This is a genomic window from Streptomyces sp. 11-1-2 (genome assembly GCF_003595545.1).
GTDB lineage: Bacteria > Actinomycetota > Actinomycetes > Streptomycetales > Streptomycetaceae > Streptomyces > Streptomyces hygroscopicus_B.
The window spans coordinates 4,816,937-4,873,625 of sequence record NZ_CP022545.1 but is presented as its reverse complement, the minus strand read 5'-3'; the positions used below and the strand labels follow the sequence as shown (position 1 = coordinate 4,873,625).

General features: G+C 71.4%; 48 protein-coding genes, 1 other RNA gene and 1 pseudogene (1 of these 50 only partly in view). 23 read left to right on the top strand and 27 right to left on the bottom strand.

Features of this window, described 5'->3' with window-relative positions:
- Positions 1–815: the start of a glycosyltransferase gene (locus CGL27_RS53170; RefSeq protein ID WP_119989125.1), read on the bottom strand. It extends 1,189 nt beyond the left edge of the window; 815 of the gene's 2,004 nt are visible here — the first part of the coding sequence; it begins with the start codon at positions 813–815; its stop codon lies beyond the left edge, outside the window.
- Positions 816–1,046: 231 nt separating this feature from the next.
- Positions 1,047–3,092 carry a hypothetical protein gene (locus CGL27_RS20350; RefSeq protein ID WP_119989123.1) on the bottom strand — a complete coding sequence of 682 codons (2,046 nt, stop codon included), beginning with the start codon at positions 3,090–3,092 and terminating at the stop codon, positions 1,047–1,049.
- Positions 3,093–3,260: 168 nt separating this feature from the next.
- On the opposite strand from CGL27_RS20350, the gene CGL27_RS51015 reads away from it, so the two are divergent.
- Complete coding sequence (locus tag CGL27_RS51015; RefSeq protein ID WP_205587724.1) at positions 3,261–5,153, top strand: glycosyltransferase family 39 protein; 1,893 nt, start codon at positions 3,261–3,263, stop codon at positions 5,151–5,153.
- A gap of 322 nt (positions 5,154–5,475) precedes the next feature.
- Here the strand turns inward: CGL27_RS51015 and CGL27_RS20335 are convergent, their stop codons facing one another.
- Complete coding sequence (locus CGL27_RS20335) at positions 5,476–5,934, bottom strand: hypothetical protein (RefSeq protein WP_119989121.1); 459 nt, start codon at positions 5,932–5,934, stop codon at positions 5,476–5,478.
- A complete protein-coding gene (locus CGL27_RS20330) occupies positions 5,931–6,170 on the bottom strand; it encodes a hypothetical protein (protein ID WP_119989119.1) in 240 nt (79 codons plus the stop codon). Before CGL27_RS20330 ends, CGL27_RS20335 begins: the two co-directional genes overlap by 4 nt.
- A gap of 774 nt (positions 6,171–6,944) precedes the next feature.
- On the opposite strand from CGL27_RS20330, the gene CGL27_RS20320 reads away from it, so the two are divergent.
- Positions 6,945–8,198 carry a helix-turn-helix domain-containing protein gene (locus CGL27_RS20320; RefSeq protein ID WP_119989115.1) on the top strand — a complete coding sequence of 418 codons (1,254 nt, stop codon included), beginning with the start codon at positions 6,945–6,947 and terminating at the stop codon, positions 8,196–8,198.
- Between the two features lie 306 nt (positions 8,199–8,504).
- Here the strand turns inward: CGL27_RS20320 and CGL27_RS20315 are convergent, their stop codons facing one another.
- From CGL27_RS20315 to CGL27_RS20300, 4 genes are all read right to left on the bottom strand, one after another.
- Positions 8,505–9,560 (bottom strand): FkbM family methyltransferase, encoded by a 1,056-nt coding sequence (locus CGL27_RS20315; RefSeq protein ID WP_078641795.1) that lies wholly within the window; start codon positions 9,558–9,560, stop codon positions 8,505–8,507.
- Positions 9,533–11,377 carry a stealth family protein gene (locus CGL27_RS20310; protein WP_162953031.1) on the bottom strand — a complete coding sequence of 615 codons (1,845 nt, stop codon included), beginning with the start codon at positions 11,375–11,377 and terminating at the stop codon, positions 9,533–9,535. Before CGL27_RS20310 ends, CGL27_RS20315 begins: the two co-directional genes overlap by 28 nt.
- A gap of 86 nt (positions 11,378–11,463) precedes the next feature.
- The gene (locus tag CGL27_RS20305) at positions 11,464–13,989 is read right to left on the bottom strand and encodes a bifunctional glycosyltransferase family 2 protein/CDP-glycerol:glycerophosphate glycerophosphotransferase (protein ID WP_119994470.1); all 2,526 of its coding nucleotides are present in this window, start codon (positions 13,987–13,989) and stop codon (positions 11,464–11,466) included.
- A 155-nt stretch (positions 13,990–14,144) separates the two neighbouring features.
- Entirely contained in the window at positions 14,145–15,179 is a 1,035-nt protein-coding gene (locus CGL27_RS20300; protein WP_119989113.1) for an Lrp/AsnC family transcriptional regulator, read from the bottom strand.
- A 134-nt stretch (positions 15,180–15,313) separates the two neighbouring features.
- On the opposite strand from CGL27_RS20300, the gene CGL27_RS20295 reads away from it, so the two are divergent.
- The 6 genes from CGL27_RS20295 to CGL27_RS20270 all read left to right on the top strand — a co-directional run bounded on the left by CGL27_RS20295 (position 15,314) and on the right by CGL27_RS20270 (position 20,569).
- On the top strand, positions 15,314–15,535 hold the full coding sequence (locus tag CGL27_RS20295) for a hypothetical protein (protein WP_100804530.1): 222 nt from the start codon (positions 15,314–15,316) through the stop codon (positions 15,533–15,535).
- Positions 15,535–17,007: a sodium:solute symporter family protein gene (locus CGL27_RS20290; protein ID WP_119989111.1), complete on the top strand. Its 1,473-nt coding sequence runs from the start codon at positions 15,535–15,537 to the stop codon at positions 17,005–17,007. The genes CGL27_RS20295 and CGL27_RS20290 overlap by 1 nt, the downstream gene beginning before the upstream one ends.
- 10 nt (positions 17,008–17,017) lie before the next feature.
- Complete coding sequence (locus CGL27_RS20285) at positions 17,018–18,682, top strand: amidohydrolase (protein ID WP_119989109.1); 1,665 nt, start codon at positions 17,018–17,020, stop codon at positions 18,680–18,682.
- Between the two features lie 163 nt (positions 18,683–18,845).
- Positions 18,846–19,397, top strand: a complete 552-nt coding sequence (locus CGL27_RS20280; RefSeq protein ID WP_119989107.1) for a TIGR03086 family metal-binding protein — start codon at positions 18,846–18,848, stop codon at positions 19,395–19,397.
- Positions 19,398–19,737: 340 nt separating this feature from the next.
- Positions 19,738–20,262, top strand: a complete 525-nt coding sequence (locus CGL27_RS20275) for a hypothetical protein (protein WP_119989105.1) — start codon at positions 19,738–19,740, stop codon at positions 20,260–20,262.
- Positions 20,249–20,569, top strand: a complete 321-nt coding sequence (locus CGL27_RS20270; RefSeq protein WP_119989103.1) for a transcriptional regulator — start codon at positions 20,249–20,251, stop codon at positions 20,567–20,569. Before CGL27_RS20275 ends, CGL27_RS20270 begins: the two co-directional genes overlap by 14 nt.
- 128 nt (positions 20,570–20,697) lie before the next feature.
- Here the strand turns inward: CGL27_RS20270 and CGL27_RS20265 are convergent.
- Positions 20,698–21,546: pseudogene (locus CGL27_RS20265) on the bottom strand (EamA family transporter); the annotation flags it as partial.
- Positions 21,547–21,586: 40 nt separating this feature from the next.
- On the opposite strand from CGL27_RS20265, the gene CGL27_RS20260 reads away from it, so the two are divergent.
- Positions 21,587–22,111, top strand: a complete 525-nt coding sequence (locus tag CGL27_RS20260; RefSeq protein WP_119989101.1) for a MarR family transcriptional regulator — start codon at positions 21,587–21,589, stop codon at positions 22,109–22,111.
- Between the two features lie 45 nt (positions 22,112–22,156).
- Here CGL27_RS20260 and CGL27_RS20255 read toward each other — a convergent pair whose 3' ends face one another.
- The 5 genes from CGL27_RS20255 to CGL27_RS20235 form a co-directional block, all read right to left on the bottom strand.
- Complete coding sequence (locus CGL27_RS20255; protein ID WP_240450575.1) at positions 22,157–22,984, bottom strand: phosphotransferase; 828 nt, start codon at positions 22,982–22,984, stop codon at positions 22,157–22,159.
- Between the two features lie 72 nt (positions 22,985–23,056).
- On the bottom strand, positions 23,057–23,956 hold the full coding sequence (locus CGL27_RS20250) for a hypothetical protein (RefSeq protein ID WP_119989099.1): 900 nt from the start codon (positions 23,954–23,956) through the stop codon (positions 23,057–23,059).
- A gap of 307 nt (positions 23,957–24,263) precedes the next feature.
- A complete protein-coding gene (locus CGL27_RS20245) occupies positions 24,264–24,806 on the bottom strand; it encodes a DUF4232 domain-containing protein (RefSeq protein WP_119989097.1) in 543 nt (180 codons plus the stop codon).
- 117 nt (positions 24,807–24,923) lie between these two features.
- Positions 24,924–25,046: a DUF397 domain-containing protein gene (locus tag CGL27_RS52130; RefSeq protein ID WP_240450574.1), complete on the bottom strand. Its 123-nt coding sequence runs from the start codon at positions 25,044–25,046 to the stop codon at positions 24,924–24,926.
- The gene (locus CGL27_RS20235; RefSeq protein ID WP_119994469.1) at positions 25,009–25,923 is read right to left on the bottom strand and encodes a helix-turn-helix transcriptional regulator; all 915 of its coding nucleotides are present in this window, start codon (positions 25,921–25,923) and stop codon (positions 25,009–25,011) included. The genes CGL27_RS52130 and CGL27_RS20235 overlap by 38 nt, the downstream gene beginning before the upstream one ends.
- Positions 25,924–26,091: 168 nt before the next feature.
- On the opposite strand from CGL27_RS20235, the gene CGL27_RS20230 reads away from it, so the two are divergent.
- The gene (locus CGL27_RS20230) at positions 26,092–26,547 is read left to right on the top strand and encodes an ATP-binding protein (protein ID WP_119989093.1); all 456 of its coding nucleotides are present in this window, start codon (positions 26,092–26,094) and stop codon (positions 26,545–26,547) included.
- Positions 26,548–26,557: 10 nt separating this feature from the next.
- Here the strand turns inward: CGL27_RS20230 and CGL27_RS20225 are convergent, their stop codons facing one another.
- The 4 genes from CGL27_RS20225 to CGL27_RS20210 all read right to left on the bottom strand — a co-directional run bounded on the left by CGL27_RS20225 (position 26,558) and on the right by CGL27_RS20210 (position 29,848).
- On the bottom strand, positions 26,558–26,971 hold the full coding sequence (locus tag CGL27_RS20225; protein WP_119989091.1) for a Dabb family protein: 414 nt from the start codon (positions 26,969–26,971) through the stop codon (positions 26,558–26,560).
- A gap of 36 nt (positions 26,972–27,007) precedes the next feature.
- Positions 27,008–27,619: an ABC transporter permease gene (locus CGL27_RS20220; protein WP_119989089.1), complete on the bottom strand. Its 612-nt coding sequence runs from the start codon at positions 27,617–27,619 to the stop codon at positions 27,008–27,010.
- Between the two features lie 229 nt (positions 27,620–27,848).
- Positions 27,849–28,892 carry a medium chain dehydrogenase/reductase family protein gene (locus tag CGL27_RS20215; RefSeq protein ID WP_119989088.1) on the bottom strand — a complete coding sequence of 348 codons (1,044 nt, stop codon included), beginning with the start codon at positions 28,890–28,892 and terminating at the stop codon, positions 27,849–27,851.
- A gap of 296 nt (positions 28,893–29,188) precedes the next feature.
- Positions 29,189–29,848, bottom strand: a complete 660-nt coding sequence (locus CGL27_RS20210; protein WP_119989086.1) for a TetR/AcrR family transcriptional regulator — start codon at positions 29,846–29,848, stop codon at positions 29,189–29,191.
- Positions 29,849–29,964: 116 nt separating this feature from the next.
- Here CGL27_RS20210 and CGL27_RS20205 point away from each other — a divergent pair, with 116 nt between their 5' ends.
- Positions 29,965–30,552 carry an SRPBCC family protein gene (locus tag CGL27_RS20205; RefSeq protein WP_119989084.1) on the top strand — a complete coding sequence of 196 codons (588 nt, stop codon included), beginning with the start codon at positions 29,965–29,967 and terminating at the stop codon, positions 30,550–30,552.
- A gap of 66 nt (positions 30,553–30,618) precedes the next feature.
- On the opposite strand, the gene CGL27_RS20200 is transcribed toward CGL27_RS20205, so the two are convergent.
- The 4 genes from CGL27_RS20200 to CGL27_RS20185 form a co-directional block, all read right to left on the bottom strand.
- Entirely contained in the window at positions 30,619–31,500 is an 882-nt protein-coding gene (locus tag CGL27_RS20200) for a carbohydrate ABC transporter permease (RefSeq protein ID WP_078641777.1), read from the bottom strand.
- Complete coding sequence (locus CGL27_RS20195; RefSeq protein ID WP_119989082.1) at positions 31,497–32,870, bottom strand: sugar ABC transporter permease; 1,374 nt, start codon at positions 32,868–32,870, stop codon at positions 31,497–31,499. The genes CGL27_RS20200 and CGL27_RS20195 overlap by 4 nt, the downstream gene beginning before the upstream one ends.
- Positions 32,871–32,894: 24 nt before the next feature.
- Positions 32,895–34,253, bottom strand: coding sequence for an extracellular solute-binding protein (locus tag CGL27_RS20190; protein WP_119989081.1), 1,359 nt, complete (start codon positions 34,251–34,253; stop codon positions 32,895–32,897).
- Positions 34,254–34,540: 287 nt separating this feature from the next.
- On the bottom strand, positions 34,541–39,538 hold the full coding sequence (locus CGL27_RS20185; RefSeq protein ID WP_119989079.1) for an FtsK/SpoIIIE domain-containing protein: 4,998 nt from the start codon (positions 39,536–39,538) through the stop codon (positions 34,541–34,543).
- A 524-nt stretch (positions 39,539–40,062) separates the two neighbouring features.
- Between CGL27_RS20185 and CGL27_RS20180 the strand changes: the two genes are divergently transcribed.
- The 4 genes from CGL27_RS20180 (at position 40,063) to CGL27_RS20165 (ending at position 45,465) form a co-directional block, all read left to right on the top strand.
- The gene (locus tag CGL27_RS20180; RefSeq protein WP_119989077.1) at positions 40,063–41,787 is read left to right on the top strand and encodes a serine/threonine-protein kinase; all 1,725 of its coding nucleotides are present in this window, start codon (positions 40,063–40,065) and stop codon (positions 41,785–41,787) included.
- A gap of 218 nt (positions 41,788–42,005) precedes the next feature.
- Entirely contained in the window at positions 42,006–43,343 is a 1,338-nt protein-coding gene (locus CGL27_RS20175; protein ID WP_119989075.1) for a serine/threonine-protein kinase, read from the top strand.
- Between the two features lie 40 nt (positions 43,344–43,383).
- Positions 43,384–44,496 carry a peptide chain release factor 2 gene (gene prfB, locus CGL27_RS20170; RefSeq protein ID WP_078641771.1) on the top strand — a complete coding sequence of 371 codons (1,113 nt, stop codon included), beginning with the start codon at positions 43,384–43,386 and terminating at the stop codon, positions 44,494–44,496.
- A 291-nt stretch (positions 44,497–44,787) separates the two neighbouring features.
- Positions 44,788–45,465, top strand: a complete 678-nt coding sequence (locus CGL27_RS20165; protein WP_119989073.1) for a PT domain-containing protein — start codon at positions 44,788–44,790, stop codon at positions 45,463–45,465.
- A 107-nt stretch (positions 45,466–45,572) separates the two neighbouring features.
- Here the strand turns inward: CGL27_RS20165 and CGL27_RS20160 are convergent, their stop codons facing one another.
- Entirely contained in the window at positions 45,573–45,767 is a 195-nt protein-coding gene (locus CGL27_RS20160) for a hypothetical protein (RefSeq protein WP_119989071.1), read from the bottom strand.
- 329 nt (positions 45,768–46,096) lie between these two features.
- On the opposite strand from CGL27_RS20160, the gene ftsE reads away from it, so the two are divergent.
- The 5 genes from ftsE (at position 46,097) to ssrA (ending at position 49,961) form a co-directional block, all read left to right on the top strand.
- A complete protein-coding gene (ftsE, locus tag CGL27_RS20155; RefSeq protein WP_078641768.1) occupies positions 46,097–46,786 on the top strand; it encodes a cell division ATP-binding protein FtsE in 690 nt (229 codons plus the stop codon).
- Positions 46,787–46,795: 9 nt separating this feature from the next.
- The gene (gene ftsX / locus CGL27_RS20150; protein WP_020870885.1) at positions 46,796–47,707 is read left to right on the top strand and encodes a permease-like cell division protein FtsX; all 912 of its coding nucleotides are present in this window, start codon (positions 46,796–46,798) and stop codon (positions 47,705–47,707) included.
- 68 nt (positions 47,708–47,775) lie between these two features.
- Positions 47,776–48,987 (top strand): S41 family peptidase, encoded by a 1,212-nt coding sequence (locus CGL27_RS20145; RefSeq protein WP_119989069.1) that lies wholly within the window; start codon positions 47,776–47,778, stop codon positions 48,985–48,987.
- Between the two features lie 18 nt (positions 48,988–49,005).
- Positions 49,006–49,485: an SsrA-binding protein SmpB gene (gene smpB / locus CGL27_RS20140; RefSeq protein ID WP_078641766.1), complete on the top strand. Its 480-nt coding sequence runs from the start codon at positions 49,006–49,008 to the stop codon at positions 49,483–49,485.
- A 106-nt stretch (positions 49,486–49,591) separates the two neighbouring features.
- Positions 49,592–49,961: a transfer-messenger RNA gene (ssrA, locus tag CGL27_RS20135) on the top strand.
- Between the two features lie 67 nt (positions 49,962–50,028).
- Here ssrA and tgmC read toward each other — a convergent pair.
- From tgmC to tgmA, 3 genes are read right to left on the bottom strand one after another with little or no spacing between them, the layout of a single operon-like run.
- The gene (gene tgmC, locus CGL27_RS20130; RefSeq protein WP_119989067.1) at positions 50,029–51,204 is read right to left on the bottom strand and encodes an ATP-grasp peptide maturase system methyltransferase; all 1,176 of its coding nucleotides are present in this window, start codon (positions 51,202–51,204) and stop codon (positions 50,029–50,031) included.
- A complete protein-coding gene (gene tgmB, locus CGL27_RS20125) occupies positions 51,201–52,172 on the bottom strand; it encodes an ATP-grasp ribosomal peptide maturase (RefSeq protein WP_119989065.1) in 972 nt (323 codons plus the stop codon). Before tgmB ends, tgmC begins: the two co-directional genes overlap by 4 nt.
- Positions 52,173–52,179: 7 nt before the next feature.
- Positions 52,180–52,878: a putative ATP-grasp-modified RiPP gene (tgmA, locus tag CGL27_RS52125; protein ID WP_119989062.1), complete on the bottom strand. Its 699-nt coding sequence runs from the start codon at positions 52,876–52,878 to the stop codon at positions 52,180–52,182.
- A gap of 181 nt (positions 52,879–53,059) precedes the next feature.
- Between tgmA and CGL27_RS20115 the strand changes: the two genes are divergently transcribed.
- On the top strand, positions 53,060–54,295 hold the full coding sequence (locus CGL27_RS20115) for an XRE family transcriptional regulator (protein WP_119989060.1): 1,236 nt from the start codon (positions 53,060–53,062) through the stop codon (positions 54,293–54,295).
- Positions 54,292–54,834 (top strand): GNAT family N-acetyltransferase, encoded by a 543-nt coding sequence (locus CGL27_RS20110; protein WP_240450573.1) that lies wholly within the window; start codon positions 54,292–54,294, stop codon positions 54,832–54,834. The genes CGL27_RS20115 and CGL27_RS20110 overlap by 4 nt, the downstream gene beginning before the upstream one ends.
- A 49-nt stretch (positions 54,835–54,883) precedes the next feature.
- Here CGL27_RS20110 and CGL27_RS20105 read toward each other — a convergent pair whose 3' ends face one another.
- Positions 54,884–55,810: a zinc-binding dehydrogenase gene (locus tag CGL27_RS20105; RefSeq protein ID WP_119989058.1), complete on the bottom strand. Its 927-nt coding sequence runs from the start codon at positions 55,808–55,810 to the stop codon at positions 54,884–54,886.
- A 98-nt stretch (positions 55,811–55,908) separates the two neighbouring features.
- Between CGL27_RS20105 and CGL27_RS20100 the strand changes: the two genes are divergently transcribed.
- The gene (locus tag CGL27_RS20100) at positions 55,909–56,580 is read left to right on the top strand and encodes a TetR family transcriptional regulator (RefSeq protein WP_162953030.1); all 672 of its coding nucleotides are present in this window, start codon (positions 55,909–55,911) and stop codon (positions 56,578–56,580) included.
- Positions 56,581–56,689 lie beyond the last annotated feature (109 nt).

Below are 56,689 nucleotides of genomic sequence, written 5' to 3'. Positions count from 1 at the left end.
TCGCGCGGCAGGGCGCGCAGCGCCGGGCACAGCTCCCGCCGGATGTGGTGGAGCATGACGGCGTCGCGGCGGGTGCCGGGCCGGGTGTGCCGGGCGGCGGTCTCGAACAGCGGCCGCATGGCGTCGACGCGGTCGGCGAGACCGGCGGCGGTGCGGCCCCGGCCCGGGCCGAGGTGGTAGCAGTCGTAGTCGGCGACGACGGAGATCCCGGAGGCGTTGAGATAGGCGGCCGCGGTGAAGGGCTTGCCCTCGCCGTGGTGGAGGTGGGCGGGGAAGCGCAGCCGGAGCCGTTCGATCAGGGAGCGGCGGAAGAGCTTGCAGGGCTCCAGGGTGGCGTAGGCGTGGGAGCTGTGGGCGTCGGTGCGCAGCTGGTTGTGGCGGAAGACCGCCTTGGGGACGCCGCGTCCGTCCGGGGAGACCATCTTGCCCAGGACCACGTCGGTGCCGTTCTGGTCGGCCATCGCGACCATGCGGCGCAGCGCGTCGGGTGCCAGGCGGGCGTCGGCGTCCAGGAAGAAGACGAAGTCGCCGCGGGCGCGGGCCAGTCCGGTGTTGCGGGGGCCGCCGGCGCCGCCGCGGCAGGGGTGGGGGTTGCGGACGACATGGAGCGAGGGGCAGCCGGCGGCGAGCCGGTCCAGCTCCTCCGCGGTGCCGTCGGCCGATCCGTCGTCGACGGCGATGATGTCGAGTCGGCTGAGCCCGAGGGTCTGCTCCATGGCGGAGGTGACGGCCCGGGTGATCCCGGGCATGGCGTCACGGGCGGGGACGATCACGCTGACACGGGGAGGCGGGCCGGGGCGGTGATTGCGCGGCATGCTGGCTCCGGAGGGTGTGCGGGGGGCTCAGGAGACGTGGGAGGGGGGCTCCTGGGGGCGGGGCCTGGGGTGGAAGCTCATGGTGAGGGCCTGGGGTGAGGTCCGGGTGTGGGGTGTGCTGCTACCGGGTGACGTACATGTGGGGTGACGTACATGTGGGGTGACGTAGCTGTGGGGTGTCGTGCATGTGGGGTGACGTGCTGTCGGATGACGTACCTGTGGGATGTCTTGTTATCGGATGACGGACCAGCGTCCGACGCCGGGGGGCGGGGCCGTGTGGAGGTCACGCAGCCGGACGACCGTCTCGCCCTTCTCGGCGAGCGCGTCGACGGCGTCGGTGAAGCGCTGGATGGACGGTGGGGTGGTGGGGCCGAGCAGAAACTCCTTCACCTCATGGCGGGCGGTGCGCAGCTCGTCGAGGCACGGGTCGAAGAGCGGGCGCAGGAGGTCCTGCATGCCGGATGCCCCGGGCCCGAGCAGATAGGCCGCCCGGGCCACGACGTTCTGCCGCCGGAATTCCTCCTCGCCGAGCCCCGCCGGGGCGGTGAGCGCGTACGGCTTGAGGGTGGCCAGGAAGTCGCCGACCACGTCGGAGAGATCGCCGATCAGCAGATCGGTCTGGTCGAAGCAGGAGTGGAGGGTGGGCACATCCCCCTCGATCACCTGGTGGAGCCAGGGCGGTGAGGCCGCCCAGTGGGCCTGGTGCCACTGCCGGCGCAGGCCCTCGGCCTCGGTGAGCAGGGCCGGATCGGGTGCGGCCCGGTCCCGCGTGAGCATGGCCTCGTCGGCGTCCGCCCGGCGCAGCCGCGCGTCCAGCGCCGCGATGCGCTTGGTCAGTTCGGCGCGGCGGCGGGCGTCCTCGGTGCGCTGCGCCTCGGTGCGCTGCGCCTCGGCGTCCTCGGGCGCCTCGCCGAGGGCGTCGGCGGTGCGCCGCTCGTTCGCGGCGTGGATCAGGGCGACGATGCGGCGGTGGGCGGCGCGGGCCTCGGGGGTGCGGTGGCCGGTGGGGGGATGCGGCCGGTAGAGCACCCGGAGGGGGCGTTCGCTGTCCAGCAGCGCTCGTACGATCGGCTCGCCCGCCGCGCCGTCGCGGGTGGGCGCGTACAGCACGGTGGGCAGGGGCGCGGGGGTGTGGCCGGTTCGGTCCACGCGCAGTCCGTCGAGCTGGGGGCGGCCGATCTCCACGATGTCGGCGTCCTCGACGCCGACCGCGGCCTGGACATGGCGCCGGCGCCCCGCCTCGCCCGCGACCCACACCTGGTCGTAGACCTTGCTGTACGGATCGACGGCGGCGGCCTCGTCGCCGTCGCCGCCGGGGGCCAGGAAGACGTGCTGCATGGTGGGGATGCGCAGGAGGTGGATGTTCCGGCCGGTGTTGGCGGGGTAGAGCGCGACCCGCACCCCGCCCAGGTCCAACTGCGACAGATGCGCGGCGCTCGGCACGCACAGCACCGGCAGCGGGGTCGGTTCCAGTGCCTCCAGCAGCTCCCGTTCGCGCACGATGACCAGGGACGGGGTGGGCAGCGCGGCCACCGGCCCCAGCCATCGGGTGAGCTGGTCGGCGCGGTCGCGCGGACCGGAGAAGTACAGCACCGTGCGCGGGCGGCGATGGATCAGCCAGGCGTCGACCTCGGCCAGCACCTGGGCGGCGCCGGGCAGCCGGCGGATGGCCCGGACGAGGTACGGGACGAGCGCCACGACCGTGATCAGGCAGGATCCGGCGGCGAGGGTGAGCGCCGCCACCACCCAGCGGGCGTCGCCGGTCATCAGCGACGCGGTCAACCCGAGCAGGGCCGACAACTCGTAGACCAGCATCCGCTGACCGGGCCATTCGGTGAGTCTGCGGGGCGGCCGGTCGCTGATGTCCAGTCGGCGCAGATCGATGTTGCGGGCCGCGACCGCGAGGGCGCGGCGCCGCCGGATCAGCGTGATGAGCGCGGCGTGCAGGGCCTGCCCGGCCAGCAGGCACAGCACCAGCGTCATGGCCGCGGCCAGCCCGATGGGGCCGGTGACATGGAGTCGGCCGAGCAGCAGGAGCAGCAGGACGCAGCGGATCTCGAAGCGGGACGTGGCGCCCATGTGCAGCCGCCCCAGACGGGCCATCAGCCCCGGTTCGGTGCGGTGCAGCAGCAGCTCACAGCCGCAGCCCGCCAGCCCCGCCGTGGCGAAGACCCCTCCGGCCCCGGTGAGCGCCGCCACCGCCAGGGTCACCAGACACCCGGTCAGCGCGGCGAAGGCCACGAGGCCGCGGGGGTTTTCGATACCGAGGCGGTTCATGACGCGTGCCCTTCGCGGCGGATGTGTCGTCCTGACTGCACACTGTAGGCGAATAGTCGTATTTATGCCTTTTGTTGTCATGCGGAGTAGATGAGGGTGAGGGTGAGGGTGAGGACGAGGGTGCGGAAGCATGATGGGATCTCCGTGCCGACGGCGATCGTGCTCCCGATGGCCGTCATGCTCGGGCTGGGGCTGTGGGGCCTGGACCGGGGCACGATGTGGCGGGACGAGTCCGCGACGTACCAGATGGCCACGCGGACTCTCCCTCAGATCCGCGACGCGCTAGGCACCGTGGACGCCGTCCACGGCCTCTACTACCTCCTGATGCACCCGCTGCTGGCGCTGCACCCCTCCGAGGTGACCATGCGTCTGCCATCGGTCCTGGCCGCGGTGGCCGCCACCGCCCTCGTAGCCGCCCTGGGCTGCCGCCTCGCCCGGCCCAGGGTGGGCCTGTGGGCCGGACTGCTCTACGCGGCCACACCCGTGGTCACCCACTACGCCCAGGAGGGCCGCTCCTACGCACTGGTCGCGGCGGGCGCGGCCTGGGCGACGTACCTGCTGGTGGGCGCGGCGGGACTCGCCGTGGGGGCGGCGACGGGGGGCGCCCGGGGGGCCGCGACGGGGGCGACGCCGGGGGCCGCCACGGGGGCCGCCACGGGGGCCGCCACGGCGGACCGGCCCGCGCCGGACCGGCCCGCGCCGGGTCGAGGGGCCGCCGGGGCGGGCTGGTCCGCGGCGGGTCCGGGCGCGGGCGCCGGGCCGGGGGTGGCGTCCCGAGGGGCTGGGTCTGCCGAAGCGCCCGGGCCCGCGGGCGGGGTTGCCCGAGCGGCGGGGCCTGCGGGCGAGGCGGCGCCGGGTCCGGCGGCAACCCCGGCGGACCGGCCCGCGCCGGATCAGGCGCCCACGCCCGGGCCCGGGGCGGTGTCCCGAGCGGCTGGGGAGGCGGGCAGGGTGGCACCGGGCGCACGCGTCCGTTCGGCCGTACTGGTACGCGGCGGCATGCCTCGCGTCGCGCGGCGGGCCGCCTCGGCACCGGGCCCGGAGCGGGCGGCGTCGGGAGCCGGGTGGCGGTGGGCGGCGTACGGGAGTGTGGTGGCCGTGACCGCGCTGCTGCACGTCTTCGCGGTTCTCATGCTTGCCGCGCACGCCCTGACACTGCTTGTCTCGCGCGCCCCGCGCCGGGTGTGGTGGGGCTGGGGGAGCGCGGCGGCCGGGGCGGTGGGCGTGATGGTGCCGCTGGCGGCGCTGGCGCGGCGGCAGAGCGCGCAGATCGCCTGGATCCGCCATCCGACGCCGGGTCGGCTGTGGGCGGTGGTCGAGGAGTTCGCGGGCCCCAGCGCGCTCGTCCTGGCCCTCAACCTCCTGCTGATCGCGGTCGCTGTGGTCCGCCCTCGATGGCGTTCGCTGACCGCGGTGGCCCTCCCCCTCTTCTGCGTCCCGCCCGTCCTCCTCTTCGCCCTCGCCCTCCACCGCCCCTGCTTCCACGAGCGCTATCTCCTCTTCACCCTCGCGGGCATCCCCCTGCTGGCCGCGGCGGGGGTGGACCGGCTGGCTCGGGTGTTGACCGACCGGCGTCGCGCCATGGTGGACCGGCGTCGCGCCGTGGTCGTGGCGGCCGGGGTGCTCGCGGTCGGCTGCGGCTTCGTCTGGCAGCTCCCGCTGCACCAGCGGGAGCGGGAGCCGTTGAGCCGTCAGGACGACCTGGCGGCGCTGGCCGCAGCGGTGGGCAGGCTCACCCGGCCGGGCGAGCCGGTGCTGTACGACCCGCCCAAGGAACGGCGGATCGCGATCGCCTATCCGCGCCCCCTCGCCGGGCTGCGCGACATCGCGCTGGGGACGCCCGGCCCCGCCTCCGGAACGCTCTACGGGGTCGACGTCGGCCGCGCCGAGCTGCTGCGACGCCTCGGCGGTGCGCGGTCGGCGTGGGTGATCGCGGCCGATGAGCCGGAGACGCGCCGGGCGAAGGCGACCGTGCTGACCGGGCGCTTCCAACTGGCGTACTCGCTGTGCCTGCCCGGCATCCGGCTGGAGCACTATGTGCGGGCGGGGCCCGCCCGCTGAACCGAGCACCCAGAGGGTCTCGAGGGCCCGGGGGTGACACCGCTGACCGAAGATCTCCGGAGTGGGCCCCGAGGGCTACGGCGGTCCCCCGCGCGGCGAACCGCTCCCCGAAGGCCCCGGCCGGTCACCTGCGTGGTCCCCCGTGCCGTGAGCCGTTCCTCGGAGGCGGAGGCCCCGGTGGGTCGACTGCGCGGTGAACCGCTCCCGAGGGCCCGCTGATGACCCGCACGGCGGATCGCTTGTCCGGTCGGGAGCGCCGCCGATCCCGCGCGGCCGGAGGCTACAGGGGAGCATCCCCGGCCGTGCGGGCGTCATCAGCAGCTCAGCCGGTGTCCTGGCCGGTCCCGATGAGGTAGCCGCCGAGTCCGGCAACCACCATGAACGTGGTCAGGACCAGCGGCCCGGCGAATCGCCCCAGCCACGCCACGGTGCGCCGCCGGCAGGCGCCCCAGCGTCCGGGGGCGCGGTGCGTGGCGAGCGTCCGGTCGGCGGTGCTGGCGCTGCGGGTCTGGGACAGCGTGGCCGTGCCGTGTCCGTCCCGGGGGCGTACGGGGTCCACGCGCCAGTAACGCTCAACGGTCACGAGGAACTGACCATGGCTCAGCCCGCGTTGCTGGGTGTGGAGGATGGTCCAGCGCGCGACGGGACCGGGGTCGCTGTCCACCCGCCCCGACGTGGCGGGGCAGGTCATGCACTCGGCGTGATAGATCCCGTCCGGCGCTGCCTGCGCGCGTTCGGCGCTGAGCACCAGGTCCGTGCCTTTAAGGATGGTTCGTGTCACTGCCACGCTCCCGGTTCGAACCGGCAGGGGCGGGTGTTGATCTCCCGATAGGTGAAGTGCTCCGGGTTCGCCTTCAGGTGGCCGGTCGCCCAGGCGTGCGCGGCGGCCTGCTCGTCGCTGGGCTGTCCGGTCTGCTCGCACACCGCGCACTGCATGGCGAATGTGATCGGTTCGGCGTCAGGCTCGGTGTCGGGGATGAGCTGGAACCCACGGAAACGGTACGTGGCCCGGTTCATGCCCGCCCCCTTCCAGAGATAGCGCTCCTCTTGCTGCGGTCGGGGTGGCGCTTGAGTAACACGGCACAGTCGGTGACCTTGCTCAGGTCCCCTGCCCGACGCGCCTCTTCCTTCTCGCGCTCCAGACGGGCGCAGGCATCACAGGCTGCCTTCCCGGGGGTCATGATGACTCCGCCTTTCGGAACGCTTCTTCCAGCCGTCGCCCCATCGGGCACGACCGCTTGCGGGTGCACTGTCGGCATTCCTGGCGGTGCATCAGGTAGGCCGCCTGAAGCTGCTCGATGTCAGCTACTCGGGGGGCCTCGGAGACCTCGTCCGTCATCCCGTTGCCTGCCCCTCGCGGATCCGGCACGGACAGGGATCGAAGCCGTACGTGGCGAGTACCTGCGCACGCCGACACTGTTCCTCCCGCTGCCGCTCGTACGCCGTCACGTAGGGCCGGACCTGGCTCACCTCACCGCCCCGCAGCACAGGAGCAGGCACATGCGGCAAGCGCACCTTCGGTGTGTCCACCACAAGGGCAGCGGCGGACCGGGAGTCGGCAGAGGATGGCTGAGAGCGTCGTTGACCGCCCCGTGTGCGCAGCACCAGAGACATCAGTAATTCGAAGATCCACCCGATAGCGTGGTGCACGTCGTCAACCTCCACGGGGTTGGTGGCCATGCCCCCGGACCGTCGCCACGGTCGCGGGGGTCTCGTGTCCCCAAGACCCTTCCGGGCTACCCTCTGTCGCTCCCATCCCATGGCCCTATAGAGCCGCCCTATATTGGAGGTATGGGAGAGAGTCCCGAGAACCTGTGGTCCCATCCCCAGCTAGTAGCGGCGGTCACCAGTGAAGATTGGGGCGCCCTCTTCCGCACGTACCGGAAGCTCACCGGTCTGAGTCAGACGAAGCTGGGGGAACGTGTCGGGCTTGTTCAACCCGACGTATCCGACATCGAGCGGGGCCGTCGCCGGGTGACCTCTACGGAGGTGCGGCAACGCATTGTGGCGGGGATCAACGTTCCTCTTGATCTGCAAGCCACAGCGGCGCAACTGGCAATGGACGCAGCCCCGGTCGCGGGACTGGCCCTCCCTGGAGCTGCTCTGGACGAAGACTTGTTGACTCGGGTGACGAGCGTCGTGAACGAATCACATCGCGTGGACGCCGCAACCCTCGATTGGCTTGACCGCTTGCTCGCCGAGCATCGCAGGGCTGAGGACCGGATTGGATCAAGGCCGCTGGTCGATGTGATGCGTCAGCAGCTCCATACCGTCGTCAACTTGTACGCGGGTGCTCGTGGCCAGTTGACGGATCGCGTGGTACGGCTCGCCTCCGAACATGCGCAGTTCCTCGCGTGGATGGCACAGGACCAGGACGACGTGGCCACCGCACTGGCGTGGTACGACCGCTCTCACGAATGGGCGTTGGAAGCGGGGGATGCCAACATGGCCGCTACGACGCTCAACATGAAGGCACACATGGCCTGGTCGAAGGGGCGTGCGACCCGGTGCGTACGCCTTGCCGAGGCTTCTCGCTGGTCGGCCCCTGGTACGTCTCTCGGCGTACAGGGCATGGCCGCGCAGATGGCCGCCCGAGGACACGCGCTTGAAGGTGAGGCGGACGACGCCCGCCGCCTCCTCGACGAAGCGCAGGCGCTCATCACCCGGGCGTCCGAGCGCCCCGAGGACGAGCCTGTCTGGATGTACTTCTACGACGAGACATGGTTCACCCTGCAACGTGGCATGGCGGCGCTGCACCTACGCGACTGGCATGAGGCAGTGGATCACCTCACGGTCGGTCTCGACGCGCTGCCGGACGAGTACCGCCGTGACAAGACCTGGTTCCGCGCTTGCCTGGCGCACGCGTTCGCCGGGGCGGGTGAGTCGACACAAGCCGTGTCGGTGGCTGTGGCGAGCATTCCTGATGCCTCCGCCCTGGGGCGTCCGCACTCATGGAATGAGCTGCATACCGCTGCCGCCCTGCTCATGCGACGAGGTGCGAAAGAAGGTCGCCAGTTGGTCACGGCACTCCGTGAGTACGACTGATGTTCTCAGTCTGCCCCGTTGTGGTCGGGGGCGTTGCTTTGTTCGGCACCGCCGCGCCGCCAATACTGGGCATCGCTTTGACGAGCAACATCTGACAGCGAATAACTTCGATCGCGATGTTGGTCGGACTGGATCGCCGAGCAGTTTTACGGACCTGTCAAATGCCCTTGAACCGAAATTGTTTCAGCCGTCGGACGATCCGGCAGCCCTGACGGTAGGAGTCATCAGGGCATCGGGAAGGGGCGGGGTGGGGAAGACCACGGCCCGCCCGCGACCGGCGAACCCCCACCACAAGCCCCCACCCCCTCACCCCCGCAGCGAACCGCTGCCCGTCGCCTGGGCGCCAGGCGCCCGCCGCGCCGGGACGACGGCCCGCCGGGCCAGCGCGGCCGCCCCCGCCAGCCGCAGCAGCCCCGTACGGGGCACCCGCGTCGCACCCCGCGGCGAGCGGTAAGGCGCGTTCCAGCCGTAAGGGAACGACGCCTTATCGGTGCTGATGATGTTCGTCGTCTCGTCGCACGCCAGAATCGCGATCAGCCACCGCCGCACCGCCCGGTGGAACGCCGGGGTCAGCGGCCGCGGGGCCAGTAGCCAGTCGCGGCACTGGCCGCTCACCGCGGACCGGTAGGTCGTCTCGTCGTAGCGGTGCCAGGGGGACTCCGGGGTGATCGGGTGGAGGCCGTAGTCCATGGCGGTCAGCGGCGCGAAGGCGGTGCGCAGCGCGTTGTGGTCGGCGCCGGGGAGGAGTTCGCACACGATCCAGGGACGGTGGCGGCGGATGGTGTCGTACGACCCGCGCAACACGGCCGCCTCGAAGGTCTCCACATCGATCTTGATCAGATGCGGGGTGATGCCGCGCTCCCCGGTGAACGCGTCGACCGTCGTGACCGGCACCGTCACCGACTCGGTGTGCCGGCGGTGGGCCGGGTTGAGCGAGTTGGAGGACTCCGACTTGTGGGAGAAGTACAGCTCGGCGGTGCCCGGTTCGGCGGCCAGCGCGGTCTGCTGCACCTCGAAGCCGAGGCGGTTGCAGTCCCGGATCCGGCGGCACAGCGCGGCCGTCTCCGGGGTCGGCTCGAACGCGATGGCCCGCGGCCCGCCGTTCCCGTACACCGCGCTGATCAGCGCCGAGTACAGCCCGATGTGCGCGCCGATGTCGTACATCGCGCTGCCCTCGGGCGCCTGCTGGGCCAGGGCCAGCAAGGTGGCCTGGGTGGTCGGCTCGTAGCCCGCGAGCCCGGCGCGCCGCAACTGCCGCTGTACGGCGGTCTGTTTGCGGCTGAGCACATTGAGCGCCCGCGGATACGGCCCGCCCGCCTCGAGGACGTCCGGGTTCAGGGGAAGGGTGATGGCGAGGGGCATGGCTGCCGCGTCTCCTGTCGGGTGACGGCCCGCTCCAGCGGGCTGGGGAGGGGGAAGTAGGCGTCGAGGAAGGGGCGGACCAGAGCGAGCTGGTCCTCGAGGTCGTGCTCGGAGGAGACCGTGTCGTTGAGGCAGAACGCCTGGCAGTGGCGCGCCCGCAGCAGTCTGGCCAGCCGGGCGCGGATGGTGGGCTGGGCCAGGTCGAAGTAGTCGTAGCGCAGCTGGGCGGGGACCGCGCGTCCGGTCAGGAAGGCGTAGTAGTGGTGGAGCGAGGACGGTACGGAGATGTCCGACGTCGACCGCACCCGGCTGGCCATGGTCGCGCGGACCGCGTCCGGGAACTCCTTCTCGATCTCGGCCAGGACGCTGGTGCGCAGGGCGTGCGGGGTGTGCTTCATCTTCTGGGTGACGGCCGGGCCGAACCGTTCCTCCAGCAGCGCCCGGTTGTTCTTGCCCGCCGCCGATACGGGCACGTCGCCGGGGCCCACGGGGGCCAGCGGGATCAGCGCGCGGGACGGGAAGAACTTGGAGACGCCGTTGGCCAGGAAGAAGTCCTGGGGGGTGACCGGTGAGCCGAGGAAGACGTCGTCGTTGAAGTAGAGGAAGTGCTCGGCGAGTCCTTCGATGTGGTGCAGCCGGGTCTCGATGGCGTGGGAGTTGAAGGTGGGCAGCACACTGGTGTCGTCGAAGATGTCGTGATGGTCCACGACGGTGATCCCCGGGTGCGAGACGGCGAGCCAGTCGGGCACCTGACGGTCGGTCACCAGATAGATGTGGCGCACCCAGGGGGCGTACATGTAGAGCGAGCGCAGGGAGTAGCGCAGCTCGTCGCGGTTGGCGTAGCGGGCGGCGTTGGCGGCCTGGGCGTGATAGCCCGCGCCCGCGAGGGCCGCCCGCCGCCGCTGCCACTGCGGATCCGAGCCGTCGACCCAGGTGTAGACGACGTCGATGGGGAAGCGGACCTCGTCCGGCAGCCGGGTGAGGAACTCCGGGCGGGTGCGCACCAGCGGCCCCGGCTGCCAGCCGATGGCCGGGGCGAGCCGGGTGAACAACTGGTCCGGGGCGCGGACCGGCTCGCCGACCAGCGGCACCGACGCGGTGGTGCGGTTGAAGCGCGGCGCGATCAGCACCCGCTCCTCGCGCTGCCCGCCGGGCTCCCAGAACTCGATGTCGCAGCCGTGCGCCGGGCCGAGGACCAGCCGTCCGCCCGGCCCGGCATGGAAGCGGGTGAAGCGGACCACGGGGGCGGCGGCCAGCCGCCGCCAGGCCCGTCGCGTACCGCCGAGCCGGGGCGGGGCCGCCGTCGCCCGGCCCCGCCGCGGGGGCAGGGAGACATACCCGGCCTCCTCGGCGCACAGCGCGGACACCGCCTTGACCACCTCCGCCCGCTGATCGGCCCGGACGCCCACGGCCGAGCCGACGTTGCTGTGGCAGCGGACCACGAAGTGGTCGATCCGCGCCCGGTCCAGCGCCTCGCACACCAGCCGCAGATTCTCTCCGCGCGCGAACAGCGGGGTGGGGGAGGGGGCCAGGGTCACCACGAGGGCGCCCCGCGGCCCGGCGACCACCATCCGGCCGGACCCCGCCAGCAGCCCGGCCCGGCGCATCCGCCGCCGCGCCCGGCGCAGCCGCAGCGCGCCGGAGGCGGCCGACAGCCCGCCGAGGCCCCGCATGGCCGCCCGGCGCAGCCCGGGGCCGGTCACGGCGACGACCGCGCGGCGCAGTGGCAGCGGGACCGTGCGCCGGTATCCGCGCACCAGCGGCGGCGGGTCGGCGAGCCAGGGGCGGGGGGCGGCGGGCGGTGCGGTGAGGGGCATTGTGCGTCCTGGGTCGGGGCGTCGGGACGGCGGGCGCGGCGGTTCCCGCGGCGGGTGGGGCGCGGGGGCCGGTGGGGGTGGCGGGGCTAGTGGGGGCGGCTCCGGTGGGGGAGTGAGGTGGCGGGGGCGGTGGCGGGAGCGGTGACGGGCGCGGCGGCCGGTGAGGCGGCCGGAGAGGCGCACACCACCCCGGCCCGTCGCGCCGCCCGGGGCTCGGCGGGCCGGTCGGGACCGGCAGGAACGGCGGGACCGGCAGAGCCGCCAGAACCGCCAGGACCGGCGGGAACGTTCGGAAGGGTGCGGACGGCGGCAGGGGCGGGGCGGCGCTCGGCGAGCGGGACGACGGGCGGCAGCAGTGCGGGGCGCTCGCCGAGGAACACCCGGCGCACCACGCGTTCGGCCGCCCGCCCGTCGTCGTACGGGCAGAAGCGGGCCCGGAACGCGGCGCGCAGCGCGGCCGAGCGCGGACCGCACCAGGCGCCGCCGGCGAAGAGGGCGATCAGTTCGTCCTCGGTGCGGGAGACCGGGCCGGGCGGGGCGGCGGTGATGTCGAAGTAGGCGCCGCGGGCGGCGCGATAGGCGTCCCAGTCGTCGGCGTGGATGACGATGGGGCGGTCGAGGTTGGCGTAGTCGAACATGAGGGACGAGTAGTCGGTGAGCAGCGCGTCGGCAGCCAGGCACAGCTCCTCCACCCGCCCGTACCCGGAGACGTCGAGCACCCGGCTGTACTCGGAGACGTCGAGCGCCCGGCCGTGCCCCGAGACGTCGAGCACCCGGCCGTGCCCCGAGACGTCGAGCGCCCGCCCGGTGGGGCTCACCACGCTGGTGGCCGGGGCATGGAAGTAGTGCGTCCTGACCAGCAGGGTGAACCCGGGGCCCAACGCGCGGGCCACCCGCTCCAGATCCAGCCGCGGCACATAGCGGCGCTGGTAGTCGCGGTGGGTCGGCGCGTACAGCACGGCGACGGTGCCGACAGGGATGCCCAGCCGGGCGCGCAGCCTGGCCACCTCGTCCTCGGTGGCGCGCTGGAAGACGTCGTTGCGCGGGGCGCCGTAGGGGAGCGTGGTGTAGCCGGAGGGGTAGACCCGCTCCCAGACCAGGGTGGTGTGGCGGTTGGCGGAGAGGCTGTAGTCCCAGCGGTCCACCCGCTCCAGCAGCTTGCCGAAGTCCATGCCGCGGGCGGCGGCCGGGCGGTCCCGCAGATCCAGGCCCATGTGCTTGAGCGGGGTGCCGTGGTGGGTCTGGAGATGGATCTGACCAGGCCGTTTGCGCATCCCCTGGGTGAAGTTGACGTTGTTGACGAGGAAGCGGGCGCGGGCCAGCGCCGTCCAGTACGCGGCCGAGCCGGGGTGCAGCCGCCGCACCCCGGGCGGCAGGGTGTGCGCGTACTCGGGGGTGGTGATCCAGGCGGTGCGCAGCCCCGGCGCCAGCTCGCGGACCTTCGCCTCGATGGCCGCCGGATGGCAGGCGTAGCCCCGGTGCCAGTACGCGGCGAAGACGGCGAGCCCGGGATCGACGGGGCGGCACCGCTGCACCCGGTAGTGCAGCCACAGCGCCGCGCGGCGGGCCCTCGTGAACGCCGTAAGGCCGCGTTCGGCGGTGCGGCGGCGCACCCGGTCGGCGCCGCGCAGCAGGTGGTACGCCCGGCGGGCGCCCAGCCGCAGCAGCAGACCCCGCCACCGGGCGCGGCCGGGCGGGGTGGCCGCGCCGAGCGGCCGGTAGCGGCGGTGGTGCGCGCCCGCCCGGCGGAAGAACTCGGCCCGGGCCCGCACCGGCAGCCGCCCCGGCGCGGCGGCGATCACACCGAAGTGGTCGACCATCCGCTGGAACAGCGCCGGACGCCAGTGGGCGAGCCCGGGCCGGGTGTCGAGAAACCGGAACACCCGGTCGTACTGCTCGAACACATCGAGGTGGCGGCGGCTGGTGGTGCGCAGGATCCCGCCGCGCCGCCGCTGCCGGTAGTGCACGCACACCCGGTCCAGGACGGCGATGGACTCGGCGGTGAGCAGCACGGGGAAGGTCCAGGGGGTGTCCTCGTAGAAGCCGGGCGGAAAGGCGAAGCCCTCCTTACGGACGAAGTCCCGGCGGTACGCCTTGTTCCAGGCGACCATCAGCAGCCGCAGCAGCTCGGGCCGCTGGTCGAGCCGGAAGACCTGGCGGGCGTGCGGGTCCTCGGGATCTTCGGGATCGCCCTGCCGGAGCAACTCGGCCCGGACGTTCCGCACGGCCTCGCCCGTCCAGTCCACGCGCGCGTAGTCGAAGACCAGCACCTGCGGCTCGCCGGTCCGCGCCAGCCGGTCGGCGATGGCGCGCAGCGAGCCGGGGGCGAGAGTGTCATCGCCGTCGAGGAAGAGCAGATAGTCGCCGGTGGCCCGGCGGATCCCGGCGTTCCGGGCCCGGCCGAGCCCCGCGTTCTCCGGCAGATGCACGGGCCGCACCCGGGGGTCGCACGCCGCCGCCTCGTCGATGATCGCGCCGCAGGCGTCCGGGGAGTGGTCATCGACCGCGATCAGCTCGAGATCCGTGAAGTCCTGCTCCAGCACGGACCGCAGACAGTCGTTCAGATACGGCTGGACCTCGTATGCGGGCACGATGACGCTGAACCGGGGCACGGCGCATCCCATCGGTCGACGCGGCAATGATGATTTCTCACACCATCATCTGAATGCCTGTCAGATGGGGCGGCGACGTGGCGGGGCGCCCCGCAAAAGCCCCCCGTTCGGCCCAGCCCACAACGGCACTTTTCGGAATGTGAACGGCGCCGCCGTCACACTGAGGCAGGGGCACGCCACAGGTCGATGGGGACGGGGCGCACCGCCCGGCCCTCGTCGTCCAGAATCCAGCCCATCCGTTTGAAGTTCGCCAGTGTGAGCGACCGGTCGACCAATGTGATCTCCGGGAACCGCTCGACCAGATACTCCTCCAGCCGCCGGCTGTCCGGCACCGACCGCACCCAGCCGTTGACCACCAGGTTGTGCGCCGAGGAGATCGAGGCGCACATCCGCACCGCCGGCACCCCGGACAACGCGGAGCCCACTCTCGCCAACGCGGCCGAAGGAACGTTCATCCGGTAGGTGACGAACACGGGGTAGTTGGACCGTGAGTGCGCGATCTCGCACCGTGGCACCAGCACGCCGGTGCGGAGCAGCCGCGAGGTGCGCCGCCGCGCGGTGGACTCGCTCATCCCCGTACGCTGTGCCAGTTCCTGGTAGCCGAGCCGTCCGTCGTGGCCGAGCGCCAGCATCAGCGGGATGTCCTCGGGTGCGGGGGTGGGGTCGGGCTCCTGGGCCGCCGGGTCGTCGCGGCTATCGAGCATGACCTGCCGCTGGTGGCGGTCCAGCGCCCGCAGGTCCCAGCGGGACCCCTCGGTGAGCAGCTCGGTGACGATCTGACTGCGGGTGGCCAGCACCCCGTCCAGGCGGCCGATCACGTCGGTGAGGAGCCGGGAGAGCGCTGCCAGGTCCGAGACCAGCACGGTGAGCAGCAGGTCCTGCTGCCCCGAGGTGTGTTCCACGCTGGCCACCTGTGGTTGTTCCACCAGCCCGGCCACCACCGAGGACAGCCGCGAGGGCACGCAGTCCACCTCGACGAACGCCTCCACATGGTGCCGGGCGATGAAGCCGCCGCCGTACGCGGTCACCCAGGCCAGCCGGGCCTCCGCGAGCCGCTCCCAGCGCCGGGCGGCGGTGACCGGGCTGATGCCCAGCGCCCGGCCGACCAGCGCCCAGGAGGCCCGCGGCGCGGTCTGCAGCGCGGTGACGAGCGCGAGGTCCGTCTCGTCCAGATCGGCGGAAAACTTCATGCGCGCTATCTGAATGCCGGTTTGCTGCAAAATCAAGGCCCTGTTGCCAGCGAGGGCCGATGCTGCTGCGACCCGATCCCGCCTCGCAACCAACGACGCGGGCTGGAACCCTTTCCGGAGTCCGGAGCACAAACATGCCCCTTGCGCTGACACTTCTCGCCGTGCCCGTGGTGGCACTACTGGCGGCCGTGTGGCTGCCCTTCGTGAACGGTCCCCAGTTGTGGCTGGGGCTGCCCTCGCTGCTGGTCTGGTCCGTCGGATGGGTGCTCGCACTGACCCCCGCGCTGGCCTACGTGGAGCGTTGCCGCAACGCCACCGCCACTGCCACCGCCACCGCCACCGGGGAGGAGCGCTGATGTCCGTCACGCTGCTCGTCTGCATCCTGGGCATGGTCGCCATCGGCGCCCTCGGTCTGCTCGGCCGCCGTCGGCCCGCCGCCAGCCTGGAGGAGTGGAGCGTCGGGGGACGCAACTTCGGCGCGTTCACCACCTGGCTGCTCCAGGCCGGCGAGATCTACACCACCTTCACCTTCCTCGGCCTCGCCGGACTCGCCTGCACCTCGGGTGTGGCCGTCACCTACGCGCTGCCCTACCTGCCGCTCGCCTATGTGGGCCTGTACGCCATCGCGCCCGTCATCTGGCGGATGGGACGCGACCGCGGCTACCTCACCCAGGGCGACTTCTTCGCCGACCGCTACGGAAGCCGCCTGTTCGGCGGGCTCACCTCCGTCCTCGGCGTGGTCTTCCTGCTGCCGTATCTGCAACTGCAGATCACCGGACTCGGTCTGGTCATCCAGCTGGCCACCGGCAACAAGGACGCCGGCACCCCCGCCATGATCGCGGCCTCGGTGCTGGTGGTCGCCTTCGTGCTGTGGTCCGGCATCCAGGGCGTCGCCAAGGCGGCCTACCTCAAGGACGCCCTGATGGTGGTCGCGCTGCTGGCGATGCTGGTGATGGTCCCCGCGCACTACAACGGCGGCATCGGCCACCTCGGCGCCCAGCTGCGCGAGCACCACTCGGAGCTGCTGAGCGTGCCCGCCGGTGGACCGTTCGGCCAGGTGTGGTTCTTCACCGCCATGCTCACCAGCCTCTTCAGCGTCCTCTTCCTGACGATGCCGCAGGGCTGGGCCCCCGTGTTGGCGGCCGGCAGCGAGCAGGCGCTGCGCAAGAACAGCATCTGGATACCGGTGTACGGCGCCACCCAGGCCATCCCGATGATCGTCGGTTTCACCGCACTGACCACGCTCAGCGGCGCGGCCTCGGCCAACGGCAACGGCGTCCTGCTGCAGCTGGCCTCCGGCGCGATGCCCGACTGGCTGCTCGGCGTTATCGCGGTGGCCGCGGCCGCGACCGCCATGGTGCCCTCGGCGGGCATCGTGCTCGGCATGTCCACCCTGGTGGCCCGCAATGTGCTGCGCCCGCGCGGCGCCCGTGCCGGGCTGCTGGTCAACCACGGCACGGTCGTCATCGCGGTCACCCTCGCACTGGTGCTCGGGATCACCCGCCCCGACGCGCTGGCCAATCTCCTGCTGCTCACGTACAGCGGCCTGGGACAGATGGCGCCCGCCACCGCCGCCGCGCTCACCCGCCGCCCGCTGCTGCGCGCCTGGTCGGCCGGCGCCGGCATCGTCGCCGGCGAGGCGGTACTGATCTGGCTGACCTTCGGCGATTCCTACCACGGAGCCATCAGCACTGGGCTGATCGCACTGGCCGTCAACGTCGTGGTCGCGGGCGCCGTGGAACTGGTGCTGCGGGCCCGCAGCGGTGCACCCGTACTCCCGGACGAGCCGTTCGCCCCCTCATCCGCCTCCGCCCCCACCACAGTCTGAGGAGCACGCCATGACAAACCCAGCCGCCGCTCCGCGGTCCGCCTCCCCGGTGTCGGCCGCCGCATCGCACCGGCCGGAGAGGGTGCGGATCTTCCACGCCCGCGCGATCACCACCCTCGCCGGACCGCAGACCCAGGCCCTTGCCGTCCTGGCCGGCCGGATCGTCGCCACCGGTGGTCTGGCCGAGTTGTCCGCGGCCTTTCCCACCGCCGACCGCACCGACCTCGGCGACGGCCACGTCGTACCCGGCTTCCACGACGCGCACTGCCATCCCTCCTGCCTCGCCGAGACCAAGCTGCGCCTTCACCTGGGCAGCGGAGACACCTCAGTGCCGCCGCGTGAGCGCATCGCCGCCGCCATCGCGGCCACCCCACCCGGCGGCTGGGTGACCGTCGAGGGTTACGACCCGCGCGCCGACCCCGAGGACCGGCTCGACCGAGCCGCCCTGGACGCCCTCGCCCCGGGCCGTCCGGTGGTGGTCATCCACTTCTCCTGCCATATGGCCGTCGCCAACTCGCCCGCGCTGGAACTCGCCGGGTTCCGGGACGGCGACCCCGCCCCGGCCGGTGGCGACCTGGGCCGGGACGCCACCGGGCGGCTGGACGGCTGGATATACGAGCGGGCCTGGTTCGACGAGTGGTACCGGGCGGTCGGCGAACCCGAATTCCTGCCCAGCCACAGCATCGAGGACCTCGTCGAGCCGCTGGCAGAGGTCTGCGCCGACCTGCACGCCACCGGTATCACCTCATGGTGCGACGCCTTGGTCACCCCCAAGGAGCTGCGGCTGTACCAGCTCGCGTCCGAGCGCGGGCGGCTGACCGCCCGCGTCGGCATGCTGCTGTGGTTCCGCTACCTCGACGAGTTGCGCCGGGCCGGGCTGCGCGCGGGCTTCGGTGACGAGTGGGTGCGGGTGGTCGGCGTGAAGCTGATGGCCGACGGTGCGCTGGCGGGCGGCACCTGTCTGTGCAGCAGGCCGTACCGGGCGGAGACCGGCGGTGACAACGGCATCCAGGTGATGGGCGACGAGGAGTTGGCGGCCACGGTGGAGGCGGCGCACGCCGCCGGGCTGCGGGTCGGCGTCCATGCCAACGGCGACCTGGCGGTCGGCAAGGTGCTGGACGCCATCGAACGGGCCCGTGCCCTGCATCCGCAGAACACGGTCAACCACCGGATCGAGCACTGCAGCATGGTGGACGACGCCCTGATCGAACGGATCCGCCGCAGCGGGGTCACCCCGGTCCCGTTCGGCTCCTTCGTCCACGGGCACGCCGCCAAGCTCATCGGCTACTACGGCGACGAGCGCGCCGAGCAGGTGTGCGCACACCGCAACCTGCTGGACGCCGGTATCACTGTCGCGGGCTCCTCCGACTACCCGGCCGGACCGCTCAACCCGCTGCTCGCTGTCCAGACCATGGTCACCCGGCGCACCGCGGACGGCCGGGTGCTCGGCGCCGACCAGCGGCTGACGGTTGCCCAGGCGCTCGAGGTGTACACCGCCGGATCCGCTCACGCCACCGGCGAGTCCCACCTCAAGGGTCGCCTGGCACCGGGGATGCTCGCCGACTTCGTGGTGCTCGGCGCCAGCCCCTTCGACACCGACCCGGACGGTATCTCCGAGATCCCCGTCCAATCCACCTGGGTCGGCGGCCGCCGGGTGTGGTCCGCCGATTCCTGACGCCTGCGGCCGCGCTCGCTACCGGGTTCAGACCCCGCGCTCGCTACCGGGTTCAGACACCAGGAGCGGACCGAGGTCCCCGGTGGAGAAGCAGACCGATGAGTTCTTGTTCCGCGGGGCGTCTGCCTATGTGACCGCAGGGCACGACCGAGGAGAAGAATCCGTGATCGACCTGAAGCCGGCCTGCCACCAGATGATCGACGTGCTGGCAGGCGTGAGCAATGAGCAGCTCACCAGTCCTACTCGCTGTACCGAATACACCGTCCGTGACCTCATCACCCACGTTGACGGGGCTTCCCAGGGATTCTCCGGCATCGCTCGCAAGGACGTCGGCACTGCCGCCGCCGAGCCGGCTGCCGCGAACCTTGGCGACGACTGGCGGGGAAGCGTCGCCGAGAACGTGCGGGCACTCGGCGACGCCTGGGACGACCCGGCGGCCTGGCGGGGCAGGACCGATGCCGCGGGCGTCGACCTGCCGAATGACACATGGGGGAAGATCGCGCTCACCGAGATAGTGGTGCACGGCTGGGACATCGCCAGGGCCACCGACCAGCCCTTCGACCTCCCCGACGACACGCTGCGAGCCTGCTACGCCCACGTAGCCACATTCGTCCCGAACGCTCCTGTCGAGGGCCTGTGGGGCCCGGCCGTCGAGGTCCCCACCGACGCTTCGCTCCTCGACCGGATCGTGGCCATCACTGGTCGGCACCCGTAGCGTCGGTCTCGCGGCAGTACTTCGAGGCGCGATGAGATCGCTCGATCTCCGCGGGTGACAGAAGACCCTGAATGCGTGGCGGCGCCCCAGCCCAACGCCCCGCCACGCATTCCGTCACCTCAAGAGCTCCCTTTCGAACCCCAGAGCAATCCAGTCCTCGTTCTCCGCCTGCCACAGCAAAGCCGAGGCGATTGGCCTCACCACTGGGTGGTCGCAGCCGTCGCGGGTCCGCCAGGGAAGGACATGACTGTCCTGTCGTTGACTATTCCACTTGGGCGAACTAGTTTCCTGTGTGGAAACTAGTTCTGTTGGAGCATGTCCAAGCGCCTGGAGGTACCCCATGTCCGACCGCGTGACCCCGCCCGCCGATGCCGCCCGCGCGCTGCGCGACATCGAGCAGCGCCGCGAACAGGCCCGCGCCTCGGAGCAGGAATCCCGCTGGGTCGGCGTCGTGTTCGGCGTCGCGATCTTCGCCGAACTGGCGGCACCCGACTTCTTCGGTGACGACGTGCGCTCCGGGATCTCCCTGGCGGTCACCGCATTGATCGTGGCGTACGCGGTGATGTTGCGAACCCCTCGCGGTGGCGCCCTCCTAGGTCGGCCCACCCGCGTGCGCAGGAGCGAGATCTCCCCGCGTTTCGCACGGCCGGCCCAGCTGACGATCGTCGCCGTCGTGCTGATCGGCTTCGTCGGTGCACCCTTCATGCCGGATCACCTGTTCCCGTACGCGGGGGCGGTGGCGGGTGCGGTGCTCGGCGCCACCCTCATCATCTTCGGCCGCAGTTTGCAGCGGGGCCTGAACTCCCTGGCGATGCGCGGCGACGGTAAGGCCGGCATGAACGGTGTCGCCCATGGATCCCGCTGACTTCGACACCGCCCTGCTCGACCCGACGAGACTGTCGATCGTGTCGCTGCTGGTGGGTGTGGAGTGGGCCGAATTCGGATGGGTGCGCGAGACGGTGGGAATGTCGCCCTCCGCACTCTCCAAGCAGGCCGGCACGCTCGAGGCCCGGGGCTATGTCGAGGTGAAGAAGGGCTACGTGGGCAAACGCCCCCGAACCTGGCTCGCCCTCACCCCGACCGGACGGGCCGCACTCGAAAGACATGTGGCGGCGCTGCACCGCGTCGTGGAGGAGTCGCGGCGGGCGGCCGCGGAGCGACCCGACGCCTGATCAGCCGTGGCGGGGCCGCTCCGCGGCCGGGTCACATGCTTGCGCCGCCAGGGCGGGCGTCGGCGGGCGTCTGATTCGGGCCGGGGGGGGCTGACGTTCCCGCCGTTGGCCGCCCGACCACCGGCGCGTCGGTCGGCGCGCCTGGGGCGCCCCAGGACGACGCCCGCCAGGACCATGGCCAGCCCGCATATCTGCTGAACGGTCAGCGCCTCTCCGGCGAGCGCCGTGCCGAGCAGTACGCCCGTAACGGGGTGGAGGAGTCCGATCAGTCCCACCGTGCCCGCGGGCAGATGCCGCAGTCCGGTGAACCACGCGGTGAAGGCCAGGGCGGTGGCCACCAGGGCGACGTAGCAGAACGCGACGCATACGGGTGGAGTGAGCGCGGGCGGAGTGCCCTCCACGGCCGCCGCGACCGGAAGCAGGAACAGTCCTCCGGCGGTGAGCTGCCAGGCGGTCGAGGCGAGCAGATCGGCGTCGCCACTCCACCGCTTGGTCAGGACGTGGCCGAACGATGACACCAGTACGGCCGTCGCCGAGGCAAGGATCCCCGGCACGCTCGCCCCTGCCCCCATGAGCAACATGAGACATACACCGGCGAGCCCGATCACGGCCCCGGACAGGTGCGCGGTCCTGGGCCGCTCGGACACCAGGGGCCACGCGATGAACATCATCGTCAGCGGGGACACCGCCATGACCGTCGATGCGACGCTCGTCGGTAGTAGCTGCGAGGCGGCATAGACCAGGACGAAGAACACGCTCACATTGAGCAGCCCCAGCACGGCGGACCGCCACCACCACACGCCGTAAGGCCGTCGCCGCCGCAAGGCCAGCAGGGCGAGACCCGCGGGCAGCGCCCGCAGGGCGGCCCCGTACAGCGGGCGGTCTGCCGGGAGGAACTCCCGGGTGACGTAGTAGTTGGCCCCCCAGGCCACCGGCGCGACCGCGGTCAGCGCCACCCAACGCACATTAGCTTCCATGGAAGACAATATAGCTTCCTGAGAAGCTATATTGTCTTCCATGGAGGACCGACAACCGATGGACCATGTGGCCCGTATCCAGGCAGAGTGGCGCCGCGAGCGACCCGAGATCGACGTCACCCCGCAAGGAGTGATCGGCCGACTGCACCGTCTGGCCGACCGGCTCAGCGAAGAACTCCGCCTCGTCTACAGCCGCTACGGCTTGAGCGAGGGGGAGTTCGATGTGCTGTGCGCGATCCGACGCGCAGGCGAGCCGTACGAACGCGCACCCGGCGAGCTCGCCGTGCACACCATGGTCACCACCGGCGCGATGACAAAGAGAATCGATCGCCTGGAGCGCGCCGGACTCGTCACCCGCCGCCGCTCCGGCGGCGACCAACGAGGCCGGATCGTCGCCCTGACCGGCCCCGGACTGGAGCTGATCGACCGAGCGTTCGCCGACCACATGCGCAACGAACGCCGCCTGCTGGATCTCCTCACGCCCACCGACGCCTCGGCACTGGAAACGCTCCTGACGACGTGGCTCTCCTCCATGGAGCACCCCCACACGTCCGGCAGCGACTGACCGACCCCCCGGATTGCGACCAGCGTTTCGACTGGCCGCCCTGGACTATCGACCGGGCGCACCCAAGCCGAGGTCGTCGGCGTCGGCGTCGGCGGCGCAGCCGTCGCACCTGGCATGGGCCGGGGACGGCGGGCGAGGCGCCACTCCTCGGTGAACCGCCCACGCCCGAGCGGCTGTGACCATGTCGTCGAGCCAGGAGGCATCAGGGAACCGGCTGGCCTGCGACCGGTACATGCGGAAGGTGGCGGTGGCGAACGCGTCGATCGCGGCGGGGTCCGCATTCCTCCATGCCTGGCAGTGAGCGGCCCAGGACTCGGCACCCTGGGCCGTGTGCCCGGCCGCGATGAGCTGAATGACGAGGCAGGCTACGTCAATGAACGCAGCCCCCCTCGTCGGCCAGGCCCAATCCACAGCCCACATGCGGTCCTGGCCGACGATCAGGTTGCTCGGGTTGATGTCCGTATGAAGCAGCCCCTCGCCCCGGAACAGATCCGCCTCCGCCTTGTCGCGGACGAACCGGTCCCAGCGGGTCTCAGGCCAGTCCCGTGCGACCTCGGGCGAGGCGAGCGCGCTGATCCGGTTCAAGGTGTCGACCACGGCGGGCAGATCCGGTGAGCCGGGCCCGAAGTCTGCCGACCGCCCTTCCACCACCTCGAACCCCAAAGCAATCCAGCCCTCGTTCTCCGCCTGCCACAGCAAAGCCGGGCCGACCGGCTTCACCGCTGGGTTGACCAACGCCTCTCGAACCAGGGAGTCCCGCCGCCCTCCCGGCCGGTTACGCATTGCCTTGACGAAGAACGGACCCTTCCCGCAGCGGATCAGGGCTGTGAGGTCCGAACTGAAACCGCGCGAGGCGGGCTCCACGTCGGCCACGGGCCCCGTGTAGGGGTGGAGAAGGCTCCAGAAGTGCTCCGGGAGAAGGCCGTTGCTCATTGAGTCCTTCGCTCAGCAGGCCGTCCGCAGATTCTCCCCGGAGGCGGCGGCCGTGGGTTGTTCGTGTGCGGCTCGGCAGTCGCGGCAGCGGCCGCCGTTCGCGGAGCGGAAGGCGCGGTCGCAGCCGTCGCAGGTCCGCCAGGGGAGGACGGGCGGTGGGCTGGGTGGCGCGACCGGGGTGGGTACGGGGAGTGGAGGTTCGCTGAGGCGGAAGGCGAGGATGCGGGCCGGGCGCGTCAACAGATGGTCGGGGAGGCGGGTGGTGAGTGCACGGGTTACCTGCGTGGGTCCCACGCCCGCAGCGAGCCACTGTCCGACAGTCGGAGCGAGGTTGGCCACCTCCCGCCGGGACAGGATCAGCCGGGGGTCGAGGATGCGCAGCGAGGTGAGGATGGCGACGGCCTGTTCGTCGGCGTCGGCGAGTGAGGGCGGAGTCGGGGTGGGGCTGGTGTCCGCATCGGCTTCCGGCTTGGGTGTGTGCGGTGTTGTCTGCGCGGCGGGTGCCGTCTTGGCCCCGTTCGGCCGGGGCCTTCGGGGACGCGGTGGGGTGGGTGGGCCACCGCCACTTGGGACGTCGCAGAAGTAGGTCCGGGTACGGATGACGCCTCCGGGGCCGCGTTCGCGCCGCCGTTCCAGGTAGCCCGCGGACTCCAACTCCCTTAACGCCCGCGAGATCAGGATCTCGCCTTCGCTGAAGTGCTCGCACAGTGCGGCGATGCTGACGGGTGTGCCATCGGGGAGCGAGGAGATGTAGGCGGCGACGCCGATGGTGACCGCGCTTCCGCGCCGCTGCGCGAGGGCGTTGGCGATCACGGTGAAGTCGGCGGTGAGGTGGGTGCGGACGTGGATCACGCCGGAGGTCGGTGCTCCGGCCTCGGCGCGCGTGGGCGCGTTAGACTGCGGGCCAGCCATCGGGAAGCTCGTTTCTTCCGGATCGGTCAGGCCCTCGATCGGGATGCCAGTCCCGGCCGGGGGCCGTCGTCTGTTTGCGGTTGTGTTGCGGTGAACGTAACGACCGGCGTGCTTCGCCCGCAAGCTGGTCACTCGTACGGGTGACCAGGAGGAAGGGTGGGTGGGCGGGTAGTTCTTTATCCCGGTTCTTTGGGGGAGTTCGTGGCCCGCCGGGCCCTCGCGTACGAGGGTCCGGCGGGCCCGGAATGACGACGCGGACCGGCCCCTGGCCGACTCAGGGACGGCGGTGAGGGGCTGTCCGGCTTGGTTACAGCCCGACCGGGTTGAGGTAGGTGGCCGGGTGGGTGGCGCCGTCCTGCTTGAGGATCTGGCCGCCGAACGGCCACTTCAGGGTGAAGTGCGCCGTCTCGTTCGGCGGGGTGACCAGGAACTTCGCCGGAACGAACTTCTCCTTCTGCGGCGTGGACTCGGCCACCGGGAGCAGGTTGATGCTGAAGTCCGTCGTGTCTCCCGGCCCCAGGACCATCTTTTCGGGCGCCTTGGAGGAGCGTGCCAGCGACCAGGTGCCGTCAGTCCCCTGAGCGCCGATCATGTCAACACCGGCGAAACCGGACAGGGTGCAGGTGCGCGTGCTCTTGTTGGTGAACCAGATGTACGCCTGGGTTTGCCTCTCGGTCTGATCCATCTCCGGCTTCGCGTCCTCCCCCATGGCGAAGCCGGCCTTCAGGTCGGCGGTGTGGCAGCGGGTCGGCCCGGCCTTGGCGGTGGCGGCCGAGGCCGGGATGGCCGTAGCGGCGGTGCCGGCGACGACGAGGGCCGCAAGGGCCACGGCGGTCAGCTTGCTCTTCATGAAGTTTTGGGTCCCCTCGAATGCGAATCGGCGCGCGAAGTCAGTGCGCGCCTGCGCACCTGAAGATGTGTGAAGTCCGGGGGAGGTTCCGTGCGCCGGAGAGCCTATTTCCGACAGTCATGCCCCCAACTTCAGCTCATCAATGAAGGCGGCCCAGGAACCTGCCGGGAAGACCAGCGCGGGGCCGTCAGGCCGCTTGCTGTCACGGACGGGGACGACGCCGGGTATGCCGTCGGACACCTCCACGCAGTCGCCACCCGCCTGATTGCTGTAGCTGCTCTTGCGCCACGCGGCGCCGTTCAGATCGGGACGGGACACTCGCTCCACGGTGGTTGCCCTCCATCACGGATCGGATCATGTCGAGCGACATGAGCGGGGGCAGAGATGCTGCCCGCAGCCGATCGTAGGACAGCGCGTACTGCTTCACATCCTTTGGTTCCTCGATGAGTTGACCGAAGTCGGCTCCTTCTTTGTAGGCGACTTCGTCGCTGTCAGGCAGTGTCAGCACGGTCAGGGATCCGCCCATTGCCTCATGCCCGCCCTCGTCGAATGGCAGGACCTGCACGGTGATGTGGCGTTCAACGGCTGCCTCCAACAACCGGTACAACTGGGCTCGCATGACCGAGTGGCTACCGATCGGGCGTCGTAACACCGCCTCGTCCAGGACCACCCATAGCTCCGGCCGGTCCGGTGAACGGAGTCGTTCTTGCCGTCCGAGGCGAGCGGTGACGCGTTCTTCCAACTGCTGCTCGCCGCTGAGCAGGGGGTCGAGACTCAGCACCGCGCGCGCGTAGTCCTCGGTCTGTAACAGACCAGGCACCACATGCGCTGCGTACTGCCTGATGGACACCGCCCGCTCCGAGTACGCCATGAACGCCCGCGACCAGTCCGGGAACGCCTCCCGGTAGACGTACGGCCACATGTCGACGAGCAGGCTGTCCGCATCGAGGACGGAGTCGAGCGTCCGCGCCAGCTCGAAGGTCGGTTTCGCCCCGGACGCGCGCTCGATCTGGGTGATCCGGGTGCTGACCACATGCGTCCGCTCGCCCAGCTCGGCCTGGGTCAGACCGGCGGCCGTACGCAGTCTGCGGACCCGCGATCCGAACAGCGCCGCCATCGACGAGCGAGGATCAAGCTCTCTGGCCAAAACATCACTTCCGTTCCTTACGACCTGAAAGGTAAGGCGTCATGGCCTTTCGAGCGTAGACCCGCACCACGATCCTTAGGCACGGAACGTCACGATGTGCACACGCTGCGAATCGTACGGACAATCGATCGGACGGAAATGGACAACACCGTGCTGAAGACGACCACGGCGCCGGAGCCGGAGCCCGAACTCCGGGAACTCACCCAGCAGTTCTCCTCCACACCGCGCGGAGCGCGTCTCGCTCGGCGGCTCGCGGTGCGGCGGATGGAGGAGTGGGGTTATCCGCCCGCGTCGGACGCGTCCTGCACGGTGGCCCTGCTGGTGGCGGAGCTGGTTTCCAACGCCGTACGGCACGGCCGGGTGCCCGGGCGGGACTTCCGTCTCCGCCTCGCCTGCGTAGCCGCCACGCGGACGATCCGTATCGAGGTCTCGGACGCCCGCGAGGACCGCCTCCCGGCCGTTCCGTCGGCGCCGACGGCCGATGACGAATCGGGGCGTGGGCTCCTCCTGGTCGACCTGCTGGCCACCCGCTGGGGCACGACCCCTCGTATCCCCGTCGGTAAGACGGTGTGGGCCGAATGCGGTGCGCCGTGAGGTGACCCGGTCAACTCCCGCGCGCAAGGGCGCTGCTGCCGGTGTGGGAGTCGAGGCCGGACAGCAGCTCGGCGAGCCCGGGGTCGGCTTCGTAGTGCCGCTTCTGCAGCTCTGCGATCTTGGCGCCCAGTTCTGGGTGGGGGGTGTCGGAGATGTCGAAGCTCTCGAACTTTTCGATCAGAGGGAAGCCGACTCGTTCCGATGTCACGTGCACCGGGTGGATGAGGTACTCCCAGTACGCATCCAGATCTTCCAGGGCGAACACCGCACTCCAGTCGAAGTCGCTGTTGTATTCGCGGCCGAAGATGAACGATTTCACTGCGGGGATGGCCCGGCCCTGGTCCTTGAGGCAGTCCAGCGCCTCGTCGATCCGCTGGGAGGTGATGCCTTCCCTGAGCTTCATGCGGATGCCGTGGTAGATCATCGGGTTCTCCTTGCCGTGGTGGGTGAAGGTGGGTGGTCAGCGGACGCCGAGGCGGCGGCGTTCGAGGGTGGTGGCGACGGCGTAGGCGCCGCCGCCGGCGATGGCGAGGACCCAGTAGAGGCCGGGGGTGCCGAGGAAGAGCGCGGCGGTGGAGGTCAGCGCGAGCCAGACGCCGAGGCCGTAGTGCAGGACGTTGCGGCGTGCGGCGCCTTCGCTGACGTAGAGCAGGCCGACAATGAGGCCGGATCCGGTGGGCCAGAGCATGGACTGCAGGTCGGGCATCTCGACGGCGGATGCCAGGCCGGTGATGGCGAGGAACAGGGCGGCGAAGCCGATGAGCCAGGAGGCGCCGAGCAATTTGCCGGACAGGAGGTCCGGCCCCGCGGCGCCGCGCTGGGCGCGCAGGGCGGCGCGGGTGGCTTGGATGGTGCCGGCCGCGAGCCCGGCACCGAGGAGTGCCATGGGCAGCCAGGAAGGCAGATCGAGCAGCGGGCTGGTGCCCTTGGAGAGTGCGGCGGAGCCGTGCCCGAACACGTAGGCCAGTCCGAAGCCGATGTAGGCCGCGCGGTTGTCGACGTCGCCCGGTGAGCGCATCGCGGCGGCGGTGTTGGGGGCGGTGACCTGGGGGACGGCGGTGGCGAGGGGCATGACGGATCCTCCGGGGTGGTGGGGTGGGGTGAACTGACGAGACGGGCGGACCGGCAGAGGTGGCCGAGAGCCGGCAGGTGTCGTGCGTGGTCCGGGAAGCTGCCCGTGTGCCGGGCCGAGTGGGTGGTGCGTGGCGGTGGGCCGCGAGATGCCGCGTGGCATCAGCGGGTCGGCCGCCGCGGTCAGAGGCGTGCGGGAGGAGAACGCGCCGGGTCAGGCCCCGGGACGGTCAGGCCCCCGGGACGAGGACGACCTTGCCGACGACGGTGCGGGACTCGGCGAGCGCCAGCGCCGAGGCGGCGTCGGACAGCGGGATCTCGGCGGCGATCTGCGGGGTGAGGACGCCGTCGGCCACCAGGCGCAGCACCTCGGTGAGGTCCTCGGTCAGTCGGCGCCGCCATTCCGTCCGGCAGCGCCGACCCGCCCAGAAGTTGTAGAAGTGCGCGCTCCTGCCGTTGGGCAGCGAGTTCCACGCCGCGAGCTGCCCGAACAGCTTCAGTATCGGCAGTTGCGAGCTGCCCTCTTCGTCCTTCGTCGCCGCGGTGCCGTACGAGACCAGGGTTCCGCCCCGGCGCAGCAGCCGCCACGACTGCACCACTCCGGGGCCGCCGACGTGGTCGAAGACCGCGTCGACGCCGTCCGGCGCGATCCCCCGGATCTGGTCGTACATGTCCGGGTCGCGGTAGTCGACCGGGATCGCGCCCAGTTCGCGCACGCTCGCGTGGTGCCGCGCCGAGGCCGTGCCGATCACCGTGATCCCGGCGTGCCGGGCCAGCTGCACGAGGATGGAGCCGACACCGCCGTTGGCGCCCAGCACCACGACGGTTCCGCCGGCGCGCACCTTGGCCGTCCGGTGCAGCATCTGCCAGGCGGTGATCCCGTTGACGACCACGGTCTCCGCCATGGCCGCGTCCATGCCGTCCGGCACCGGCGTCAGTTCCGCGGCGTCGATCAGCAGATGACTGGCCCATGCGCCGACCTTGGTGACCGCGGCGAACCGGCGTCCGGTCATCCCGGCGTCCACGCCGGGCCCCGTCGCGGTGACGGTGCCCACCACGTCGTACCCGGGCACGAAGGGGAACGGTGGCTGGTTGTAGTACTTGCCGCGGCGCATCTGCTGCTCGGCGAAGCAGACTCCGGTCGCGTCCATCCGCAGGAGGACCTGGCCCGTGTCCGGAGCGGGAAGGTCGCGGGTCCGGACCTCCAGGCCGCTCGGCTCGACCGCGCCGGGCAGGACGATCTCGGTGGCGCGGGTGGCGACCGGCGTACTCATGGGGGCTCCTTGAGGCTTCGACTGTGTGCTTACGCAAGTAAGGCTACGCATGTAAGTCGAGTGCGGGCAAGGGGCTACGGACGTAAACTTCGCGCTGTAAGGTTACGGATCGAAGAAGACCGGCGCGGGCCTCGTTGTGGACCGGTCTCAAGGCGACCGGTCTCAAGAAGGGGTGAAGGCCCTCGAAGGGGGGATCGCCGGGCTCGACGCCCCCGGGTGCCGCGCAAGGCGGGGGCGCTGTCTCTGGCGGCGCGTCCGTCGTCCCTGGCGGGTGTGTGGGTTGCCCGGGGGCGGTGTCAGGCGTCTTTGAGGCAGGTGATCCTGGTGATGATGGAGTCGGCGATGCTCTCCTCGGACCAGGGGAAGGCGCGGATGACGGCACGCTGGTGCGCGAGGCCGTGCAGGCTGAGCCACAGCGTGATCGCGTCGAGCGACGGGTCGCTGATGGCGCACTGGCCCGCGGCGGCGCAGTCCGTAAGAACGTCGACGAGTACCTGTATGGCCGTCGAGCCGAGGCTGACGAGGTCCTCCTCGGTCAGGGAGTTGTCGCCCAGGGTTGGCATCCAGAGGCCGCCGAACATCGTGCGGTAGCGCTCGGGGTGGCTCTTCGCGAAGGCGAGGTAGGACCGGCAGACGGCATACAGCTGTTCTCGTGGGTTGTCACCGGCCTCCTGTGCGGCGGAGCGCAGGAGGGTTGCCAGTTCGGCGAATTCCCGCTGTACGACGGCCAGCATGATGGCCGGCTGGTCGGGGAAGTGCGGGTAGATCGACGGGGCGGCGATGCCCACTTTGCGGGCGACCGACCGCAGGGTGATGGCGTGTTCGTCGCCGGTCTCGTCGAGCAGTGCCGCGGCGGCGGAGACGATGTCCTCGCGCAGGCGGCTGCCCTCGCCGCGACGGTTGCGTGCGCGCGCCCGTTTCGGTGCGGCCGGGCCTGCCGCGCTGGTCTTCTCCACTCCGTAACCTTACACCCCGAAGTTTATTGGCGTGAACCTCTTGTCGCGGTCAACTTACAGCCGTAGCCTTACGATCGTAAGTATGTGCATGGGTGATCGGGAAGAGGAAGATCTTGATGAACGCAGGACGCAAGCTCCTGAAGGGCATCGGTGTCGCCGCACTCGGCACGACGGTGACTCTGGCCGTGCAGCCAGTGGCGGCGGCGGACGACGTGCGGCCGAGTGGCCGGACCCACCAGGACTGCCGGGGGGTGACCGTCGACAAGGACGCCCCCGTGATCAGCGGGGCCAGCGTTCTCATCAAGGCGCCTCTGACGACGGTCTGGCGTCTGCACACGGACATCGACCACTGGGCGAGCTGGATACCGGAGATCACCCCGGCGCGGAAGACGACGCCGGGGCCGCTGCGGCCGGGTTCGTCCTTCGAATGGTCACCGCAGAACATGAAGGTCAAGTCGACGGTCAAGACGGTCAAGCCGCTGCGGTGCACCGCATGGGGCGCGCCCGTGAACGGCATCACCGGTGTCCACCTGTTCACCTTCGAACCGGTCAAGGGCGGCGTACTCGCCACCACCGAGGAGTCTTGGGCGGGCGCTCCCGTCGAAGCCGACATCCCAGGCAATCAGAGCAGCCTCGACGCGGGCCTCAAGGACTGGGTGCGACGACTGAAGGACACCGCCGAGACACGGTCCGGCTGCCACTGACCACAAAGGGGCGGCCCGGCGCCCCAGTGAGGGGCGCCGGGCCGAGGTGAGCCGGGCGGTGCGGGGTTACTTCACCGCGCCCGCCATCACGCCCGCCACGAACTGCCGTTGGAAGGCGAAGAAGACCGCCAGCGGGATCAGCATCGAGACGAAGGCGCCCGGGCCGAGGATGTCGATGTTGTTGCCGAACTGCCGGACCTGCTGCTGCAGGGCGACCGTGATCGGCGGGTTGCCGCTGTCCGCGAAGATCAGGGCGACCAGCATGTCGTTCCAGACCCACAGGAACTGGAAGATGCCCAGCGAGGCGATGGCCGGGCCGCCCAGCGGCATCACGACGCGCAGGAACAGGCGCAGTTCGCCCGCGCCGTCCAGGCGGGCCGCCTCCAGCAGTTCCCGGGGGATCTCCGCGAAGAAGTTCCGCAGCAGGAAGATCGCGAAGGGCAGGCCGAAGGCGGTATGGAAGAGGACCACGCCCGTGGTGGTCTGGAAGATGCCGATCTCGCCGAAGAGCTTGGCCACCGGGATCAGCGCGACCTGGACCGGGACGACCAGCAGGCCGACCACGATGAGGAACCACCAGTCGCGGCCGGGGAAGTCCATCCAGGCGAAGGCGTAACCGGCAAAGGCGCCGATCACCACGACCAGCAGCGTCGCCGGGACGGTGATCGCGAGCGTGGTCCACAGCGAATCGGTGATCTGCTGATTGCCCAGGATCTTGTCGTAGCCGCTGAAGGTGAGCTGTCCGGGGTCGGTGAAGACCTTCCACCAGCCCGAGAGATCCACCTCTGCCGGGTCCCGCAGGGAGGACAGCAGCAGTCCGGCGGTCGGCATCAGCCACAGCAGGCCGATCAGGAGGAGGACGACCCGCATCACCCCGCCGCCGGCGCGGGCGGCGATCCGCGCGACCAGGGACTGCTTCGCCTGTACGACCGTGTCCGCGCTGGTCATCGGCGGCTCTCCCTTCGGATCCGGCGGATGTTGACGAACATGATGGGCAGCACGAGCAACAGCAGCAGTACGGCGATGGCGCTGCCGAGACCCTGGTTGACATCGGTGCCGAAGGACGACTGGAAGAGCTGGAGCGCCAGCACATTGGCGTCGTCCTGCGAGGGGCCCGGCGCGATGATGTACACCAGGTCGAAGATCTTCATCACGTTGATCATCAGTGTGACGACGACGACCGAGAGCACCGGCGCCAGCATCGGCACCGTGATCCGCCGGAAGACCTGCCACTCGGTGGCGCCGTCCATCCGTGCGGCCTCCATCAGCTCACGCGGCACCCCCGCGAGCCCAGCCGCGATCAGCACCATCGCGAAACCGGCCCAGATCCAGACGTACGCCCCGATGATGGCCGGGGTGACGATGGACGGGCCGAGCCAGTCCACGCCGTTGTACGGCTGGGCGAAGTTCCAGGCGGGCAGCCGGAGTTGGGCGCCCTCGGCCTTGGCGGGGAGGGTGTACGTACCGTCTGCCGCCGATGTCGTCCGGGCGACGACCTTGCCGTCCTTGACCGCCTCGATCTTGAGGTCGGCCATCGCCTTCTCGCCCTTGTCGATGGCGCCCTGCTCGCCCCCGCCGCCCCGGGTGAAGTCGAACCAGACGGTGCCGGTCACCTTCCCCGGCTCGGCCTTGGCGGCCTTGGCGTCCTGCGCCTCGCTGATGTCCCCGCGCTTGGCCGCGACCAGCGGCAGCGAGGCGGGGGTGCCGGCGCGGACGGTATCCCGGGTGGTGAACGAGCCGCCCGACGCCTCGGTCAGCCCGGCGGTGGGACGCGGATGGGCGCCGGGGAACGGCGGCGACTCGCTGAAGGAGTCATGCACGCCCACCCACATGGCGTTGGCCACGCCCTTGTCCGGGTCCTGCTCGTAGACCAGCCGGAAGATGATGCCCGCCGCCAGCATCGAGATCGCCATCGGCATGAAGACGACCAGCTTGAAGGCGGTGGCCCAGCGGATCCGCTCGGTGAGCACGGCGAAGATCAGGCCCAGGGCGGTGGAGACGGTCGGGGCCAGGATCAGCCAGATGATGTTGTTCTTGATCGCCGTCTTGGTGGCGTCGTCGGAGAACATCTCCTGGTAGTTGTCCAGGCCGACGAAGCCATTGCCCGAGGCGTCGAAGAAGCTCCGGTAGACGGAGTAGCCGATCGGATAGACGACGAGGGCCCCGAGCAGCACCAGGGCGGGCAGCAGGAACACCGCCGCCAGCCAGGGGCGGGTGCCCATGACGCTCTTCCTCTTTTTGGCGCCCGGTCGCTGTGCCGGTGGGGCGGACGATGCCCGGCCAGGTGTGGCCGCGCCGTCCGCTGTCGCGGTCGACATGATGTGGTTCTCCCGGTCGAGTGGTCAGTTCTTGTACGCCTTGGCGGCATCCGCTTCCAGCTGGCGCTGGATGCCTTCGACATTCCTCGGGTTCTTGAGGAAGTCCTGGAGCGCTTTCCATTCGCCCTGGGCCGGCTTGCCACCGAAGGAGGCGGGAGCCTGGTCGGACATGTCGAACCGGAAGTCATTGCCCGCCGCGATCAGCGCTTGTGCGATCTTGCGCATCGAGGCATTGGGATAGGCGCTGAACTTGACGTTTTTGTTCGCCGAGATGAATCCGCCGGACTGGGCCCAGATCGTCCCGGCGTCCGGGGAGGCGAGGAAGGTGAGCAGCGCCTGCGCCGCCTTGCTGTTCGTCAGCGCCACGCCGACGTCGCCGCCGGTCACCACCGGTGCCTTGCCGCCCACCGCCGGGAACGGGAACACCTTCGCGTCCTGGTCGAGCTCCGCGCCCGCGTCGGCGACGTTGGCGGCGACGAAGTCGGCCTCGAAGACCATGCCCGCGTCCGGCTCCGACTTGTTGCCGAACGCCTTGGTGACGGAGTCCGGGAACGCGGTCTGCAGCGCACCGCTGCGGCCTCCCGCGACCAGACCCTTGGTGCCCCACAGCTCGGCGAGCGTCTCGAGCGCCTTCTTCACCGACGGGTCGGTCCACTTGATCTTGTGCTGGGCGAGCTGGTCGTACTTCTCCGCGCCCGCCTGGGAGAGATAGACGTTCTCGAACCAGTCGGTGAGCGTCCAGCCGTCCTGGCCGCCGATCGCGACCGCGTCGGTGCCGGAGTCGGAGATGAGCTGGGCCTGTGCCAGGAATTCCTGCCAGGTCTTCGGCACCTTGGCGCCCGCGTAGTCGAACGCGGAGGTGTTGTACCAGAGCAGGGATTTGTTGCTGGTCTTGAAATACACCCCGTAGGGCTTGCCCTGGTACGAGCCGAGGTCCTGCCAGCCCTTGGCGTAGTTCTTGGCCAGCTCGGCACTGGCGGCGGCGCCGAGCGGCTTGGCCCAGCCCTTCTGGGCGAACTCGCGCATCACGCCGACCTGCCCGACCATCGCGACATCCGGCGGGGCGCCGCCCGCGACCTTCGAGCCGACGAAGCCCGCCATGTCGTCACCGCTCGGCACGAAGGAGACCTTGGCGCCGGTGCGTTTCTCGAACTCCTTCAGCACCTTGGTGAAGTTTTCCTGCTCGGTGCCCGTCCATACCGCGGTGACCTGGAGTTTCTGCCCCTTGAGATTCGGCAGTTTCACGGTGTTCGGCGGTGGACCGCCGCTGACCGTGTCTCCGTCGTCACCGCCGCAGCCCGCGGCGGTGAGCATGAGTGCTCCCGCCGCCAGCAGGGCCACCGCAACTCGTGTCGAACGCTTCGCAGGAAGCGATACGTGCATCCCCGTGTTCCCTCCGATGCCGACCGCCCCCGTGCGGCCGTGTCCCGTGCGAGTAGTCCTACGCCCGGTCACCGAACGTGGCAATACTGCGTCCGGCGTTCACTCACGGATCGTGATCGGGCCGTGATGAACGATCGGCAGAGAACGGGGCAGGTGGGTCAGACGGGAGGATGGACGGAAGGGCTCGAAAAGCCGGTCAGGAGCGACGGGATCGGTCGGGAACGGGCAGGAAACGGGCAGGGCGCGGCCTGCGGAGGTCGGGGGCGGGCAGCGGCGGTCGGGGGCGGTCAGATCAGCGCGGGTGCGGTGGGCGCGTCCGCCGACTGCGCGGCGCGCTGCAGCGCACTGGCGAGAAGTGCGAGGTCGGTGGGGCCGTTCCCCAGCTCGCGCAGCGGCCGGCGGGTGGGCGGATCGCCCATCCGCCGCCATTCCAGCGGCACGACGGTGGGCCGCTGCGTGGCGGTGCGCGGTATCCGCCCGGTCACCCGGCCCGCCTGAAACGGGGTGCCCCCGGCGTCCTCCGGGCGGAACAGCCGCCCACGGCCCGGGGCCGGGTCGCCGCCCGGGGCAGCTGCGGCCGCAGGTGTGGATGTGACCGAGCGTGGCGATGCGGCGGGGGCCGTATCGGGCCGCTCGGGCTCCGCATGGCGGTGCGTGGGCTGGGTGGGTGCCGTGGGGTGTGCGGCGGCGGTGGGGTGTGCGGGGTTCAGCGGGCGCGGGTCCAGGACGATCCGGAGTCCGGCCCGCTCGGCGGCCACCGTGTCCGCCGTACGGTCCGGGCGGCCGGACGTCACGACCAGATGCACCCCGAGGCGGGCGCCGTCGCGGGCGATCGCCTCCAGGGCGCGGACGACCGAACCGGCCGCCGGACGGCCGGGGCTGCCGAGGGCCGGGGCCACCAGCGCGTCGAAGTCGTCGACGAGCACGACGAGACGGGGGAGGAAGGGGCGCGGGCGGGCGGCTGCCGCTGCCGCTGCCGCGCTCGCGGTGCGCTGAGCGCGCAGATTGAGCGTGTGGAGGGTGTCGCTCGGTGGCGGGTCGATATCGCCGGGCGGGCGGGGCGCGACGACACGGGCGGAACCGGGGCCGGGGGCGCCCGGGGTGCTGCTTGGAGTGCTGCTTGGGGTGCTTGGGGTGCCGCCCGGGTCGGCGGCGCCGTCACCGCCACCTCCGCCGCCGCCCTCGCCATCGCCGTGGTGCGGCCGGGCGTGCCAGGCGGTGAAATCCAGCCGGTCCAGCAACTCGGCGCGGCGCTTGAGCTCCGAGCTGAGCGCCTGCGCGAACTCCCGCATCCGCACCGGGTCGGTGGCCGCCAGATGCGTCGAGACATGCGGCAGATCCGTGCACACCCGCAGCCCCTCGCCCGCTCCGGCCCCGGCCCCGGCTCCGGCTCCGTCGATGAGAATGAGCTCTAGGCGGTCCGGCCGTTCGGCGGCCGCGAGCGACGCGGCGAACGAGCGCAGCAACTCCGTCTTACCGGTGCCCGCCGTGCCGTCGATCAGCGCGTGCGGACCGTCGGCGGCCAGATCGACCGCGAGCGCGCCGCGCGGCCCGGCGCCGAGCACCGCCAGCGCCCGGCCGCCCGCCGGGACCTCGTCCGCCGCGGCCGCCCAACGGGCCAGCAGCGACGCGGGCGTGGCCCGCGCCAGGCCCAACTCGTCCAGCAGCCGCGCCGAGTCCGGCAGCGGAACGGTCGGCGGGCCGTCGGAGCCGCCGAACGCGCCGCCCTGCGCGGAGGCGGCCGGGCGCAGGGGCGCGAGCGCCCGCGCGAACCGCTCGGCCCACGCCGCCGACACCGCGTCCACGGTCACGGTCGTGGTGGCGCCGGTCGCGCCGGTGAGCCCGGAGACACCAGTGACCCCGGCGATGCCGGACGCGTCCCTGTCCCTGTCCCCGTCCCCGTGGACGATCTGCAGTCCTGTGGCCACATCGCCGCTCAGCACGGCCGCCACCCCGGAGGCCGCGAAGGCCGCGGACGCGGCACAGGCCGCCTCATAGCTCATCGGGAGCGGGGACGTGGGCGACGCGGCGGGCGCCTCGGTCAGACAGAGCAGATGGATCCCGGCCGCCGAGCCGGTCACCGCCAGCCGGGCGAGCGTGTCGTGCAGCGCGGCCGGACCGGGGGCGCCGTCCACGACCACCACGGTGCGCGGCCCGACGTGGCGCGCCGCCGCGGACGCCGCGGCGGCGGGGGAGGCGCTCGCCCAACCGGGGCCCAGCGGCCCGTCCTCCAGCCGCCGGGTCAGCTCGTCCGTACGGGCCGTGGCCTGTTCGCCGTCGTACGCGAGCAGCAACCGGCAGTCCTGCCCGCGCAACGGCTGGACCTGCGGCAGCCAGCCGAGCCACGACCACTCCGCCAGCCGCTCCTCGCCGCTGATCAGCACGATCTCCAGCGTGGCCGGTGAGTGCAGCGCCGCGAGTTGCGCCACGACGGACCGGGCGAGCCCCGCCACCCGCGCCCGTGGCCCCGCCAGCCCCAGCGAACCGCACTGCCGCAGATCGACGGTCACGGGCGCGGCGGCCGGCAACCCGCCGTCCGCCGCCAACTGGTCGGCCGAGCCGAGACGCACGGTGAGCGCGTCGGGATGCCCCTGGGCGCGCTCCCACAACCGGGAGCCCGGCCCCAGCGCCGTCATCAACACGGTGGCCGGATCCGGCCACCGCCGCTGCAGCACCTCCGCCTCCGCTGCCGCCCGCTCCGCCGCGCCCCGCGCGTCCCCGTCCTGCCGCACCCCGCCCCGCTCGGCCGACTTCCCCCCGGCCAACTGCCGCACCCAGGCCCCTATCCCCCGCCGCCGCGCCTGCGCCCCCGGCGCATCCAGCGCATAGGCCCCGGCATGCGTACGGTCACCCGCCCCACGCCGCCCAGGGCCGCCGGCCCTCGAGCCCCCGGCCTGCGGCCGCTCGCGCTGCCCGCTGTCGGCGGGAGCCCCGCCCTGGCCCGCATGGCCGGGGTCGGCCGAGCTGTGGCCGCCGCGCGGCCCGGCGTCCGGCTGACCGCCGGGGTAGGGGGTGCGCTGTCCGGAGGCGGCTGATGGGCCGTCGTACGGCGCTCCCTGGTAGGCCGCGTCGGCGGGCTGTCCGCCGGTGGCGGAGGGTCCCTGGCCGTACGGCTGCCCGCCGCGCCGGGTGGCGCCGTAACCTCCGCCCCGACCCGGCTGCCGCCCGGAGTCGGCGTCGCCGTCGTGGTGGCGGCTGTGGTCCGCGTCGACGCTGCCGTATGGCGAGCCGCCGGGGCCCGAGTCCGCGCTGCCGTAGGGCGAGCCGCCGGGGCTCGCGTCGGCGGGCTGGTTGCCGGCGGACCAGGGCTGCTGTGGGCGTCGGCCGCGTCCGTCCGTGTCGCCGCGCCCTTGGCCGTAGGGCTGCCCACCGCGTGGGGTGGCGCCGTAGCCCGCGTCGCCCTCGCCCTGCCGACCGCGGCCCGCACCCGCGCCGCCGTACGGCGAGTCGCCGGGGTACGCACGCTCGGGGGTTTCGCCGCGCCCTTGACCGTGCGGCTGCCCGCCGCGCGGGGTGGCACCCGGGGATCGGGTGTCGGTCGGCCGTGGGCCTTGGCCCGGCTGACCGCCGCCGCTGCCGCCCGTGCCGGGCCGGTCCTGGGCGGACCGCTCGGGCTGCCCCGCCGGGCCGTGTCCGGCGGCTCCCGGCCGGGGGATGCGCTCGCCGCGTCGGGTGGGGGTGGTGGACGGGTCGTCGTACGGCTGGTCGCCGGGGGCCGAGGGGCCCTGCGGATCCCGGCCGCGGCGGCTCGTCTCGCCCTGTCCTTCGTCGCGCGGCCGCTCGCCCCGCCGACCGGCGCCCGCGGCACCGTAAGGCGAGCCGCCCGGGCTCACCGTGCCGCCGGTCGGCCAGTGGCCGCCCTGCCCGTCCTGGCTCTCGTGGCCGGACCCGCGACCGCCCGCCCCGGCGGCGGCCCCCGCGCCGGGGTGCCATCCGCCGTCCCGGTCGCCGTGGGCGCCTGCCCCGCCCGGGGTTCCGGGGCTCGTGCCGCGTGCTCCGGTGGGTCCCGTGTCAGGACCCCAGTTGTCGTCTTCCCGGTGGCCGCGGGTGCCCGCTCCGCCCGGGGTTCCGGGGCTCGTGCCGCGTACTCCGGTGGCTCCCGTGCCGGGACCCCAGCCGTCGTCTTCCCGGTCGCCGTGGGCGCCTGCCCCGCCCCGGGCCCCGGTGCCCGCGCCGCGCGCTCCGGTGGGTCCCGTGCCGGGACCCCAGCCGTCGTCGTCGCGGTGGCCTTGGCCACCCGCCCCGCCCCGGGCCCCGGTGCCCGCGCCGCGTGCCCCGGAGGGCGCCCCCTCGCCGGAGCCCCAGCCCTCCTCGCCCCGGCGGGGGTCCCGGGGGCCGGTGCCCGCGCCCCCGTCGTACGGCCTGGACGCGGAGTGAGCCTCGTCACCGGGCTGGGCGACCCGCGTCCAGCCGGTGCCGGGGTGGTGGCCGGGACGTGTCCAGGCGCCCTCGGTGGAGTGGGTGGGGGCGGACTGGGGGGCGCCGGTCCAGGGGCCCTCCGCGTGGGTGGGGTGGTCCCCGGCGGGCGTGACGCGGAGGTGGCCCTCGCCGTCCGCGTGGACCGGAAGGCGCGAGGGGGCCGACGGGAACGCGGACGTCGCGGAGGGGACGCGCAGCCGCAGGGCGGACTCGCCGATCCGCAGCAGCGCCCCCGGCTCCAGCGGCACCGGATGGGTGCCCACGGGGACGCCGTCGGCGGCGGTGCCGTTGGTCGAGCCGAGGTCGGCGATGGTCACGCGGCCGTCCTCGGCGACGGTGACCGCGCAGTGCAGCCGGGAGACGTCGGGGTCGTCCAGCGGGACGTCCGCGTCGGCGGAGCGGCCGATGCGGACCTGGCCGCCGTGGAGCAGATGGACGCCGCCCGCGTCGGGCCCCGCGACCACGTCCAGATGGACCGTGGCGTCGGCCACGGCGGTCTCGGGGAGGCCGGGATAGCCGGGGTAGTGGCCGGAGTCGGGATCGGCCGGGGCGTGCAGGGAGAGCACCGCGCCGTCCACCAGCGGCGGCTCGCCCAGCGCACAGCGCTGCGGGTCCAGCCGCTCACCCCCCGCGTACAGCACCACCGCGCCGCCGCTACCGCTGCCGCCCCCCGACTCGTACCCGGCCGCGGCGACCGCGTCGGCGAGCCCGCTGGCCACCGAGGCGAGGGCCGTGCCGACAGGGGCGGTGACCAGGACGTCCACCGCGCCCATGAGGGCATGCGGCGCGGACGCGGGCGCAGGATGGTGGCCGGAACGGCCCGGGTGGGCGCTGCGCGGCCCGAGGACGGTCAGCCGAATCTGCATCGCCGTCAACGGTCCCTTCTGTCCGGGGGGCCGGGCAGGGGTGCCGACCCCCACCACCGCCCCCAGGCCCTTCGGCACGTACAGGTCCGTACGGGGTCGTACGGGTCACGGAGCGTGAGCTCCCCGGCGCTCGGCGCTTCCGTGCTGCCTGCATCCTCGCACCTGCCACCGACACTTCGCCCGCCGCCCGGCGCCACATGATCTTGATTGGTCGGCTAGTCGGCCGAAACTGGCTGATTGCGACCGGAACGGCCGCCCTTGAGACGCCCGGCGGGTCCCGAGCGAGCGGCGATCGAGCGGCCCGGACCGCCTTCGGCAACCATCTGCCCGGATCACACGTCTTCCCCCGCGCCGGACCCTCGTGTGGTGATCGGATAGGGCTCATCGTGCGTCGCCATTACAGTGGGGCGGACGAGCACCACAAGCAGACCGTCAAGCAGAGCAGCAAGCAGAGCAGTAAGCAGCGCAGCAAGCAGACCCATCGCAGACCACCGAAGTAAGACCACGATCAGGGAGCGCATGACGTGCGGCCGGTAGGCAGCAAGTACCTGCTCGAGGAGCCGCTCGGGCGCGGAGCCACGGGCACCGTATGGCGGGCAAGCCAGCGGGAGGCGGCGGGAGCCGAGGCCGCCGTGGCCGGGCAGCCCGGCGAGACCGTCGCGATCAAGGTCCTCAAGGAGGAGCTCGCGAACGACGCGGACATCGTCATGCGCTTTCTCCGTGAGCGCTCGGTGCTGCTGCGGCTCACCCACCCCAATATCGTCCGCACCCGTGACCTGGTGGTCGAGGGTGATCTGCTGGCCCTGGTCATGGACCTGATCGACGGTCCGGATCTGCACAAATACCTGCGCAGCAACGGCCCGTTCACCCCCGTCGCCGCATCCCTCCTCACCGCCCAGATCGCGGACGCGCTCGCCGCCAGCCACGCCGACGGCGTCGTGCACCGCGACCTGAAGCCCGCCAACGTGCTGCTCGCGGGCACCGGCGAGGGCCAGGAAATGCACCCGATGCTGACCGACTTCGGCATCGCGCGCCTGGCCGACTCGCCCGGCCTCACCCGCACCCAGGAGTTCGTCGGCACCCCCGCCTATGTGGCGCCGGAGTCCGCCGAGGGCCGTCCGCAGACCTCCGCCGTGGACATCTACGGCGCGGGCATCATGCTCTACGAGCTGGTCACCGGCCGTCCGCCGTTCGCCGGCAACACCGCCCTCGAGGTCCTCCACCGCCACCTCAGCGAGGAGCCGCGCCGCCCCTCGACCGTGCCCGAGCCGCTGTGGACCGTCATAGAGCGCTGTCTGCGCAAGCGGCCCGAGGAGCGCCCCAGCGCCGAGAGCCTGGCCCGTGCCCTGCGCGTGGTCGCCGCCGGTGTCGGGGTGCACGCCTCCGCCGCGCAGGCCGAGGCGGCGCTCGGCGTCGCCGCGCTGCTCGCCCCGGACCCGGCGCCCGCGCCGGTCCCGGACACCGCGCCCGCGGGCACGGCCGACCCGACCCAGGTGCTCCCGAACGCGCCGGGGGGCACCCCCTCGTACGACCCGGCCGCGGCCACCAACGTGATGCCGACCACCGGGGCGAACGCCGGGGGCAACGCCGACCCCACCCAGGTGCTGCCGACCGGCTCCGGCCCGGCCGGAGGCGCCGATCCGACGCGCGCCATGCCGCCCGTGCCGCCGGGCCAGGACGATCCGCACCCCTGGCAGAACCAGCTACGCGCGGCCCGCGACCGCAATGATCAGACGCAGGTCCAGTACCTCGACCCGAGCCAGGACCCGCTGCGCCGCCGCCCGCACCGCGCCGCGCCCCAACAGCCGTATCAGCAGCAGCAATACCAGCAGCCGCAGCAGTATCAGCAGCCCCAGCAGCCGCCCCAGCCGCAGCCGCCCCAGGGCCGACGGGGCCGCCAGCAGCCGCCGCCGTACGCCCAGCAGCAGCCGCAGCAGTACGCCCCGGCGCCGCACCACCCCCAGCAGCCCCAGCCGCAGCGCTACGCTCCGCCGCCGCAGCAGCCGGAGCCGCGCCAGGAGCCCCGGCAGCGCGGCTCCAGCCCCAACCGGATGAAGATCCCGGGTCTGGGGTGCCTCAAGGGCTGCCTGTTCGTGATCGTGGTCCTGATCATCGGCTCCTGGCTGGTCTGGGAGCTGAGCCCGCTCAAGGACTGGATCGCGGATGGGAAGAGCTACTGGGACGCGGTCACGGGCTGGGCCGGCGACGTCCAGAAGTGGATCGAGGACCTCGGCGGCCCCAGTAGCTGATCCGTCAGCATTACCGTCCCCGTTTCCGCCCCGTCTCCGTCTCGACTCTCCGGCCCCATCCTCGCCTCCTCGCCTCCGACTCCGGTGATTTGTCGACATCCGAAGGGTGTTTTCCGCCGCAGAAGTGACAGTTGGCGCTGTCTGGTGCACCCAACGCGCCAGTAGCCGCGTAGCTTTGTCGCCAACGTGCCCCCCTTGTCGGAGGATTCGGAGCAGTCTTGTCACGGAAGATCGGCAGTCGGTACACCGCGCATCAGCTCCTGGGGCGCGGCAGCGCCGGCACGGTGTGGCTGGGCGAGGGACCCGAGGGCCCCGTCGCCATCAAGCTCCTGCGTGAGGACCTCTCCTCCGACCAGGAGCTCGTGGAGCGCTTCGTCCAGGAGCGCACCGTACTGCTCGGCCTCGACCACCCCCGGGTGGTCGGGGTGCGCGACCTGGTGGTCGACGGCAATGACCTGGCGCTGGTCATGGACCTGATCCGCGGTACGGATCTGCGCACCCGCCTCGACCGCGAGCGCCGGCTCGCCCCCGAGGCCGCCGTCGCGATCGCGGTGGACGTCGCGGACGCGCTGTCCGCCGCGCACGCCGCCGGGGTCGTCCACCGCGACGTCAAGCCGGAGAACGTACTGCTGGACATGCGGGGCCCGCTCGGCCCCGGCGGTGCGCACCCCGCCCTGCTCACCGACTTCGGCATCGCGCGCCTGGTGGACGAGCCGACCCCGATCCGCGCCCAGCCGGCCCGCGACCGGGCCTCGTCCCAGGGCCGCTCGCCGAACCCGCGCAGCGTGATCGGCACCCCGGACTATCTCGCCCCCGAGATCGTCGAGGGGCTGCCGCCCCGGGCCAGCGTGGATGTGTACGCCCTCGCGACGGTCCTCTACGAGATGCTGGCCGGCTTCACGCCCTTCGGCGGCGGCCATCCCGGCGCGATCCTGCGCCGCCATGTGACCGAGACCGTGGCGCCACTGCCCGGGATCCCCGACGAGTTGTGGCAGCTCCTTCTCCAGTGCCTGGCCAAGGCGCCCGCCTCCCGGCTGCGCGCCTCCGAGCTGGCCACCCGGCTGCGCGAGCTGCTGCCCAGTCTGGCCGGATATCCGCCGCTGGACATCGACGAGCCCGATGAGCAGCAGGAGGGCGAGCGGCGGGAGGGCGCGGAGGCGGAGACCCCGCGCCGCGGCGTCTCCGTGCCCGCCGCCGGGCCCGCTCCTACGCCTTCGCGGCGGCGCGGCGCGGTGCCGCTGGTCCCCGGCGCGGTGCCGGACTCCAGCCGTGAGACCCACACCAGCATGCGGGTGCCCAGCGCGGACGAGCTCGCGGGCGGCGCCCATGGCACCGCCCGCGCCCCCCGGGTGCACGGCCAGCGCCGGGCGGGCTCGGCCCGTAACCCCGCGGTCGCGGGCGCGCTGCGCCGCCGCCGGCTCAAGGTGGCCGCGATCACGCTGGCCGCCCTGGTCGCGGTGGGGCTCGGCGGCTGGCTGGTGGCGGGCGGCGACGACGGTGGCGACCAGCCCAAGGGCGGCGAGCACTCCGTCTCCCAGGACCCCGGTACGCCATGACCGGGGACGGTCGGTCTTCCGTAGCGGTTACGCTGGTCCCGTGGCAGTCGTCGATGCATCCGAAGAGCTGAAGTCCCTCTCCTCGACCATGGGGTCGATCGAGGCCGTCCTGGACCTCGACAAGATGAGGGCCGACATCGCCGTGCTCGAGGAGCAGGCGGCGGCCCCGTCCCTGTGGGACGACCCGGAGAACGCGCAGAAGGTGACCAGCAAGCTCTCCTATCTCCAGGGGCACCTGCGCCGGGCCGAGGAGCTGCGCGGCCGGATCGACGATCTCGAGGTGCTGTTCGAGCTCGCCGCCGACGAAGGCGACGCGGACGCCCTCGCCGAGGCCGAGGCCGAGCTGGAGGCCGTGCGCAAGGCGGTCGACGAGATGGAGGTGCGCACCCTCCTGTCCGGCGAGTACGACTCCCGTGAGGCGCTGGTGAACATCCGCGCCGAGGCGGGCGGGGTGGACGCCGCCGACTTCGCCGAGCAGCTCCAGCGGATGTATCTGCGCTGGGCCGAGCGCCACGGCTACAAGACCGAGATCTACGAGACGTCGTACGCGGAGGAGGCCGGCATCAAGTCGACCACCTTCGCCGTGCAGATTCCGTACGCCTACGGGACGCTCTCCGTCGAGCAGGGCACCCATCGCCTGGTGCGGATCTCGCCGTTCGACAACCAGGGCCGGCGCCAGACCTCCTTCGCGGGCGTCGAGGTGCTGCCGGTCGTCGAGCAGACCGACCACATCGAGATCGACGAGTCCGAGCTGCGCGTGGATGTCTACCGCTCCTCGGGCCCCGGCGGCCAGGGCGTCAACACCACCGACTCCGCGGTGCGGTTGACCCACATCCCCACAGGCATCGTCGTCTCCTGTCAGAACGAGCGCTCGCAGATCCAGAACAAGGCGACCGCGATGAACGTCCTCCAGGCCAAGCTGCTCGAGCGGCGCCGCCAGGAGGAGCAGGCCAAGATGGACGCGCTCAAGGGCGACGGCGGCAATTCCTGGGGCAACCAGATGCGTTCGTACGTCCTGCACCCGTACCAGATGGTCAAGGACCTGCGCACCGAGTTCGAGGTCGGCAATCCGCAGGCGGTGCTCGACGGTGAGCTCGACGGCTTCCTGGAGGCCGGAATCCGCTGGCGCAAGCAGCAGGAACAGGGGAAGTAACCTTCCCGCTGGGCCTCCAACGGGCCCCGTGCACCGCGGTTTTGGTCACAGTCCTGTACCCATGTATGCCGCATCCACTTCCATAGTGGACATCTCGCACGCAATGGCCTTGACGATGATCTGAAAACTGGGAAGGCTGACGCGCGGCATGCGTATGACTGGGGCGCGTGTGAACGGGGGCCGGCGGACCGCCTCAGAGGGATGGGGACCGCGGAGAATGCGACACCCCGAGCCGTTGCCCCGTGCATAGCTGCTCCATTGACGAGTACAGCTACTGGGGGTAGCAGGCAGATGACGAAGAAGACGCGGCTGCGCGTTGCGCGCATAGCTGCCGGTGCGGTGATCGCCGCCGGCGCATCGCTCACCGCCGCCGGCGCCGCATCGGCCGTTGGTGTTGACGTCGGTATCGGCGGCGTGAACGTTTCGGCGAACGCGGACGAGAAGGGCCTGGACGTCGGTGTCGGCATCGGCAACGGCCACGGCAAGCCGACCGAGGACCCGACCGAAGAGCCGACCTCGATCCCGACGGGCGAGCCGACCGAAGAGCCGACCGACCCGCCCACGGACGAGCCGACCGACCCGCCGACGGAGGACCCGACTCAGCCGCCGACCGGTGAGCCGACGGATGAGCCCACTCAGCCGCCGACCGACGAGCCGACCGACGAGCCCACCGACGAGCCCACCGGTGAGCCGACCACCGCGCCGAGTTCGCCCGGCCAGGGTGGCGGCAGCGGTGGTGGCGACGACAGCACCTGCACGGTGGACCTCGACAGCACCAACTGCGACGACAACACCGGCACCGACAACGTCGGCTCCAAGCCGGTGGAGCAGGGCAAGGCCAAGGAGCAGCTGGCCGAGACCGGTTCCTCCGAGACCACGTTCCTGCTGGTCGGCGCCGCGACGATGATCGCCGGCGGTATCGGCTTCCGCTTTGTGCCGCGTCTGGTGAACCGCAACAACGTCGCCTGATCGCGCGCTCTACGCACGGTAAGGGGCCCGGAGCTCTCCAGAGCTCCGGGCCCCTTGTGTGTTCAGAGGGTGTGCCACACCCGATGTATAGCCTGCGTAACGCTCCGTTATGCCGTCGCCATCTCATGTGCGAGCACGGCCACCGTGATGAGCGCCACCAGCAGCGCTATCAGCGCGGCCGGCGTCAGCCCACCGAAGTTGCCGTCCTGCTGCATGCGCTCCCTGCTGGCCCGGCAGACCGGGCAGCGGCCCTCGCTGACGGGGCTCGCGCAGTTGGCGCAGACGAGCCTGTCGTACGTCATGCGCTTTCTCCTCCCGCGCGGCGGTGCCGCAGTAGACACGGGACCAACGCCCAGCGAAATGGGTTGGTTCCCCTTCCACTGTGCCAGCTTCCGTCCGGTTCGGCGCGCCCCGCACGATTCCGTGCCGCATCCGTACCGGTTTCGTGGCCGTTTCAGCCGCCACGACAGGCGGTTTGTCAACCGTTTGACCCCAATAGTGCAGTGAAGAAACCCACCCGCGCCGGACGGTGGACTGCGCGGCCGTGCGCGGTTCGCGTATGGTCACGCTCACCGACGGGAGCCGCTTCGGCTGCAGCCCGTACCGCTACCCAGGTCACCGTGGTGCTCCAGTGATCCGATTCGACAACGTATCCAAGACATACCCCAAGCAGAACCGTCCCGCACTTCGGGATGTCTCGCTTGAGATCGAGAAGGGCGAGTTCGTCTTCCTCGTGGGCTCTTCGGGGTCGGGAAAGTCCACTTTCCTCCGGCTGCTCCTCCGCGAGGAGCGCGCCAGCCATGGCGCGGTCCATGTGCTCGGCAAAGATCTCGCGCGGCTGTCCAACTGGAAGGTGCCGCAGATGCGCCGCCAGTTGGGGACCGTCTTCCAGGATTTCCGGCTGCTCCCCAACAAGACGGTCGGGGAGAATGTCGCCTTCGCGCTCGAGGTGATCGGCAAGCCGCGCACCGCCATTCGGAAAACCGTCCCCGAGGTGCTCGATCTGGTGGGACTGGGCGGTAAAGACGACCGTATGCCCGGCGAGCTCTCCGGTGGTGAACAGCAGCGGGTGGCCATCGCCCGCGCGTTCGTCAACCGTCCGATGCTGCTGATCGCCGACGAGCCGACGGGAAACCTGGACCCGCAGACGTCCGTCGGCATCATGAAGCTGCTGGACCGGATCAACCGGACCGGCACCACCGTCGTCATGGCGACACACGACCAGCAGATCGTGGACCAGATGCGCAAGCGCGTGATCGAACTTGAGAAGGGCCGCCTCGTCCGCGACCAGTCCCGCGGCGTCTACGGCTACCAGCACTGAAAGGACGCCATGCGCGCCCAGTTCGTCCTGTCGGAGATCGGCGTCGGTCTCCGCCGGAATCTCACGATGACCTTCGCGGTCATCGTCTCCGTCGCCCTCTCGCTCGCCCTGTTCGGCGGGTCCCTGCTCATGCGCGAGCAGGTGAGCACGATGAAGGGCTACTGGTACGACAAGGTCAACGTCTCGATCTTCCTCTGCAACAAGAACGACAAGGAGACCTCGGCCAACTGTGCCAAGGGCGCGGTCACCGAGGCCCAGAAGCAGGAGATCGAGTCCGAGCTCAAGCAGATGAACATCGTCGAGTCGGTGCACTTCGAGACCAGTGAGGAGGCGTACAAGCACTACAAGGAGCAGTTCGGCGACTCGCCGCTGGCCGATTCCCTGACCCCGGACCAGATGCAGGAGTCCTTCCGTATCAAGCTGAAGGACCCCGAGCGCTATGACGTCATCTCCACGGCCTTCGCCGCCCGCCCCGGGGTGCAGGAGGTCCAGGACCAAAAGGCCCTGGTCGACGACCTGTTCAATCTGCTCAACGGCATGAACTTCGCGGCGCTCGGCGTGATGACGCTGATGCTGATCGTCGCGTTGATGCTGATCGTCAACACGGTGCGGGTGTCGGCGTTCAGCCGCCGCCGGGAGACCGGGATCATGCGATTGGTCGGCGCGTCCAGCTTCTATATCCAGATGCCGTTCATCATGGAGGCCGCCATCGCGGGGCTGCTGGGCGCGGGCTTCGCCTGCGTACTGCTGGTGAGCGGGCAGTACTTCCTGGTCAACAACTGGCTGGTGGACAAGATCGATGTGATCAACTTCATCGGCTGGGACGCGGTGCTCGCCAAGCTGCCGCTGGTGCTCGCGATTGGCCTGCTCATGCCCGCGCTCGCGGCGTTCTTCGCGTTGCGCAAGTACCTCAAGGTGTGACATTCGCCTACGGCGCCGTACCGGACAACCCCCGGTACGGCGCCTGTTGGTGCCCTACACTCACCGGCATGTCGGGCCCGTGTTTGTTCGTCCAGCCCCGCCGCATTCGCCGCGGGGCCGCCCTGACATTGGTCTTCGTGAGCGTGCTCGCCACCGGGGCGGCCGTGGGTTCCTGGGGCGCCGAGCCCGGACCGCGCCAGGACCCCCAGCCCGCCCGGATGCCGGCTCGTGCCTATGCCGGCGCGGTCGAGAGCGACCAGGTCAAGGCGGCCGCGGCCGCGGCCCAGGAGGACGGGAAGTCCGGATCGAAGGCCGCCCGCGAGGTGGTCAGCCGCAGCGGAGACCGGTGGGGCGCGGTCTACAGCGCCCGTGAGTACGAGGGCTTCCGCCAGAACCTCGACGGTGCGTACGTCGGCGTCGGGATCTCCGCCCACCGGGACGCCCACGGGCGGATCGCCGTCGAGCGGGTCGAGCCCGGCAGCCCCGCCCAGAAGGCCGGGATCCGGGCCGATGACCGGCTGCGCACGGTCGACGGCAAGAACGTGACCGGGCGGCCGGTCACCGAGGTCGTGGCCCTGCTGCGCGGCCCCGCCGACGGCTCCCCGGGCACCCGGGTGGAGCTCGGGCTGCGGCGTGGCGGACAGAAATGGACGCAAGAGCTCCGCCGGGCCCGGCTGACCACCGACCCGGTGACCGTCGACCGGCTCAGCGGTTACGACGACCACAGACCCGGCGCCGTCCGGATCAAGGTCGACTCGTTCACCAAGGACACCGGAGAGCGGATCCGGCGGGCGGTGCGCTCCATCCCCCGGGGCGACGGCATCCTGCTCGATCTGCGGGGCAACTCCGGCGGGCTGGTCTCCGAGGCCGTCACCGCCGCCTCCTCCCTCCTCGACGGTGGCCTGGTCGCCACCTATGACGTCCGTGGTGACCAGCGAGTTCTCGACGCGCGGCCGGGCGGCGACACCGACAGCCCGCTGGTGGTGCTGGTCGACGGCGGCACCATGAGCGCCGCCGAGCTGCTCACCGGCGCCCTGCAGGACCGCGGCCGCGCCGTGGTCGTGGGCTCCCGCACCTTCGGCAAGGGCTCGGTGCAGATGCCGAGCGAACTGCCCGACGGCTCGGTCGCCGAGCTCACCGTGGGCCACTACCGGACCCCGGCCGGGCGTAACGTCGACGGCGAGGGCATCGCACCGGATCTGACGGTCAAGGGCGACGACGGCCCGTCGGCCGAGGCGCGGGCGCGCACAGTATTGAGTGGCCTCGGGGGTGGGTCCTAGTGCGAGAATGGCCTGGCTATGGCTAAAGAGACGGGTCGCAAGCTGATCGCGCAGAACAAGAAGGCGCGGCACGACTATCACATCCTGGACACATACGAGTGCGGTCTGGTGCTGACCGGGACCGAGGTGAAGTCGCTGCGCCAGGGGCGTGCCTCGCTCGTGGACGGATTCGCCCAGCTCGACGGCGGCGAGGCATGGCTGCACAACGTGCACATCCCCGAGTACAGCCAGGGGACGTGGACCAACCACTCGGCGCGCCGCCGGCGGAAGCTGCTGCTGCACCGGGCGGAGATCGACAAGCTGATCGGCAAGACGCAGGAGACCGGGCACACCCTGGTGCCGCTGGCCCTGTACTTCAAGGACGGCCGGGCCAAGGTCGAGATCGCGCTGGCCAAGGGTAAGAAGGAGTACGACAAGCGCCAGACGCTCCGCGAGCGGCAGGACCGCCGGGAGTCCGATCGGGCGATCTCCGCGGCGCGACGGCGGCAGCGGGCCTGAGCTGGACTCCGGGCGGCGGGAATGATGTGGCCCCGTCGCGCGTTGTTCACCTATGATGGCGCTGTGCCCCTCCGAGGGCGCGGCACCACCTTTGAAAACACCACATGGGGATGATCGGTTTCGACAGCGGCTGTCGAAGCAGGAGAAGCGAGCCGAGGAAGCGGCAATGATCTCGTTAACCATATGTCGCAACCAATAATCGCCAATACCAAGCGCGATTCCTTCGCCCTCGCTGCCTAAGTAGCGACTTGCGAAGTGTCAGCCCGGGGCTGTTCCCGACCCGGATCCTGGCATCAGCTAGGGAACTAAACCACTAAGCCCGGTCACGGGGCGTAGTGGGAAATCAAACAGTGACTGAGCCCGTCGGAGACTTGTCCGCGTGATCTCCGGGGCCGAGAAAATCACAGCGGACTGCGCTCGGAGAAGTCCTGATTCCACACCGGTGGACGCGGGTTCGATTCCCGCCATCTCCACTCATCCCATGTACGACGAGGGCCCCGCCAGCCGGCGGGGCCCTCGTCGTGTTTCGGTGCTCATCGGTGCTCAGAGGAGCCGGTGTTCCCAGCGCAGTGCGGGCCGGTCGTCGATCCAGTACGTGTGGGAGCTGGGGGTGACGCGGAGCCGCATGGTGCTGATGTCGGGACGTTCGGCGTCCTGCCAGGCGATGAGCGTCCGCTCGATGTCGTCCCACAGCGCCGCCGGTCCGCCTTGCCGGACGGTCCAGCCGGAGCCGTTCACGGCGAACGCGGCGAAGGATTCGCGGTCGGCATCGAACACATAGAGCTGCGGGGTGCCATCGTTTCGGGCAGCACGTACGAGCTGGGCGCCGGGTGCGGCGAGCTGGGCGAGGAAGGCGGGCATCCACTCCTCCAGCAGGGTCGGCGGCACCTTCGCTTCGCGCTCGCTGTCGGCGTAGGCGGTGCGCGCCGACAGGTCCCCGGCGAGCGGTACCACGGCCTGGGAGCGGGCCTGCATGAACGACGACTCCCCGATGGTCCGACCCTCGGCCGTACCGTCCTCGTTCACGGTGACCCTGGCGAGGCCGGTGCCGTACGCCCATGATCCGGGCGCGAGGGTGGTGAGGATGGTGCCGCCCGGCTTGGTCTGGCGTACCCAGGTGTGGGGGATGCGGCGTACCGCGCATGTGGCGATGACGCGGTCGTAGGGGGCGCGGCGGGGGTGGCCGAGGAGTCCGTCGCCGGTCACGGTCCATGTGGAGTATCCGGCGGCCTCCAGAGCGGCATCCGCACGGGCAGCCACGCCCGGGTCCACCTCGATCGTGGTGACGTTGTCTTCTCCGAGCCGGTGGCACATCAGGGCGGTGGAGTAGCCGGTGCCGGTGACGATCTCCAGCGCGGTGTGACCGTTCTCGATGTCCAGGGCCTCGATCATGCCGACGACAGTCACAGGCGTGGTGGAGGATGACGTAGGCACACCAGGGACGGGTTCGGTGACCTGGTCGGCGGTGAGGTGCCCGTCCAATTGCGTCACCAGGGACTCGTCGCGGTAGGCGATCTTGGACCATTCCTTCGGATTGGTGCCGAGCGCGGTCACGGGCCGCCAGTGTCCGCCGTCGGCGGGCAGGAACACGCCGGGCTGGAGGAACAGTTCACGGGGTACGGCCTCGACCGCTGCGCGCCACCTCGGATGGGTGAGGACTCCGGCCTCCTGGAGCCGGTCGGCGAGGTCACGCCGCTCCGGTGCGGTGTCGGGTGTCATCGGACGGTGTCTCCTTGAGCGAGCAGGTCGGCGAAGGCGGCGGCCATCGGCAGACCGGTCCTCTCCTCCAGCCACCCCCATTGGCCGTTCGGGTTCAGCTCCAGCCAGTGGGGTTCGCCGTCGCGGTCGAGGGCGAGGTCGAAGCTCCCGGAGCGAAGGCCGAAGTGGTCGAGACAGGTGAGGAGCGCCTTTTCCAGCCGATCCGGCAGGTCTACCACGCGGTACGAGAGGGCGGAGTAGTCCTTGCGCCAGTCCAGCAGGTCCGAGTCGATGCGGACGGCGAACGACTGCCGGTCAACGACCAGCACCCGGAGGTCGGCGACTTTGTCCACACGGGCTTGGAACAGGTGCGGCGCCATGGCCACGGTGTCGTCCACCTCGTCGGCGGTCACGGGCTCGGCCCAGCTGGTCAGGCCGACGCCGTCTCGCTCGTACGGGGTCCATCGCAGCGTCTTGGTGATCACCTGCCCGTGGGCGGTGATGAACCCGCGTGCCTCGCCGGGGTCGTTGGTCACCAGCGTCGCGGGCACGGTGAGGCCGAGGCGTGCGGCTGTGGCGAGTTGGGTGGGTTTGTGGTCGGCCGCCGCGATGCGGACGGGGTGGTTGACCCAGAGTGGGCCGTCGAGGGAGTGGAGGACGCCCGCGATTCCGTGGCGGACCTGCGCTGCGGCGTAGCGTGCGTCGTCCGCGTCCAGGTGTTCGAAGGCGGGCCAGACGGGGCGGCGCCAGTACACCGCCCGTACGTGCTCCAGGTCTGCGGTCCTTGACGGGGTACGGAGCTGCCCGGCCCCCAGGGAGGGTACCGGGCAGCCGCCGAACCGGGCCGTGACCGTCAGCTCCCCGGCTGGGAGGTCTGCGGGGTTGAAGCGAGCCACGGGAACACCGCGTTCGTTGAGGTGGGTGATCACCATGTCGGCAGTGATGTCGAACGGTTCCGTGACCACCAGGACCGGTCGGGTGTCGGCCATGGGGCGGTCAATCCTGCTGGGAGTCCTGGTCGGAGCCCGCGTCGTTGCGCGAGTCCAGATTCGTCACGGTCGATGTCGAGGTGGCCGAACTCGTACCGTGCCTGTCCATCTCGACCACCAGGCCGTCACGGTCGCGGAACACGCCGGTCTGGGTGTCCGGGTCGACGGTGACGGTGGTGAACGGCATCTCCGCCGCCGTGGGGTACGGGCCGAGTCGGCGCAGGCCCCACGGGCGGACCGGGGCGAGCCGGCCCGGGGTGGCGCACTCGGCCCAGACGCACTTGCCCCACGGCTTGGGATCGATGCCCCACCGGGAGGAGACGGCCTCCACCACGGCCATGCCGCGCCCGGACTCGGCCGTTTCGGTCGCCTGGACGACGCGAGGGACGGCGCGGGAGCGGTCGAACGTCGAGATTCGTACCATGTGATGGCTGGGGCGTTCGACCTTGAGGCGGAAGCAGCCGCGCTGTTCGGGATCGGGGATGTGGCGGGTGGCGTGCCGGATCGCGTTGGTGGCCAGCTCCGAGGCGATCAGGCGGGCGTCGTCCACCAGGTCCTCCAGCCCCCAGGCGCGGAGGGTCGCGGCGACGGACAGGCGCGCGATGCCTACGGACTCTTCGGTGCAGGGGAGCGACTGGGAGTAGGCCGGATGGCCGGTTCCGGTGGGCGCGAGTGGTGAGGGCTTGCTGATCATCATCGTAGTCATCTCGTGGGGCCTTCTGGTGAGTGGGCCAGGCAGCTAGCGCTGCATGACACCCAGTCAACGCTCGGAAGCACTCCGTGTTTAGGGCATGTTCAATCCGCCCCGCCCGCATGCCCCCGGACCTTTTTGCTTCCCCTTGACCCAGTTCCTTGGTGGGCTGTGCATGCGTGTCTACCGTGGAGGCATGGGGAACCAAGCCCTCCAAATGGCCCTGCATGATGCTGGATTAACGCAGGAGAAGTTGGCCGAGGCGGTGAACAAGGCCATCGAGCGGATGACCGGAAGACCAGGCCGGATCGGGGACCGGGTGGTGCGGCGGTGGCTGAGCGGGCAGACCCGCTGGCCTCATGAACTCCAGCGTCGCGCCCTCACGATGGCGCTGGGCCGGGAACCGGTCGAGCTGGGATTCATTCCCCCATCGGGTCGTTCCCCTATCGCCCCTCATGAGGACAATGTGAACCGCCGCCAAGCCCTCGCCACAGGAGTTGCCCTCGGCGCGGCCGTAGCCGCACCGGCTCCCGCCACGCCCTACCGCGTCGGCATGAGCGACGTACGGGCCCTGCAAAGCCGCTTCGCCAAGCTCGTCGCCGCCGACCACAAGAAGGGCGGGAACCAGCAGACCGAGGCCGCTGCCCTGGCCCTTGCCGATGAGGCCGTTGCCCTGCGGCAGCGTGGTTCGTGCTCTCAGCGCGTCAGGCGCGCCCTGTACGCCATGGCCGCCGCCTGTGTGTCCAGCGCTATGTGGGCCGCCACCGACGGGCGTCGTTTCGACGCGGCCCTAGGGCATCACGAGCGGGCGGCCAGCCTTGCCCAGGAGTCCGGCGACCAGGCCATTCTGTTCCGCATCTGGTCCCACAAGGGCAGTCTCTACCGCCACCTGGGCCGACCGGCCGATGCCCTCGACGCCAACGATGTTGCCCGCCGACTGTCCATCACCCACCGTGACCCGCTGTTCGCCTCTCTCGGCCACGCCCGGCACGCCGCGATCCTCGGCCTGGCACGGGACAAGGCCGGTGTGGACCGCGCTTTGGACTGCGCCCGGGATGCGATGCTCCGGGCTGATCCCGGCGAACGGCGGCCGCTGTGGCTGACCGCGTTCTACGACGAAGCCGAAGTGCACAGTCTTGCCGCCACCGCGTACCTGGCTGCTGGTCGGGGGGCCGAAGCCGAAGCGCAGGCCCATGCCTCCCTTACCTTGTTCCGGCTCCATCTCGTCCGCTCCCGGGCCATCACGACCGCCCGCTTGGCCCGCGCCCAGCTCGGACAGGGAGAGGCGGAGCGCGCCGTGGTCACCGCCGCCTCCATTGACGTGGAGCACCCTCGGGTGCGGTCCATGCTCGACTCGTTCACCCGTGATCTTCACCGGATCGCGCCCGGTCCCGTCTACGACTCGTGGGAGCAGCAGTGGAGAGCGGCGTGAGCTTCGTTCGGATCGGTGACGTGGAGTCCGTGTGGGATGACCTGATGGGCATCTACAAGGAGTGCTGGGCGCACAAGCTCCATCTGCCGCATTACGCACCCGAGGCGTTCGGGGAGCGGCTGCACCGGCACGCGGCCGAAGCGGGTTGGGAGGCCGTGGTGGCGTACGACTCCGGTGAGCCCATCGGCTACATCTACGCCAACCGGCTCACCGGAGCGGATGACCGCTGGTGGCGCCGCGTCCGGCCAGAGCTCGAGCCGACCACTGCGGGGGCTTCGACGGTCGCGGTGAAAGAGATGATGGTCCGCCGGCAGTGGCGCCGGCAGGGGGCCGCCCGCAAACTGCATGACGTGCTCTTGGCGGGACGGCCCGAGACGCAGGTCTCATTGATGGTGAACCCGTCGAATCAGGACGGGAAGGTGCAGGCCCTCTACGTGTCATGGGGATACCGAGCGCTGGGCACCGCGCAGTCTTCGGCGGAGGCGCCGCTCCTGACGGTGATGGTGCGCCCGGTGCGGCCCGAGGTGGCCGCCGGGTAGCACCACCAGTCGGCGGAACCATTTATCCAGGTCAGGCCCCTGCCAGCCGTCAGCCGATGTCCAGGACCGCCTTGCCGTGGAGGCGGCGGTCCAGGAGGGCGGCGACGGCCTCCTCGGCTCGGTCCCAGCCGCCGCGCCAGGTGATCTGGGGGTCCAGGTCGCCCGTCGCGACGCGCTCCGCGAGCCAGCCGAGGTCCGCGCCGATGTCGGGGCGGTCCAGCAGGTAGAAGGTGACGATCGAGCGGTTGTGGCGGCCTTCGTTTCCGTAGAGGGCGCCGAACGGGAAGGTCTCGGGCTGGCCCGTGACATGGCCGACGGAGACCAGGGTGCCGTGCGCGGCGAGCTTGTCGTACGCGGCCACCAGCTGCGGTCCGCCGACGTTGTCGACCACTCCGTGCACCGGCTCGTCGATCTCGGCCGGGTCCGTGACCACCTGGTGGGCGCCCAGTGCCCGCAGGCCGTCGCCGTGGGCCGCCGGATCGCCGGTGGAGGCGATGACGTACGCGCCGCCGAGCCGGGCGAGCTGGACGGCGTACCGGCCGACGCCGCCGGTGGCGCCCGTGACCAGGATGCGCCGGCCGAGGGTGTCGCCGATCCGGCGCAGGGCGCGCAGGGCGCTGGCGCCCGCGACCGGGATGGTGCTGATCGCGCCGGGGTCGGCACCGGCGGGCGGGACGCCGAGCATTCCGGTGTCCACCGCGCGCAGCTCCGCCCAGCCGCCGTCCGCGCCCAGGGTGACGACGGGGGTTCCGGCCGCCGGTCCGGAGCCGTCGGCGGCCGCGCGCTCGACCACCCCGGCGGCGTCCCAGCCCGGCACGGTGCCGTCGGGGGCATCGGCCCGGTGGGCGACCTCGCCGTAGTTGAGGGAGGTGGCGGTCACCCGGACCAGTGCCTGGTGCGGGGCGGGTTCGGGGTCGGCGGTCTCGCCGAGGCGGAGGCCGGAGGGGGCGGAGTGGTGAATGAGCAGGGCGCGCATGGCGGTTCGCCTTTCGGTGAAGGGTGACGACCACAGTTATGCCACCGAGTGGCAAAAGCGCGCAAGTGGCATCGTCGCTGACGGTTACACTTTCCGCCGTGACTGCCGCTCCCAACTCCTCACTGCGCGAACGCAAGAAGCGGCGCACCCGTCAGGCGCTGATAGACACCGCGCTGGAGCTGTTCACCCGGCGCGGCTTCGGCGGGGTGACGCTGGACGAGCTGTGCGAGGAGGTGGAGGTCTCCAAGCGCACCTTCTTCCGCACCTTCACCAGCAAGGAAGATGTCGCGATGGCCCCCGACCAGGACCTGTGGCGGGCCTTCCTGGAGGAGCTGGAAACCGCGGACCCGGACGCGCTGCCGGTGGTGGAGCTGGGGCGGGACGCGCTGCTGGCCGCGCTGGAGCGGATGGACGACGAGGGCTGGGCCCGGCGGATGCTGCTCAGCCGGCGGCTGGCCGAGCGGACCCCCTCGATGGGCGCGCACGGTCTGCAGTTCTGCGAGGCCACCACCCAGGAGGCGCTGGAGATCCTGCACCGCCGGTTCGGCCTCGGGGGGTCGGGCGACCTGCGGCCGCGGCTGGCCGTGGACATGCTGATCGCCGCGTTCCGCGGGGCGCTGGCGAGTTGGGTGGCACAGGCAGATGAGGCCGACGGGGCGGGCGGGGCGGGCCGTACCGAGCCGCCCACCGCCGAGGAACTGGCCGTCCGCCTCCGCGAGGCCGTCGCCGCCCTCCCTGCGAGCCTCGCGCTGCCCACCACGCCCGGCTGACGGCTGACGGCTGACGGATGGCGGCTCAGGGGCGCGCCGCACCCGTCGAGGCTGACCACCGTGCCCTGCCCGGCTGACGGCCGACGGCCGCCGCGTGCCCGGTTGCCGC

Coding starts and splice junctions, on each gene's coding strand:
- CGL27_RS20115 (WP_119989060.1), top strand. CDS start 53,060: ATGGGGAACCAAGCCCTCCAAATGGCCCTGCATGATGCTGGATTAACG.
- CGL27_RS20275 (WP_119989105.1), top strand. CDS start 19,738: ATGTCCGACCGCGTGACCCCGCCCGCCGATGCCGCCCGCGCGCTGCGC.
- CGL27_RS20205 (WP_119989084.1), top strand. CDS start 29,965: ATGAACGCAGGACGCAAGCTCCTGAAGGGCATCGGTGTCGCCGCACTC.
- CGL27_RS20185 (WP_119989079.1), bottom strand. CDS start 39,538: ATGCAGATTCGGCTGACCGTCCTCGGGCCGCGCAGCGCCCACCCGGGC.
- CGL27_RS20105 (WP_119989058.1), bottom strand. CDS start 55,810: ATGCGCGCCCTGCTCATTCACCACTCCGCCCCCTCCGGCCTCCGCCTC.
- CGL27_RS20220 (WP_119989089.1), bottom strand. CDS start 27,619: ATGCCCCTCGCCACCGCCGTCCCCCAGGTCACCGCCCCCAACACCGCC.
- CGL27_RS20230 (WP_119989093.1), top strand. CDS start 26,092: ATGGACAACACCGTGCTGAAGACGACCACGGCGCCGGAGCCGGAGCCC.
- CGL27_RS20215 (WP_119989088.1), bottom strand. CDS start 28,892: ATGAGTACGCCGGTCGCCACCCGCGCCACCGAGATCGTCCTGCCCGGC.
- CGL27_RS20245 (WP_119989097.1), bottom strand. CDS start 24,806: ATGAAGAGCAAGCTGACCGCCGTGGCCCTTGCGGCCCTCGTCGTCGCC.
- CGL27_RS20330 (WP_119989119.1), bottom strand. CDS start 6,170: ATGAACCGGGCCACGTACCGTTTCCGTGGGTTCCAGCTCATCCCCGAC.
- tgmC (WP_119989067.1), bottom strand. CDS start 51,204: ATGACACCCGACACCGCACCGGAGCGGCGTGACCTCGCCGACCGGCTC.
- CGL27_RS20270 (WP_119989103.1), top strand. CDS start 20,249: ATGGATCCCGCTGACTTCGACACCGCCCTGCTCGACCCGACGAGACTG.
- CGL27_RS20225 (WP_119989091.1), bottom strand. CDS start 26,971: ATGATCTACCACGGCATCCGCATGAAGCTCAGGGAAGGCATCACCTCC.
- CGL27_RS20250 (WP_119989099.1), bottom strand. CDS start 23,956: ATGGCTGGCCCGCAGTCTAACGCGCCCACGCGCGCCGAGGCCGGAGCA.
- CGL27_RS20320 (WP_119989115.1), top strand. CDS start 6,945: ATGGGAGAGAGTCCCGAGAACCTGTGGTCCCATCCCCAGCTAGTAGCG.
- CGL27_RS20235 (WP_119994469.1), bottom strand. CDS start 25,923: ATGGCGGCGCTGTTCGGATCGCGGGTCCGCAGACTGCGTACGGCCGCC.
- CGL27_RS20300 (WP_119989113.1), bottom strand. CDS start 15,179: ATGAAGTTTTCCGCCGATCTGGACGAGACGGACCTCGCGCTCGTCACC.
- CGL27_RS20310 (WP_162953031.1), bottom strand. CDS start 11,377: ATGCCCCTCACCGCACCGCCCGCCGCCCCCCGCCCCTGGCTCGCCGAC.
- CGL27_RS20285 (WP_119989109.1), top strand. CDS start 17,018: ATGACAAACCCAGCCGCCGCTCCGCGGTCCGCCTCCCCGGTGTCGGCC.
- CGL27_RS20295 (WP_100804530.1), top strand. CDS start 15,314: ATGCCCCTTGCGCTGACACTTCTCGCCGTGCCCGTGGTGGCACTACTG.
- CGL27_RS20195 (WP_119989082.1), bottom strand. CDS start 32,870: ATGTCGACCGCGACAGCGGACGGCGCGGCCACACCTGGCCGGGCATCG.
- smpB (WP_078641766.1), top strand. CDS start 49,006: ATGGCTAAAGAGACGGGTCGCAAGCTGATCGCGCAGAACAAGAAGGCG.
- tgmB (WP_119989065.1), bottom strand. CDS start 52,172: ATGGCCGACACCCGACCGGTCCTGGTGGTCACGGAACCGTTCGACATC.
- CGL27_RS51015 (WP_205587724.1), top strand. CDS start 3,261: ATGGCCGTCATGCTCGGGCTGGGGCTGTGGGGCCTGGACCGGGGCACG.
- CGL27_RS20165 (WP_119989073.1), top strand. CDS start 44,788: ATGACGAAGAAGACGCGGCTGCGCGTTGCGCGCATAGCTGCCGGTGCG.
- CGL27_RS20315 (WP_078641795.1), bottom strand. CDS start 9,560: ATGCCCCTCGCCATCACCCTTCCCCTGAACCCGGACGTCCTCGAGGCG.
- CGL27_RS20260 (WP_119989101.1), top strand. CDS start 21,587: ATGGAGGACCGACAACCGATGGACCATGTGGCCCGTATCCAGGCAGAG.
- CGL27_RS20200 (WP_078641777.1), bottom strand. CDS start 31,500: ATGACCAGCGCGGACACGGTCGTACAGGCGAAGCAGTCCCTGGTCGCG.
- ftsX (WP_020870885.1), top strand. CDS start 46,796: ATGCGCGCCCAGTTCGTCCTGTCGGAGATCGGCGTCGGTCTCCGCCGG.
- CGL27_RS20145 (WP_119989069.1), top strand. CDS start 47,776: ATGTCGGGCCCGTGTTTGTTCGTCCAGCCCCGCCGCATTCGCCGCGGG.
- CGL27_RS20290 (WP_119989111.1), top strand. CDS start 15,535: ATGTCCGTCACGCTGCTCGTCTGCATCCTGGGCATGGTCGCCATCGGC.
- CGL27_RS20160 (WP_119989071.1), bottom strand. CDS start 45,767: ATGACGTACGACAGGCTCGTCTGCGCCAACTGCGCGAGCCCCGTCAGC.
- CGL27_RS20190 (WP_119989081.1), bottom strand. CDS start 34,253: ATGCACGTATCGCTTCCTGCGAAGCGTTCGACACGAGTTGCGGTGGCC.
- CGL27_RS20350 (WP_119989123.1), bottom strand. CDS start 3,092: ATGAACCGCCTCGGTATCGAAAACCCCCGCGGCCTCGTGGCCTTCGCC.
- tgmA (WP_119989062.1), bottom strand. CDS start 52,878: ATGACTACGATGATGATCAGCAAGCCCTCACCACTCGCGCCCACCGGA.